The 57,671-nt window shown below is 42.0% G+C and carries 56 protein-coding genes, 1 pseudogene, 2 riboswitches and 1 other annotated feature (2 of these 60 running past the window's edge); of the genes and pseudogenes, 38 read left to right on the top strand and 19 right to left on the bottom strand.

Annotation, left to right across the window (positions count from 1 at the left end; translation table 11 throughout):
* Both C6Y06_RS16355 and C6Y06_RS16350 read right to left on the bottom strand, forming a co-directional pair.
* Positions 1-180, bottom strand: partial view of a hypothetical protein gene (locus C6Y06_RS16355; RefSeq protein ID WP_034664852.1) — the start only. 288 nt of this gene lie to the left of the window's left edge; 180 of the gene's 468 nt are visible here — the first part of the coding sequence; its start codon is at positions 178-180; the stop codon falls past the left edge of the window.
* Positions 181-304: 124 nt separating this feature from the next.
* Entirely contained in the window at positions 305-979 is a 675-nt protein-coding gene (locus C6Y06_RS16350; RefSeq protein ID WP_106037232.1) for a hypothetical protein, read from the bottom strand.
* A gap of 209 nt (positions 980-1,188) precedes the next feature.
* Between C6Y06_RS16350 and C6Y06_RS16345 the strand changes: the two genes are divergently transcribed.
* Complete coding sequence (locus tag C6Y06_RS16345; protein ID WP_003213878.1) at positions 1,189-1,557, top strand: RlpA-like double-psi beta-barrel domain-containing protein; 369 nt, start codon at positions 1,189-1,191, stop codon at positions 1,555-1,557.
* Positions 1,558-1,630: 73 nt separating this feature from the next.
* Positions 1,631-2,875 (top strand): hypothetical protein, encoded by a 1,245-nt coding sequence (locus C6Y06_RS16340; RefSeq protein ID WP_223251467.1) that lies wholly within the window; start codon positions 1,631-1,633, stop codon positions 2,873-2,875.
* A gap of 18 nt (positions 2,876-2,893) precedes the next feature.
* On the opposite strand, the gene C6Y06_RS16335 is transcribed toward C6Y06_RS16340, so the two are convergent.
* The 3 genes from C6Y06_RS16335 to gabP form a co-directional block, all read right to left on the bottom strand.
* Entirely contained in the window at positions 2,894-3,268 is a 375-nt protein-coding gene (locus tag C6Y06_RS16335) for a carboxymuconolactone decarboxylase family protein (RefSeq protein ID WP_034664837.1), read from the bottom strand.
* Between the two features lie 288 nt (positions 3,269-3,556).
* A complete protein-coding gene (locus C6Y06_RS16330; protein ID WP_034664834.1) occupies positions 3,557-5,086 on the bottom strand; it encodes a multicopper oxidase family protein in 1,530 nt (509 codons plus the stop codon).
* 98 nt (positions 5,087-5,184) lie between these two features.
* On the bottom strand, positions 5,185-6,573 hold the full coding sequence (gene gabP / locus C6Y06_RS16325; RefSeq protein WP_034664831.1) for a GABA permease: 1,389 nt from the start codon (positions 6,571-6,573) through the stop codon (positions 5,185-5,187).
* Between the two features lie 482 nt (positions 6,574-7,055).
* On the opposite strand from gabP, the gene C6Y06_RS16320 reads away from it, so the two are divergent.
* The 5 genes from C6Y06_RS16320 to guaA all read left to right on the top strand — a co-directional run bounded on the left by C6Y06_RS16320 (position 7,056) and on the right by guaA (position 14,147).
* Positions 7,056-7,955 (top strand): cation diffusion facilitator family transporter, encoded by a 900-nt coding sequence (locus C6Y06_RS16320; RefSeq protein WP_066031248.1) that lies wholly within the window; start codon positions 7,056-7,058, stop codon positions 7,953-7,955.
* Between the two features lie 103 nt (positions 7,956-8,058).
* Entirely contained in the window at positions 8,059-9,021 is a 963-nt protein-coding gene (locus tag C6Y06_RS16315; RefSeq protein ID WP_106037231.1) for an AAA family ATPase, read from the top strand.
* Positions 9,018-10,208, top strand: coding sequence for a DUF58 domain-containing protein (locus tag C6Y06_RS16310; protein WP_106037230.1), 1,191 nt, complete (start codon positions 9,018-9,020; stop codon positions 10,206-10,208). The genes C6Y06_RS16315 and C6Y06_RS16310 overlap by 4 nt, the downstream gene beginning before the upstream one ends.
* A gap of 9 nt (positions 10,209-10,217) precedes the next feature.
* Complete coding sequence (locus tag C6Y06_RS16305) at positions 10,218-12,419, top strand: DUF4129 domain-containing transglutaminase family protein (RefSeq protein ID WP_106037229.1); 2,202 nt, start codon at positions 10,218-10,220, stop codon at positions 12,417-12,419.
* 186 nt (positions 12,420-12,605) lie between these two features.
* The gene (gene guaA / locus C6Y06_RS16300; protein ID WP_060595666.1) at positions 12,606-14,147 is read left to right on the top strand and encodes a glutamine-hydrolyzing GMP synthase; all 1,542 of its coding nucleotides are present in this window, start codon (positions 12,606-12,608) and stop codon (positions 14,145-14,147) included.
* A gap of 79 nt (positions 14,148-14,226) precedes the next feature.
* Here guaA and C6Y06_RS16290 read toward each other — a convergent pair whose 3' ends face one another.
* The 4 genes from C6Y06_RS16290 to C6Y06_RS16275 all read right to left on the bottom strand — a co-directional run bounded on the left by C6Y06_RS16290 (position 14,227) and on the right by C6Y06_RS16275 (position 18,878).
* Complete coding sequence (locus C6Y06_RS16290; RefSeq protein ID WP_106037227.1) at positions 14,227-14,712, bottom strand: YbaK/EbsC family protein; 486 nt, start codon at positions 14,710-14,712, stop codon at positions 14,227-14,229.
* Positions 14,713-14,731: 19 nt separating this feature from the next.
* Positions 14,732-15,787, bottom strand: coding sequence for a helix-turn-helix domain-containing protein (locus tag C6Y06_RS16285; protein ID WP_106037226.1), 1,056 nt, complete (start codon positions 15,785-15,787; stop codon positions 14,732-14,734).
* Positions 15,788-17,449, bottom strand: a complete 1,662-nt coding sequence (locus C6Y06_RS16280) for a 2-isopropylmalate synthase (RefSeq protein WP_095286050.1) — start codon at positions 17,447-17,449, stop codon at positions 15,788-15,790.
* 57 nt (positions 17,450-17,506) lie between these two features.
* Positions 17,507-17,771 (bottom strand) — a binding site (T-box leader).
* A gap of 219 nt (positions 17,772-17,990) precedes the next feature.
* Complete coding sequence (locus C6Y06_RS16275) at positions 17,991-18,878, bottom strand: helix-turn-helix domain-containing protein (RefSeq protein WP_106037225.1); 888 nt, start codon at positions 18,876-18,878, stop codon at positions 17,991-17,993.
* Positions 18,879-18,982: 104 nt separating this feature from the next.
* Here C6Y06_RS16275 and C6Y06_RS20355 point away from each other — a divergent pair.
* Positions 18,983-19,291: pseudogene (locus C6Y06_RS20355) on the top strand (GMP synthase (glutamine-hydrolyzing)); the annotation flags it as partial.
* 310 nt (positions 19,292-19,601) lie between these two features.
* Complete coding sequence (locus C6Y06_RS16265; protein ID WP_095286047.1) at positions 19,602-20,111, top strand: hypothetical protein; 510 nt, start codon at positions 19,602-19,604, stop codon at positions 20,109-20,111.
* A gap of 366 nt (positions 20,112-20,477) precedes the next feature.
* Here C6Y06_RS16265 and C6Y06_RS16260 read toward each other — a convergent pair whose 3' ends face one another.
* The 4 genes from C6Y06_RS16260 to C6Y06_RS16245 all read right to left on the bottom strand — a co-directional run bounded on the left by C6Y06_RS16260 (position 20,478) and on the right by C6Y06_RS16245 (position 23,899).
* A complete protein-coding gene (locus C6Y06_RS16260; protein WP_095286046.1) occupies positions 20,478-20,948 on the bottom strand; it encodes a DUF7878 domain-containing protein in 471 nt (156 codons plus the stop codon).
* Positions 20,924-21,772 carry an SAR2788 family putative toxin gene (locus C6Y06_RS16255; protein ID WP_095286045.1) on the bottom strand — a complete coding sequence of 283 codons (849 nt, stop codon included), beginning with the start codon at positions 21,770-21,772 and terminating at the stop codon, positions 20,924-20,926. The genes C6Y06_RS16260 and C6Y06_RS16255 overlap by 25 nt, the downstream gene beginning before the upstream one ends.
* 1 nt (position 21,773) lies before the next feature.
* Positions 21,774-22,703 (bottom strand): S8 family peptidase, encoded by a 930-nt coding sequence (locus C6Y06_RS16250; RefSeq protein ID WP_106037224.1) that lies wholly within the window; start codon positions 22,701-22,703, stop codon positions 21,774-21,776.
* A gap of 629 nt (positions 22,704-23,332) precedes the next feature.
* Entirely contained in the window at positions 23,333-23,899 is a 567-nt protein-coding gene (locus C6Y06_RS16245) for a GNAT family N-acetyltransferase (protein ID WP_106037223.1), read from the bottom strand.
* Positions 23,900-24,037: 138 nt separating this feature from the next.
* Here C6Y06_RS16245 and C6Y06_RS16240 point away from each other — a divergent pair, with 138 nt between their 5' ends.
* Positions 24,038-24,607: a hypothetical protein gene (locus C6Y06_RS16240; RefSeq protein WP_106037222.1), complete on the top strand. Its 570-nt coding sequence runs from the start codon at positions 24,038-24,040 to the stop codon at positions 24,605-24,607.
* 43 nt (positions 24,608-24,650) lie between these two features.
* On the opposite strand, the gene C6Y06_RS16235 is transcribed toward C6Y06_RS16240, so the two are convergent.
* Both C6Y06_RS16235 and C6Y06_RS16225 read right to left on the bottom strand, forming a co-directional pair.
* Positions 24,651-24,821 (bottom strand): Fe3+ hydroxamate ABC transporter substrate-binding protein, encoded by a 171-nt coding sequence (locus C6Y06_RS16235; protein WP_106037221.1) that lies wholly within the window; start codon positions 24,819-24,821, stop codon positions 24,651-24,653.
* 266 nt (positions 24,822-25,087) lie between these two features.
* Positions 25,088-26,275: an MFS transporter gene (locus tag C6Y06_RS16225; protein WP_106037220.1), complete on the bottom strand. Its 1,188-nt coding sequence runs from the start codon at positions 26,273-26,275 to the stop codon at positions 25,088-25,090.
* A gap of 101 nt (positions 26,276-26,376) precedes the next feature.
* On the opposite strand from C6Y06_RS16225, the gene C6Y06_RS16220 reads away from it, so the two are divergent.
* The 19 genes from C6Y06_RS16220 (at position 26,377) to ablB (ending at position 45,257) form a co-directional block, all read left to right on the top strand.
* The gene (locus tag C6Y06_RS16220) at positions 26,377-27,273 is read left to right on the top strand and encodes a LysR family transcriptional regulator (RefSeq protein WP_034664796.1); all 897 of its coding nucleotides are present in this window, start codon (positions 26,377-26,379) and stop codon (positions 27,271-27,273) included.
* Between the two features lie 115 nt (positions 27,274-27,388).
* Positions 27,389-27,490: riboswitch (purine riboswitch) on the top strand.
* Between the two features lie 145 nt (positions 27,491-27,635).
* On the top strand, positions 27,636-28,961 hold the full coding sequence (locus C6Y06_RS16215) for an NCS2 family permease (protein ID WP_106037247.1): 1,326 nt from the start codon (positions 27,636-27,638) through the stop codon (positions 28,959-28,961).
* A 218-nt stretch (positions 28,962-29,179) separates the two neighbouring features.
* On the top strand, positions 29,180-29,980 hold the full coding sequence (locus C6Y06_RS16210; protein WP_066031228.1) for a hypothetical protein: 801 nt from the start codon (positions 29,180-29,182) through the stop codon (positions 29,978-29,980).
* Between the two features lie 202 nt (positions 29,981-30,182).
* Positions 30,183-30,737 (top strand): DUF2179 domain-containing protein, encoded by a 555-nt coding sequence (locus C6Y06_RS16205; RefSeq protein WP_024424505.1) that lies wholly within the window; start codon positions 30,183-30,185, stop codon positions 30,735-30,737.
* A complete protein-coding gene (locus C6Y06_RS16200; RefSeq protein ID WP_012009137.1) occupies positions 30,734-30,934 on the top strand; it encodes an NETI motif-containing protein in 201 nt (66 codons plus the stop codon). Before C6Y06_RS16205 ends, C6Y06_RS16200 begins: the two co-directional genes overlap by 4 nt.
* A gap of 79 nt (positions 30,935-31,013) precedes the next feature.
* Positions 31,014-31,115: riboswitch (purine riboswitch) on the top strand.
* 169 nt (positions 31,116-31,284) lie between these two features.
* Positions 31,285-31,773 carry a 5-(carboxyamino)imidazole ribonucleotide mutase gene (gene purE, locus C6Y06_RS16195; RefSeq protein WP_044141605.1) on the top strand — a complete coding sequence of 163 codons (489 nt, stop codon included), beginning with the start codon at positions 31,285-31,287 and terminating at the stop codon, positions 31,771-31,773.
* Positions 31,766-32,908: a 5-(carboxyamino)imidazole ribonucleotide synthase gene (gene purK, locus C6Y06_RS16190; protein WP_060595677.1), complete on the top strand. Its 1,143-nt coding sequence runs from the start codon at positions 31,766-31,768 to the stop codon at positions 32,906-32,908. Before purE ends, purK begins: the two co-directional genes overlap by 8 nt.
* The gene (purB, locus tag C6Y06_RS16185) at positions 32,905-34,200 is read left to right on the top strand and encodes an adenylosuccinate lyase (protein ID WP_060595678.1); all 1,296 of its coding nucleotides are present in this window, start codon (positions 32,905-32,907) and stop codon (positions 34,198-34,200) included. Before purK ends, purB begins: the two co-directional genes overlap by 4 nt.
* A 72-nt stretch (positions 34,201-34,272) precedes the next feature.
* The gene (gene purC / locus C6Y06_RS16180) at positions 34,273-34,995 is read left to right on the top strand and encodes a phosphoribosylaminoimidazolesuccinocarboxamide synthase (protein WP_106037219.1); all 723 of its coding nucleotides are present in this window, start codon (positions 34,273-34,275) and stop codon (positions 34,993-34,995) included.
* Entirely contained in the window at positions 34,988-35,242 is a 255-nt protein-coding gene (gene purS, locus C6Y06_RS16175; RefSeq protein ID WP_060595680.1) for a phosphoribosylformylglycinamidine synthase subunit PurS, read from the top strand. The genes purC and purS overlap by 8 nt, the downstream gene beginning before the upstream one ends.
* Positions 35,239-35,922: a phosphoribosylformylglycinamidine synthase subunit PurQ gene (gene purQ / locus C6Y06_RS16170; RefSeq protein WP_034664782.1), complete on the top strand. Its 684-nt coding sequence runs from the start codon at positions 35,239-35,241 to the stop codon at positions 35,920-35,922. Before purS ends, purQ begins: the two co-directional genes overlap by 4 nt.
* Positions 35,906-38,137, top strand: coding sequence for a phosphoribosylformylglycinamidine synthase subunit PurL (gene purL / locus C6Y06_RS16165; protein WP_060595682.1), 2,232 nt, complete (start codon positions 35,906-35,908; stop codon positions 38,135-38,137). The genes purQ and purL overlap by 17 nt, the downstream gene beginning before the upstream one ends.
* On the top strand, positions 38,113-39,543 hold the full coding sequence (gene purF, locus C6Y06_RS16160) for an amidophosphoribosyltransferase (RefSeq protein ID WP_034664775.1): 1,431 nt from the start codon (positions 38,113-38,115) through the stop codon (positions 39,541-39,543). The genes purL and purF overlap by 25 nt, the downstream gene beginning before the upstream one ends.
* Before the next feature lie 95 nt (positions 39,544-39,638).
* Complete coding sequence (gene purM, locus C6Y06_RS16155) at positions 39,639-40,679, top strand: phosphoribosylformylglycinamidine cyclo-ligase (protein ID WP_066031224.1); 1,041 nt, start codon at positions 39,639-39,641, stop codon at positions 40,677-40,679.
* The gene (gene purN / locus C6Y06_RS16150) at positions 40,676-41,245 is read left to right on the top strand and encodes a phosphoribosylglycinamide formyltransferase (RefSeq protein ID WP_060595684.1); all 570 of its coding nucleotides are present in this window, start codon (positions 40,676-40,678) and stop codon (positions 41,243-41,245) included. The genes purM and purN overlap by 4 nt, the downstream gene beginning before the upstream one ends.
* Positions 41,246-41,260: 15 nt before the next feature.
* A complete protein-coding gene (gene purH / locus C6Y06_RS16145; RefSeq protein ID WP_060595685.1) occupies positions 41,261-42,799 on the top strand; it encodes a bifunctional phosphoribosylaminoimidazolecarboxamide formyltransferase/IMP cyclohydrolase in 1,539 nt (512 codons plus the stop codon).
* 12 nt (positions 42,800-42,811) lie between these two features.
* On the top strand, positions 42,812-44,086 hold the full coding sequence (gene purD / locus C6Y06_RS16140; protein ID WP_106037218.1) for a phosphoribosylamine--glycine ligase: 1,275 nt from the start codon (positions 42,812-42,814) through the stop codon (positions 44,084-44,086).
* 111 nt (positions 44,087-44,197) lie between these two features.
* Entirely contained in the window at positions 44,198-44,389 is a 192-nt protein-coding gene (locus tag C6Y06_RS16135) for a hypothetical protein (protein WP_066031222.1), read from the top strand.
* Positions 44,390-44,411: 22 nt separating this feature from the next.
* Positions 44,412-45,257, top strand: coding sequence for a putative beta-lysine N-acetyltransferase (gene ablB / locus C6Y06_RS16130; protein WP_106037217.1), 846 nt, complete (start codon positions 44,412-44,414; stop codon positions 45,255-45,257).
* Here the strand turns inward: ablB and C6Y06_RS16125 are convergent.
* Positions 45,252-46,910 (bottom strand): PucR family transcriptional regulator, encoded by a 1,659-nt coding sequence (locus C6Y06_RS16125; RefSeq protein WP_106037216.1) that lies wholly within the window; start codon positions 46,908-46,910, stop codon positions 45,252-45,254. The genes ablB and C6Y06_RS16125 overlap by 6 nt on opposite strands.
* A gap of 191 nt (positions 46,911-47,101) precedes the next feature.
* Between C6Y06_RS16125 and C6Y06_RS16120 the strand changes: the two genes are divergently transcribed.
* The 4 genes from C6Y06_RS16120 to C6Y06_RS16105 are packed head-to-tail and all read left to right on the top strand — an operon-like array spanning position 47,102 to position 51,086.
* Positions 47,102-48,466, top strand: a complete 1,365-nt coding sequence (locus C6Y06_RS16120) for an aspartate aminotransferase family protein (protein WP_060595690.1) — start codon at positions 47,102-47,104, stop codon at positions 48,464-48,466.
* A gap of 12 nt (positions 48,467-48,478) precedes the next feature.
* Complete coding sequence (locus C6Y06_RS16115) at positions 48,479-49,165, top strand: CoA transferase subunit A (protein WP_081311440.1); 687 nt, start codon at positions 48,479-48,481, stop codon at positions 49,163-49,165.
* Positions 49,141-49,806, top strand: coding sequence for a 3-oxoacid CoA-transferase subunit B (locus C6Y06_RS16110; RefSeq protein ID WP_060595692.1), 666 nt, complete (start codon positions 49,141-49,143; stop codon positions 49,804-49,806). The genes C6Y06_RS16115 and C6Y06_RS16110 overlap by 25 nt, the downstream gene beginning before the upstream one ends.
* 14 nt (positions 49,807-49,820) lie before the next feature.
* Positions 49,821-51,086 carry a peptidase gene (locus C6Y06_RS16105; RefSeq protein WP_106037215.1) on the top strand — a complete coding sequence of 422 codons (1,266 nt, stop codon included), beginning with the start codon at positions 49,821-49,823 and terminating at the stop codon, positions 51,084-51,086.
* Between the two features lie 40 nt (positions 51,087-51,126).
* Here C6Y06_RS16105 and C6Y06_RS16100 read toward each other — a convergent pair whose 3' ends face one another.
* Positions 51,127-51,348 (bottom strand): YgaP family membrane protein, encoded by a 222-nt coding sequence (locus C6Y06_RS16100; RefSeq protein WP_060595694.1) that lies wholly within the window; start codon positions 51,346-51,348, stop codon positions 51,127-51,129.
* Positions 51,349-51,472: 124 nt separating this feature from the next.
* Between C6Y06_RS16100 and C6Y06_RS16095 the strand changes: the two genes are divergently transcribed.
* The gene (locus C6Y06_RS16095) at positions 51,473-53,215 is read left to right on the top strand and encodes an adenine deaminase C-terminal domain-containing protein (protein ID WP_106037214.1); all 1,743 of its coding nucleotides are present in this window, start codon (positions 51,473-51,475) and stop codon (positions 53,213-53,215) included.
* Positions 53,216-53,766: 551 nt separating this feature from the next.
* Complete coding sequence (locus C6Y06_RS16090) at positions 53,767-54,081, top strand: YerC/YecD family TrpR-related protein (protein WP_003214053.1); 315 nt, start codon at positions 53,767-53,769, stop codon at positions 54,079-54,081.
* Between the two features lie 198 nt (positions 54,082-54,279).
* Here C6Y06_RS16090 and C6Y06_RS16085 read toward each other — a convergent pair whose 3' ends face one another.
* The gene (locus C6Y06_RS16085; RefSeq protein ID WP_106037213.1) at positions 54,280-55,860 is read right to left on the bottom strand and encodes an FMN-binding glutamate synthase family protein; all 1,581 of its coding nucleotides are present in this window, start codon (positions 55,858-55,860) and stop codon (positions 54,280-54,282) included.
* 139 nt (positions 55,861-55,999) lie between these two features.
* On the opposite strand from C6Y06_RS16085, the gene C6Y06_RS16080 reads away from it, so the two are divergent.
* Positions 56,000-56,230 (top strand): hypothetical protein, encoded by a 231-nt coding sequence (locus C6Y06_RS16080; RefSeq protein WP_003214314.1) that lies wholly within the window; start codon positions 56,000-56,002, stop codon positions 56,228-56,230.
* On the opposite strand, the gene C6Y06_RS16075 is transcribed toward C6Y06_RS16080, so the two are convergent.
* Entirely contained in the window at positions 56,211-56,633 is a 423-nt protein-coding gene (locus C6Y06_RS16075; RefSeq protein ID WP_223251465.1) for a DUF2283 domain-containing protein, read from the bottom strand. The two genes, C6Y06_RS16080 and C6Y06_RS16075, sit on opposite strands and share 20 nt — an antisense overlap.
* Positions 56,634-56,905: 272 nt before the next feature.
* On the opposite strand from C6Y06_RS16075, the gene pcrB reads away from it, so the two are divergent.
* Both pcrB and pcrA read left to right on the top strand, forming a co-directional pair.
* Complete coding sequence (pcrB, locus tag C6Y06_RS16070; RefSeq protein WP_060595697.1) at positions 56,906-57,598, top strand: heptaprenylglyceryl phosphate synthase; 693 nt, start codon at positions 56,906-56,908, stop codon at positions 57,596-57,598.
* A gap of 57 nt (positions 57,599-57,655) precedes the next feature.
* Positions 57,656-57,671, top strand: the start of a protein-coding gene (gene pcrA / locus C6Y06_RS16065; protein ID WP_060595698.1) for a DNA helicase PcrA. 2,207 nt of this gene lie beyond the right edge of the window; only the first 16 of its 2,223 coding nucleotides appear in the window; its start codon is at positions 57,656-57,658; its stop codon lies off the right edge, out of view.

Here is a 57,671-nt window from a genome sequence, read left to right as displayed (position 1 = left end):
GTCAGTATCTTTTATGAGTTTAGACTGCTCCATGACTTCTTTCGTTTCATTTTGAATGCGGTCATTAATCGTTGGAAGTGCCTTAGATTCTGTTTTTTGTTCTTTCGTCGTATTCGAGCAAGCTGCTAGAATGAAGAGACTTGCAACTAGGCTCATGAAAACAAGTAGACTTTTTCTCACGTTCGTTCTCCTTTTTTCTGCGAAGTATGTATGTTTATGTTACCACGAATCCTTGTTTTGATTAAAAGAGAAGTGTTGATAAGCTGTGAACAATAAAAAGCACCCAAAATAGGGCGCTTTTTTCTTATTGTGCTGAAAGGCTTGTACTTAATGGAACAGAAGAAATGACGGTGAATTTAGGAGCCGCAGCACCAGACTCTAAATTTTTACGTAAAAGCGATGATTTGATTGTTCCATCCCATTTTTTATAGACACTTCCTGAAGTATTCGCACGAAGCTGTACATTCGAGAAACTTGCTTGTGAGTAGCTGTTTGTTCCATTATCTTGGACGCCGTGAACCATTTTGACGACATCGAGGTTTTTCAGACGACTAGGGTTGAAAACAGGCTGCTTATAGCGCAATTTCCCATTGACGTATAGTGACACTGTGCCATCACCATTGTTGATGAGCTTTAAGTTGACACGTGCACCATCCGTAATGCTCTTATCGTACTCACTGTTCCAGTATTGACTGCCGCCTTGTGAGCCGCTGCCAAGAAAGACCTTATAGCCAGAAGGCGTTTTTGAAATACCGCTCTCTACAACGGCAGAGCCGAGACCGAGGTACCAGTCCGCATAGCCATTTTTAATAGTGGCTGTTTTCGGCAGCACAATATCAGCAGAGATACCTGACCATTTGGCTTCATCCGTTTGTGTCACAATCGCACCGTGACGGGGAACAGCTGCTGAGGCAGGGATACTTGATAGCATCAAAACGAAGGCCAAACTTACACTCAAAACGATGAACCACTTTTTCATAAAAATTCCTCCTTAAATTGGATTCACTTTTATTATATAAAATGAAAGAGAGGGGCTGCTTACATTGTTCTGGCCGATTTTGGTATTTTTTGTGAACAAAATCGGTCATAAAGTGGTCAACTTGTATTCGATTTGTAATGTGACTGTAAAATAACTGGGGGCATCTTCATGTATAATAAGTGCAGAAACCAAATACGGAGGATTTTTTAATGAATAAAAAGCTTATCGCGACAATCGTAACAGTAGCTAGTTTATTTTTGGCGTTTAGTTTCTCACATGGAGCAAGTGCAAAAAAAGTAAGCGGCAATATTACTTGGTATAATGGTGTCGGTAAAAAGGGCGCAGATGGAAAAAAACTCGGTCATTGGGATGCAGCAACTAAAATGGGATTTGACGTACCGAAAAAAGGTACAAAACTTAGAGTGACAACAAAAGCGAAACCACATAAAGTGATTACAGTATATAAATATGATGTAGGCAGAATGCCAAACGCTGTATTAGACGTCAGTCCAAAAGCATTCAAAGCACTAGGGTATAAAACAAGTAAAGGTGTCGTAAAAGGGCATTACACTTATTAATACATAGTCATGCAAAGAAGCGGGAAAAGTTCATTTTCTGGCTTCTTTTCTTGTAGAGAGGGTCTGAAAGGCAATGAAAAAATCAACATGGTGGATCATCACGGTCATCGGAGTCGCAGTGATTGCGGCAGTCATTTTCTTCATGATGAAGCCGGGTCAAGAGGCAAAGCATGCAGGAAAAGTGAAAACAAATCAAGATGCAAAAGACGAATTGCTCGTTTCATTTACAGATCAACAGTTAAACAATACGTATTACCTGCATGACCGGGCGCTTCATACGGAGAAACTGACAGCATATCCTTCGATTGCTTATGATTCTACGAAACAGCTTTTATATTACACGTATACGGATGAAGACACGCAAAAAGTGAGTATTCGAGAATTGAATGTGAAAACAGATGAAGAAAAAACGCTGTTTACGAGTGATGATTCCATCGACAGTATGAGGCTGTCTGGGGACGGGAAGCAGTTATATCTCAGGTATAACAAGGATTCTGGCGAACAATTTTATGTCGCTTCTTATGATTTGAATACACAAAAAATGAAGGTGTTATATCCAGAAAAAAGCAAGGATGATACTGTGAGTTCTTTTGCTTATGATCCGACGTCAAACCTTCTGGCAATCCAGCATTATTCCTTAAAAGAAGATTACAAGAAAATCGATGAAGCGAATGAAAAGGGAAGAGACCCTGAACCAACGACCATGAAGATCACCCTTCAAACAGGTGTGAAGGGGAAGCTTATTACACGTATCTCGCAAACGATCAATGATATTTCATTTTCACCAGATCATAAGACATTGATTTATACAGAAGTGAAGGTGCGAAACGAAAAAGAAGTATCCTCTATTAAAATGCTTGATGTAGAAACAGGAAAAACGACGACACTCGTTAAGAACAGTGAGGATGTGCATATTTTAAGTGCCGCACAGCCGCAATTTTCTACGGACGGATCTTCTGTTTATTTCTTAGGTGTTGCTAAAAACGCAAAGGAATTAAAGGATGACACCGGACGAAAAGCAAAGGTAAGAACGATATTTGAATACAATATCAAGAAGAAAACAGTGGAAGCCGCTTGGGAGAAGGATGGCGGAATTGTTAACAATTTCACTGTCAATCGAAAAAGGTACGTTCAGTTATTTGATATAACTGGACGTTTTTTTATTTTGCCGCTTGAAATGATGGTGAAATTGAGGAATTCATGGAAGGGAAAGCAATTTTTAAGCAGGAAACGTGTGGTATTTTCGTATTTTGCTTATGTGACAGAGGAAAAGAAAGAGAGTAATATGAGTGTACATAAAAAACGAGAGGACAGATGACTTCTCGTTTTCACTGATTTATTTGGTGTTATTGTCTAATAAATTTTGAAAGATAAACAGGGCATTAATGGAGTGAGGGAATCCAGCAACTTTTGTACAGTGCTTAATAATCTCCATGATCTCTATGACAGAAAGTCCGATATGTAATGCTTGTTCAAAATGAGTCTTTAATTCTTCATCACAATCGCCTTTTGTAATGAGGGCAGATAATGTGCTGATGGCCTTTTGTTTTTCATCTAAAATGAAGTGGTTGAATTCTTTTTGTTCACCGAGTTCAATTGTTAGCTGTTCAATATTTGACCAAATGCTCTCGTTTTCCTGAATTGAAAGCTTCTCTATGTTACCTGCCGCTGTTTCTTGTGTGACCTGGCAAGTCTCTTTTTCTTCATTCAAATTGAACTCCTCCGTTTTTTATCGCAATTTTCCATTTGTTCGTTCATTGTGGCTTATGTGCCTTTTGATAGATGCAATGGGTATATAGTAGTATTATCGGTTTGCTGCGTCAACTTTTTAAGTATTGAATGTACAAATAAATGCCATTTCAAGTCATGCTTTGTTTTATTTTAGAATAATTCAACGAAAAGGAAATAAAGGGCTAATATATCGCTGTCTGTTAGCCCTTCGCAATGATTTACTCAATACATGTGTTTACGCATGTGACGGGAGATTAATTTCATTTTACTAGATGATATCCATCGGCCGCATCATGTCATAATCCTCGTGCTCTAATATATGACAATGCCACACATACCTGCCGCTGTATGGAACAAAGCGAGCGATGATCCGAATGACTTCACCGGCATGCGCTTGAATGGTGTCCTTGTAGCCTTGTTCATGTAAAGGAGGGGCTTCGTTCGGTCCTGTATACACAATTTCCCCTGTCGATTGATAGACCTCTGTATCAAATGGTCTTCTGTCTATCACCCTAAATTGAACAAGATGTAAATGAATGGGATGTGTGCCCCTTGTTGGATTGACGATGGACCAAACCTCTACACTGCCAAGCCGAGGATTTTCCGTGACGGGGTCATTCCAAAATTGGTTATCCAGCAATAAAATGGGGCGGCCGTATTTATCCTGTGTACCGGTAAGAGTGAGCGTACGCTCTTTATCAGCTCGACTAGGCCGAAGCGGTGGAAGCGGTTTGAAAATAGGCCGTAATGTTTTAGGTGCTCTCCCTTTTAGCGGCCGTGTGACTTTAAATTGCATGATGTTTGCATCTGTTTCAGGATTCACTTCCTGTCCGCAGCCCGCTTTATTTTTAAGGATGATCGTTTTGTTTTCGTAAGCTGAAAAATCGATGATGACATCAAACCGTTCAGCAGGAGCAATGCTAAAGGATTGATGGTGAACAGGTCTTGGCAAAAAGCCGCCATCAGATCCAATTTGCAAAATCGTAGCATCGTTGTCTAGATGCAGCTCGTAAGTTCTTGTATTGGACGCATTTAAAATACGAAAGCGATATTTACGCGGTTCTACTTCTAAATACGGCCATACTTTTCCATTAACCAAAATGGTTTCTCCGCAAAAGAAGGGCACGATGGACGGATCTGGTATGTCACTGTCTTCTGGCGTGTTGTTTGGTCTGCTTGGATAAAACAGTGCGCCATCCTCCTGAAACGTACGGTCCATGATCATTAAAGGAATGTCATACTCATCTTTCGGTAATTCTAGCGATTTTTCAAACGCATCAGAGATCAAATAAAACCCAGCTAAGCCGGCGTACACATTTAATCGTGTCAATGCCATCGCATGATCGTGATACCACAATGTGCAGGCTTGCTGATGATTTGGGTATACGTATACCTCTCGTTCAAAGAAGGGGCCGGTTGCTTCAAAGTCTCGTGAAAACCAAGCCTCTGGATAGCCGTCACTGCTTGCTGGTGTGACGCCGCCATGCAGATGAACGACCGTTTTGACTTCTGGTTCATCATGATGGCCGGCATGAATGGTGTGATCGACCGGCAGGAAATGCTTCAACGGCAATTTGTTCATCCATTTCACTTTGACTTTTTCATTTCGATTCGCTTGAATGGTGGGACCAGGCAAACTGCCATTATAGGTCCATAGCTTGGTTGGGGGCAGGTCTCTATGAACTTTTAGAAATACCTCCTCCATAGCGATTTCATAATACGTTTGTCTTGGGTTCTTTTTGACGGGCTCCGCGACTTCTGGGATTGGCAGCTCGTCAACAAATTTTTCTAGGTTCATGTTGTCTAATCCTCACTTAAAATCCAATTTGATACAGTATAAGTGCGGACATGAAAATAGGTGAATAAAATAAAAAAACCCGCTTTTCAGCGGGAGCATTACGGATGTTTATTTTCAAGCGCTGCATTTGCAGGCACTTTTTTATTCGGTTTAAAGACGAAATAAGCGGCAAGCACACCGAAGGTAATGATACTTGTCAAAATGAGCTGTGGTCTCATTGATTCGATAAACAGCATTGATGCCAAGATGGCGCAAATGACCAAAATGGTAAAGTACGTGAGATATGGGAACAGCCACATTTTGATTTTGAGCTGCTCTGGATTTTCTTTTTCGATTTTACGGCGCATTCTTAATTGTGAAACAGCAATGACCAAGTAGACAAGAAGGGCAATGGCGCCGGATGCATTGACTAAGAACAAAAAGATGGTTTCAGGATAAAAGTAGTTCATCATGACGGCAATGTAGGAAAAGAAGGTGCCTGCGACTGTAGCCGCTACAGGAACACCACGTTTGCTGATTTTCATAAAGCGTTTCGGTGCTTCGCCTCTTTCCGCTAATGAATAAAGCATTCTGGACGTTGTGTACAAACCGGAGTTTAAGCAAGATAGAACGGCTGTTAAAACAATGACGTTCATGACTTGAGCTGCTGATGGGACGCCGATGTATTCTAATACCGCAACGAACGGGCTTGTTAAAATACTCGCTGAATTCCATGGAAGCAAGGTCACAACGACAGCGATGGATCCGACATAGAACACGATGATACGCCATACAACAGAGCGGGTAGCTGTTGTCACAGACTTGACTGGGTCTGCTGATTCTCCGGCTGCTATTGCCACAATCTCGGTTCCCATGAAGGAAAAGATGACGACGACAATTCCGAGTAAAACAGAGCTGAATCCATTTGGAAGGAAACCGCCGTTCCCCGTTAAATTGGCAAGACCTGCAGTATGATGACCGCCAAAACCAAAGATAAATGCAAAACCGATGAGTAGAAAGAGAATAATGCTGACGACTTTTATTAATGAGAACCAGTATTCAAATTCGCCAAAAGATTTAACAGAAAAGATATTCGTTAATGTTAAGAGGATAGTGAGGATAAGACTTGTGAGCCAAACAGGTGCATCTCCATACCAATACTGAATAATGGCAGCACCGGCAATGGCTTCGATGGCGATGACGATGACCCAGAAGAACCAGTAAAGCCAGCCGATTGTAAACCCGGCCCAAGGACCGATGGCATCGCTCGCATATTGTGAGAAGGAACCGCTTGTCGGATAAGCGCATGCCATTTCTCCAAGCATTCTCATAATAAAGATCACTAGAAGTCCGGCAAAAGAATAGGAAAGAATGGCTCCAGGCCCTGCAGAATGAATGACAGCGCCGCTACCAACAAATAGCCCTGCGCCAATAACCCCAGCAATGGAGATCATTGAAATATGTCTTGTTTTCAGATTTTTTTGAAGACCGTTTGTCATGTTGGACATGTCTTTACCTCCAAACATTTCTCTTCATAGAGAAATTGTTTTTAGAATATTTTAAATTTTATCATACTGAATTGTCATTCAGCATTGGACAGGTTATCAAACTGACATTTCAAACCTCTTAACATGATGTTAAAAAGTATAAAGGATTTGAGAGATTATGTTCCCTCTTTTTCCTCTGTTCATTCTTAAAAATAGCATAAGATAGGATGGGGAGAAGTTGTGTCTCAAAATAAAATTATTCTGACAATTTTCTAGAAAGAGTGATATTGCCCATATGATCATCACAGAGTGAATTGGAAAAAGGTTGATGGGAGTAGGTCTTGAGGTCAATTGACCTTATAAAAATAAGTTTACTTAGGTCAACACATTTCTATGTATCCTATTTTGCTGACACAAGCGAATCATGTTGCTGTAGACCCACACGGGCTTTGCTTTGTAAGATAAATAATAGAAAAGTGATGTGTGAGGAGGCGCGGTTCGACATGGAGCGCTATAACGAATTAAGACAAGGTGAAACAGGTGCTTGGGTCAGCATCATTGCCTATGTGATTTTATCAGCGGTGAAACTTCTAATTGGGTATGTGTTTCATTCAGAGGCTCTTTCGGCAGATGGATTGAATAATACGACGGATATTATTGCATCCCTTGCTGTGTTGATTGGGCTGCGTATTTCTCAAAAGCCGCCTGATGAAGATCATCCATACGGTCATTTTCGAGCAGAGAATATTGCGTCTCTTGTGGCGTCCTTTATTATGATGCTTGTTGGACTTCAGGTTCTGCTGAGTGCGGGCCGGTCGCTCTTCTCATCTGAGCATCAAACGCCCGATATGATCGCAGCTTGGACGGCAGCAGGAAGTGCTGTGGTGATGTACGGCGTGTATATTTACAACCGCAATCTGTCCAAACGGATCAATAGCCAGGCTCTTCATGCAGCAGCAGCTGATAATAAATCAGATGCGTATGTGAGTATTGGAACATTTGTAGGGATTATCGCCTCTCAATTTCAGCTGGCATGGATTGATACGCTTGCAGCGTTTGTCATTGGCCTCATTATTTGTAAAACGGCGTGGGAGATTTTCAGAGATGCTTCTCATTCGTTAACGGACGGTTTTCATATAAAAGATATGTCCAAATATAAAGAGACCATTGAAGCAACACCTGGAGTGGGCGATTTGAAAGATATTAAGGCACGGTATCTCGGAAGTACGATCCATGTGGATGTAGTAGTGGAGGTCGAGCCGCACTTGAACATTGCAGAAAGCCATGATATTGCAGATGAGATCGAACGTAGAATGAAGAAGGAACATGATATTTTACACTCTCATGTTCATATGGAGCCAGCAGGTGAGACAAAAGAAGAGAAGAAGTCTTTTCCATCGTGAGAAGGCTTCTTTTTTTCTACATGCTGATGTTTTATGCAAATGCGCGTTGTATGGTAAAGTTAGACTATATGAAATTTAACGGAAACGTGATAGGAGGATCAGGATGGCATTTGATGAACCAATGCATTCAGATTTACAAAAAATCGTAGATAACATCAATAAAGTCATGGTTGGGAAAAAAGACATTGCGATATTAAGCCTTGTTGCGATTTTGGCGAAGGGGCATGTGCTGCTAGAGGATGTGCCTGGTGTTGGGAAGACGATGATGGTTCGTGCTTTGGCAAAATCGATTGGCTGTGAGTTTAAGCGAATCCAGTTCACTCCTGACCTTTTGCCTTCAGATGTAACAGGTGTGTCGATTTATAATAAAAAGACAAATGAATTTGAATTTAGGCAAGGACCGATTATGGGGCAGATTATTTTGGCTGATGAGATCAACCGGACCTCTCCTAAAACACAGTCGGCATTGCTCGAAGCGATGGAGGAAGGCAGTGTCACAGTGGACGGAGAAACCATGCCGCTTGCGGATCCTTTTTTCGTCATGGCGACGCAGAATCCAGTGGAATATGAAGGGACCTATCCGCTGCCAGAAGCGCAAATGGACCGGTTTTTATTCAAGCTGCAGATGGGATATCCGACCATGATGGAGGAGCTGGAGGTGCTCAATTTGCAGGAAAAGCAGTCCCCGATTAATACGCTCCAAGCAGTGATGACAAAGGATCATATCCATGCTTTGCAGCAAGCTGTTCAGACCATTCATGTGGATGCATCCATTAAAGAATATATTGTGGAAATCGCTCAAGCGACGCGTCAACATCCATCTGTTTATTTAGGTGTGAGTCCAAGGGGATCGATCGCCCTCATGAAAGCGGCTCAGGCGTATGCACTGTTGAATCAGCGAGATTATGTGATTCCTGATGATGTACAGTATTTGGCGCCATATACATTGCCGCATCGAATGATTTTGACATCAGAAGCGACGTATGAAGGGAAGAAGGCGGAGACACTGCTGCGACAAATGCTTGAGCAAATTGGCGTGCCAGTTCAAAAGTCGATGACTCAATGAAGTCACGTCATCGTTTCGCTGTTTCATTATGGTTACGGGTAATGATGCTCATCATCCTCACTGCGGCAGTCTTTTGTTATGCCATGTTTCAGGGGGGGTTTGTGAGTTGGTTCCTTTTTTATGCATTTTTACCATATACTTTGTATGCTTTGCTGTTTGCGCTCATTCCGCTGCGAGCGACAGCCAAAAGGACATTACAGCAAACCCGCTTGAAGGCGGGAGACGTGCTGTCCGTTGACCTTGAAATCAAGCGGACAAATCCATTTCCATACGTTTACGTCTTGATTGAGGATGATCCGCCGGACACCTTTCATTTACAGGAACAAATTGAAATGAAGCAAATGCTGTTTCCATGGTTTCGGAAAACGTGGCGTTTTTCCTTTCAATTGAATGATGTCAAGCGCGGGGAACATCATTTGTCAGCGGTTCGAATCAAAACGGGTGATATGTTTGGTTTTGTGGAGAAAGAAGTGATCATTCCGTTAGAAAAAAAGCTGCTTGTCTATCCCAAAATGCTCGATCTTCAGGTGGAGTCTGCTGAGTCAGTGAATGAAAATGGAGGCAAAGCGGTTCACTCGTGGTTAAATGAACCGACCCATGTGACAACAGGCGTACGGGAATACCAGCAAGGAGACCGTTTTGCTTGGGTGGACTGGAAGACGACGGCTAGAAGGGGTCAGCTGATGACGAAGGAATTTGAACAGAATCAAACAAAGGATCTTGTCGTGTTTGCTGATTTTACAGATGAAGCGGTTTTTGAGACCGTCGTGTCTATTACAGCTTCTGTTCTCCAAACGGCAGTGAAAAAAGGGGTGCATTCAGGTTTTGTACCTCTAGGAGATCAGCATGCCTTTCGAGTGGATCAAGGAGAACTTCATTTACAGGACATGCTCTATTATTTAACAAGGGTGCAGCATCAACCTTCTCGCGCACAAGAATATAAGACGTTAGCAGCGAGTGAGTACCAGCACTCTGGAAAATATGTCGTCACGGGTCAGCTGCAAGAAGAGCTTGCTGCGAGCCTCTTTGGAAATCGAAACAGAAAGAACATCACTGTTCTTTTAGTGAAGAGAGCTTTGGATCGCTTCACGACAAAAGAAAAACAGCTTGTAGACCGGCTCAAGGCATCTGGAATACGCACGACCCTTTTATTTGAAGACCGGCTGCACGAAAGAACTGTGAGGTGACAAACATTTATGCTGGATACGCATCAGCGGCAAAGCCGTTTTGAGTTGTTCATCTATTATGCTGTAGCATTTCTGCTGCTTTGGGAGTGGCTTCGTCCGCTTCAAGACTTTACAGAGACGAGTCATACGTCTTATTTCATCATTTTTATAGGGCTTACGTGTTTGTTTACATTCTTTCGTTTGAAGTGGTATGTGACGTTTCCTATTTGTACTGGCATGATCTTGCTCGCCTTATATTTGATCTTTTATCAAGCAGAGCCAAGCTATCCGGCTGCATTATTTGCTGATATCAAAGATAATATCACCTTCATGAGCACAGGCATGTGGAGTGACATGTACCCGTCCTTCCGCACATTATTGTTTTATATTTTGCTGTGGCTGCTTGTCTACTTGCTTCATTATTGGGTGGTCTATCAGCAGCGTATCTTTTTCTTTTTACTCATGACGATTGTGTATGTCACGATTCTTGATACGTTTACGCCATATGATGCTGCCTTTGCGATCGTTCGCATTATGGTGTTTGGTTTTTGTTTGCTTGGGTTGCTGTATTTCGATCGACTGCGTTCGGCTGAAGGCATCCGAGTGTCACAGAAGGCGCGTCTAAAATGGTTTTTGCCCATGTTGGCGCTTGTCCTCCTATCAGCGGCACTCGGCGCTTCTTTGCCAAAGTCTGATCCGAAATGGCCTGATCCTGTCCCGTTTTTTAAGGCGGTGACGAATCAAGATAACGCAGCCGGGCAGAATAAGGTGGGATATAGTGCAGATGATTCGGCGCTTGGCGGACCGTTTAGTGAGGATCGCACACCGGTCTTTAAATGGAGCGGAAAGGAGCCGTCTTACTTTCGTGTCGAAACAAAAAGCATCTACACAGGAAAGGGCTGGGAGGATGCCTCAAATGATACAAAGCCTACTCGGCTAAAGGACGATGATGTGCCAAATCGTTGGTTTACCGAGCGTGTAAAAACAGAGGTGCACGAAACGAGAGTCGATATGGAATCTGACTATCGATTTAATCATGCCGTCTATCCAATTGGGACGATCACACTGATGCCAATGGAAAATATTCCGCTGCAAATGATGGGGAAAACGGAGAAAATTGTCCCATCCATTCAAAATCCACCGAAAAATTTAGGGAACTACCAAGTCAGCTTCTTATCGCCTACATTTATCCTTGAGGATTTGCAGAGCATCAAAGTACCGACGAAGCAGAAAGTCAATCAGGAGGTTGGCCGTGAATACTTGCAGCTTCCTTCCTCATTACCAGAGCGAGTGAAAACATTGGCAAACAGCTTAACGGAAACGAAGGATAATATGTACGATAAGGCTAAAGCGATTGAGGACTACTTAGGGTCAGCGAAGTTTTCATATGAAACGCAAAATGTCGCTGTGTCTGGTCGTAATGAAGATTATGTGGATCAATTTTTGTTTGATACGATGATCGGCTACTGTGATAATTTTTCATCCTCTATGATTGTGATGCTTCGTTCGATCGGGATTCCGGCGAGATGGGTGAAAGGATATACGTCAGGTCAGTTATATGAAACACAGATGGATGGAAACAATGTGTATGAAGTGACCAATAACAATGCGCATTCATGGGTAGAGGTTTATTTTCCAAACAGAGGCTGGGTCACCTTCGAACCGACTAAAGGATTTACGAACCCACAGACATTTACGAATGAAGCCGTTTCAAGCGATCAAACGGATGATCAAAAGGAAGAAGATCAGCCTAGCTCTGATGCACGCGAAGATCAGCCGGCAGAACAGCCGCAGCAGCAGGAGACAGAGCAGCCGGCAGAACCAAAGAAACAAACAGCACAAGCAAAGCCAAGTATGGTGCATGTTGGTTCAATCTTGGGTTTTGCGGCAGGAGCTATGGTCTTTCTTGGATTGATGAGCTGGCTGCTTTATCGATTCAGAGCAAGATGGCTGCCATTCTTTATAGTGAGAAAGGTGAAACGTCTGCCAGAGGAGGAAGCATTCTTCTATGCGTATGCGGCTCTATTAAAGCAGCTGAAGCGCAGGGGAATTGAGAAAAAAACAGGCATGACGCTAAGAGAATTCGCTTCTTTGATCGATGACAAGGATGGAGATCATCGCATGTCAGAGCTGACGCAGCTCTATGAGCGGGCACTCTATCGACGAGAGGATGTGTCGGCGCTTTGGCGGCAATCGGCAAAGTTATGGGAAAATTTAATAAACAGGAGATAGTCTTGACCCCGTACCTTCCTGTTGTTAGAATAGGTGAATATTAAAACCTTCTAAAATACATGAAATTGAAGCGTTCGGATGTGAGTCTGGGCGCTTCAAAAACGTGATTCACACTGAGAGCAGGTTTTCTCCTCTCATTTTTTCTGTGCGTTTATAAAAAACTATATTGGACATAGAGGTGACACCATGACAAATTTAGTAAATGAAATGATTTTGGTTCTAGATTTCGGCAGTCAGTACAATCAGCTGATCACACGCCGTATTCGTGAATTTGGTGTGTACAGTGAGCTTCATCCGCACACTTTAACTGCTGAAGAAATTAAAGAAATGGCGCCTAAAGGAATCATCCTTTCTGGCGGACCAAACAGTGTTTATGATGAAGGATCTTTCCGCTGTGATGAAAAGATTTTTGATTTAGACATTCCGGTTCTAGGCATTTGCTACGGCATGCAGCTCATGACTCACTATTTAGGCGGGAAAGTAGAAGCGGCAAGCCAGCGTGAATATGGAAAAGCAGATATCCACATTAACGGAACACCTGCTTTATTCAAAGACCTTCCGACTGATCAAGTCGTTTGGATGAGCCATGGTGACCTCGTTGTTGAAGTACCAGAAGGCTTTACAGTTGATGCAACAAGTGCACATTGTCCAAACTCAGCGATGAGCTTAGCTGAGAAGAATTTCTATGGCGTTCAGTTCCACCCAGAGGTTCGTCACTCTGAGTACGGAAATGACCTATTGAAAAACTTTGTCTTCGGCGTGTGTGACTGCGATGGCAAATGGTCAATGGAGAACTTCATTGAAATCGAAATGCAGAAAATCCGTGAAACAGTAGGCGACAAACAAGTATTGTGCGCACTAAGCGGCGGTGTGGATTCATCTGTTGTGGCTGTATTGATCCACAAAGCCATCGGCGATCAGCTGACATGTATTTTCGTTGACCACGGTCTTCTTCGCAAAGGCGAAGCAGAAGGGGTTATGAAAACATTTAGCGAAGGTTTCAACATGAACGTGATTAAAGTAGATGCGAAAGATCGTTTCTTAAACAAGCTAAAAGGTGTGTCTGATCCTGAGCAAAAACGTAAAATCATCGGTAACGAATTCATCTATGTATTCGATGATGAATCGGACAAGCTAAAAGGAATCGACTACTTAGCACAAGGAACACTTTATACAGACATTATTGAGAGCGGAACAGCAACGGCACAAACAATCAAATCTCACCACAACGTAGGCGGTCTTCCAGAAGACATGCAGTTCGAATTGATTGAGCCTTTGAATACACTATTCAAGGATGAAGTCCGTGCCCTAGGTTCAGAGCTGGGCATTCCTGACGACATCGTCTGGAGACAGCCATTCCCAGGTCCAGGACTAGGTATCCGTGTACTAGGTGAAATTTCTGAAGAAAAACTAGAAATCGTCCGTGAATCGGATGCGATTCTACGCGAAGAAATTGCCAACTTCGGACTTGAGCGCGACATCTGGCAATACTTCACGGTTCTCCCAGACATCCGCAGCGTAGGCGTCATGGGTGACGCAAGAACATACGACTACACAATCGGTATCCGTGCTGTTACTTCGATTGATGGGATGACGAGTGACTGGGCAAGAATCCCTTGGGATGTGCTTGAAAAGATCTCAACTCGTATCGTGAATGAAGTGAAGCATATTAACCGTGTGGTGTATGATATTACGAGTAAGCCGCCTGCTACGATTGAGTGGGAATAGTTGTAATAGAGCTAGAAACCTTTGTGTATCAAGGGTTTCTAGCTCTTTTTTATTTTTAATTGCACTTTTTCCTTTTGTTTTAATGTGTGAATTCATCATTCCATCCCTTACCCACATCAATCCATTGTGAATAACCGGAGTATTTTTCTAATTGTTTGATTGTTAGTTCAATAGCACTGTTACTGCTCCCGCAGGCTGGATAGACTGTCTCAAAACGTTTTAGTGAAATATCTAAATAAACAGAAACGCCATTCTTTAAAGCAAAAGGACATACTCCGCCAATTTCATGACCGACCAAGTCAACGACCTCATGAGGAGAAAGCATTTTAGCTTTTGTTTTAAAATATTCCTTGAATTTTTTGTTATCAACTTTTGCATCGCCAGAGGTCACAACTAAAATAGCTTGTCCATTTACTAGAAAGGAGAGTGTTTTTGCGATTCTTTCAGGTTCGCAGCCCAATGCAGAAGCAGCCAAGTCTACGGTGGCACTAGACACTGAAAATTCTTGAATTCGAGTATCCATATCATATTGTTTAAAATAATCTTTTACTTGTTTGATGGACATTATCATTTCTCCCTCTTTATTATCTATTATTTAATCGATATTGATGTGGTGTTAGGTGATACTTTCTCTTAAATAAACGAATGAAATGCTCTACATTTTGATAACCAACGGCTGCCGCAATATGATCTACTTGTGAATTGCTGCCAGTGAGCATTTCGCAGGCTTTTTCCAATCTTATTTCTTGTCTAATCTCACTAAATGAATTGCCAAGCTTACGAGCTATATATTTTGACAGATAAGATTGTGAAAGGTTAAATTTCTCTGCCATCTCCTGGATGGTGATATGCTCACAACATTGCTGAATATATTGGAGCATTTGAATAATACGTATATCACGATATTGTTTGACCTGATTTACGTTCATATGACTTGGTTTGAATCTTAATAAGAGACATAATAATATCTCAAACAAATTATTCATAATCAACTGGTAACTAGGAAACCGATTATAATTTTCTGTAAATAGTTGAAGAGAGCAGTCTAGCAAATGTTTATCCAAGTGACTATGGAAAATAAGAATATTTTTATTTTCTTTTATATACAATGCATTCAAAAAGAATTCTGAAATGACATGATTTCCTTTTAACATTTTAAAAAACACTTTTTGAAAAGTACTCTTACGGATCATGATTTGCATGGCGATTGTATTCTCCATTACAATTGGCTTGTGTATGGTGTCAGGTGGAATAAAGGCAATATCTCCTGATTTTAAAGTCATTTTTTTGTCTTCCACTTCTACATACATCTCATTTTCCAGAACATAGATCATTTCAAAGAAATCATGGATAGCCGACAATTGAGGCATAAAACGGCTATACTTTCTCACTTCGATATCTTTTTCCTGATCTAACCACATGGTATCTTCCTTTTCAAATTCGTTCTGCCCTTTTTGCAAAAATTCTTCTATATATATTTGCTTATGCATTAAATTGTGTTTATCATAATCCTTCAAAAATAATTGCAATGATTGATTGTCATGCTTTTTCTGTTGGTATTGTTGATAAAAGATTTCTTGCTCGTTATATTCTCTTAAATATTGCATCACTTCATGTTTTTCAAGTTTATCTTTTTCCATCTACATCCAAACCTCTAGTTTATTTACTGCAACCACCAGGGCCTTCACTGTTGCTTCTATAATATCTTTATCAATTCCAGCACCCCAATGCATTTTTCCTTGATATGAAATTCCAATCTGTGCACAGGCTTTTGCTTGGGAATCTTTGCCCAAAGAATTCTGTTCATAGACTTCCAAAACATACTCGAGATGAAAATATGCTTTTAACGCATTACTGATGGCATCTAAACTTCCAGTGCCAGTTCCTTGTATTTCAATTTGTTGATTATCTCTCAGCAAAGTTAAGGTGACTTCCTGCTTCTCTCCTTTATGAAATTGATAATCAAGCAGCTGGAAATGAGGGTGATAATCAACATACTGTTCTTTAAAAACATGATATATTTCTTCGACAGACAATTCCTTACTTGCCTGATCAGATACTTTCTTCGCTTCATATCCCATGGCTTCGTTCATTTGATAAGGAAGTTGAATGCCATAATTTGTTTCTAGTATATAGCCTATGCCGCCTTTTCCAGACTGGCTATTGATTCGAATCACATCCGTTTGATAATTCCTACCCAAGTCAACTGGATCTACTGGGATATACGGAACGTCCCATTTATCAACTTTATTTTCTTTTCTATATTTCATACCTTTAGATATCGCATCTTGATGTGAACCAGAGAATGCGGTGAAAACCATCTCCCCAGAATAGGGCTGCCTCTCGGGAACAGTGATTTTTGTTAGTTTTTCATATTTTTTACGAATAGCTTCTAGGTTATTGAAATTCAATTTTGGATCATAACCTTGTGAATACATATTCATCGCCAAGGTAATTAAGTCTACATTCCCTGTACGTTCACCGATACCAAATAATGTACCTTCGACTCTTTCTGCGCCAGCTAGAGCACCAAATTCTGCATCACTCACCCCAGAGCCACGGTCATTATGAGGATGAACAGATAATGTCACACTGTCTCGGTAAGACAGATTTTTGTGTATATACTCAATCTGACTTGCAAAGATATGAGGCATTGAATATTCAACTGTTGTCGGAATATTGATGATCGCTTTATGATTTGGTGTCGGTTTCCAAATATCTAAAACACTATTACAAATATCTAACGCATAATCAACTTCTGTTCCTGGAAAGCTTTCAGGACTATATTGAAAATAAATATCACTATTTGTTTTTTCGGCAAGTTCTTTTACTAAAATAGCTCCATCAATGGCAATTTGTTTAATTTCATCTTTTGTTTTCTTAAATACCTGTCTGCGCTGCGCTTCTGAAGTCGAATTATATAAATGAACAATCGCTTTCGGTACTCCCTTAATGGCTTCGAAGGTTCGGCGGATAATATGCTCTCTCGCTTGTGTGATCACCATAATCGTGACATCGTCTGGAATCATATGATGATCAATCAGTGTCCGTAATAGCCTAAACTCCGTATCAGAAGCAGCTGGAAATGCGATCTCAATTTCTTTAAAACCTATCTCTACTAATAACTGAAACATTTCCAATTTTTCTTCTAAGTTCATAGGAATAGGTAATGCTTGATTACCATCCCGCAAGTCCACACTGCACCATATCGGAGCACTTTCTAATGTTTCTTTCTTCACCCAATCATAAGTAAGGTTCGGTGGCAAAAAGTATTTCTTTTCGTATTTTTTGTGGTTAAACATCATCGATTCCTCCTAGAAAATAGAATATAAAAAAAGCCTTTCATCCCCAATATTTACCTTGGAGACGAAAGACTTCTTCTTACGCGGTACCACCCCTGTTTCATGATAAACAAACATTATCATGCCCTTATTCGGATACAGATTGTTTGATCTTATATCCTTCCCATATAACGGTGGGGTGCCGACCTTAACTACATCAATACTTTTCATTTCACTAAGGCTACTCTAAGGTGAGTTCCCTGCTTTTTTGTTATTGCTTCTCATCAACCAGCAACTTTCTGAAAACATTTCGGCAAGTACTATTCCTTATCATCGCATTCTAATTTTTCTGATTTTTTCTATTATACCAAGTCTACAAAAAAGAGATAGTGATAGGGATATCTTTTTTAATTGATTTTTTTTGTTCTATGGGTGCTTATCTTTAATCCTCTTCACCAAATAAAATTCCAAGGCCACAAATAAAGGTGAGTGAATTCATAGCGAACAATAAAATCGCACCAATTTTTTTCATGGCAATTAACCTCCTCTTAAATTCAGTCTGCTAGCCTTCAAAATTTAAATTCACTGGTTCATCCTCTAAATGATCCACGGTATTTTGTTCTGTCACTGGCACACTTTCATCTACAATTTTAAAACTAAGTTCGTCCATCCAAATGTGACCTGGACCATGTAGTAATATGCCAAACGCAATGACTTCACTTTTGACTGGAACATCCAATACTACACTAAAATGATTCCAGCCGTTTGTTCCTGTAATGGGACGGTTCATCATGTTGTCAAACGCTAGAACTTCACCTGAAGAATGGTCAATCCTCATCCATAAACCAGCTGAACCTTTCACATCTTCGCTTTTAACAAAAGCAGAAAATTGAAGGCGTTCTCCACGGTAACGATCAGACTTAATTTGCTGCATTAAGGTCGCGAATCCTCGTGCTTTTTCATCCTTTGATTTCAGGTAAGCTGAGGTAGTACCACTGTGTACAATTCTGTCATCTAAACCTGTTTCATAATCAGATGGTGTTTCTCCTGTCATAATCCAGCCAGTAGGTGTGTTCTTATTTGCAGCCATATTCGTTTCCTCCTTATCAATGACATTCCTTAGTAATCTCCGATAACGTGCTGGTGACATGTCATATATCTTCTTAAAGGCTCTAGTGAAGGATTCCTGTGAACCAAAACGGTACTGCAATGCGATATCAATCGCCCTTTGGTCCGTATGAATTAAATCCTTCGCCGCTTGGGTCATTCGACGTTCCCTTATATAATCGACAACTGACTTCTTAATCACTTTTTTGAATATACGGTGAAAGTGAAACCTAGAATAACCAGCGTGTTTCGCTAGAGTTTGAAGTGGTAAATCATCTTTCAGATGCTGTTCAATATAATTCAATGTTTCTTGAATCGTTTTCTCATGTTCTTGATAGGACAACCGAGCACCTCCTTGCCTTACGAGTTTAGTATAGCGGAAATGCTTTGTAGGAAACTTGACTTTTTGTGCTATGTTGTAATTTTAGAATGGACCTTCTAGTCCTAGGTTTAGGACTGGGTATCCGTGTACTGGGTGGAGTTTCTGAAGAAAATCTAGAAATCGTCCGAGAATAAGATTTAATTCTACTCGAAGAAATTGCCACCTTGGGCTTTGAGTGAGATATCTGACAATATTTTAAGGTTCTCCCAGACATCCGCAACAAAGGTGCCATGGATGACGCCAGAATATACGACTAAACAATTGGTATCGGTGCTTTCACTTTGATTAATGGCAAGACGAGTGATTGGCCTGAAATTATTTGGAATGTGCTTAGAAAACTCAATTCGTATCGTGAATCAAATGCTGTGAAATAAATTTTTTTTAGTTATTCTCATGGAGAAGCCCTCCAAGTCAGTTTCACCAACTTATAAACAAAATTATGAGTCTTAATAGTAGCAGGCATTGGTTTCATTTGATACAATTAATTATAGTGATTATTTCCAATATATAAAATAAATTGAAATAAATCTACCTAGTAAGAATAATCAATTTATATTCAAAGGAATACATACTTCGAACGATGTTAAAAAAAGATTTTTTCAGAGTTTAGGGTTTCATCCGTGATAATGATTTAATTACAGTTTCAGCAGAACTAATATTACTACTGCATTAATGGAACGCTCAATGTCCGATATAAGTGGTGTTGATAAGAATATTTGGAGCGAAATTATTCTTTCATACGTTAAATTTTCAAATATAAAGTTTGATATAAACGAACCAGATATATTTTTGTTATCTGAAGCTGACTATAGCTGGGCTAAAGAAATCTATTATAGTTTGCTTGAGTGCAGAAATCAGCAAGATGTTAAATACACCGTATTATGTTGCTTGTTACTTAAAGCATTTTTGGTGAAACAAGATAAGAAAATCAAAAATAAACTAGAAGTTATATTGCAGTATTCATTAGATGTATTGAATGTTTATTTAGAATCTGATAAATCTATTGAAAAAACTTTTCAGAAAATAAAAGGGTACTCTAAAAAAACTGTTGAGCGCATTTTAAATACAGTTTGGGATATTTACCATGTAAGATTAATAGAACAATCTTTTTTTAAGATAATAGTAATAAGGAAGAGATATTTTTATCATATTTCAGTTCAAGAGATGATGCTTTTAATGAGTTATCTAAAATAAATCAAATAAAGATTTTTGTAATTAATGATGGAAGACCGCTTGCAATTCGAGATATAGGTATAAAAGATATTTGTAACGACGAATTTTACAATGAGCTTTCATTCTTCATTTTTATTGCTATTTTTGAGCATTCTTCTCTGTTTTGATTTATTAGCCATATCGATCCTACAAATATAGACATCCCAAACATCTTTAAAATAAAACTTGTCAAAAATGTATATCCTTCAATTTCAATACCTAGCATAATTGTGGCTATTATGATTCCTATAAAACAGCTAAGAAATATAAAATCAAAAATACACCTCCTCTAAAAACATCCTACTAAAACATTGAAAAGAACCCCTAACCAGGAGTTCTTTTCTCTATTCAATATTTTCTTAATGGGATATTTCCAATAAAGTTTTTTAGTGAAATTTTATAATGTTGTTCAATGTCACGTCCAAGGCTTTCATGTAATACCTTCATTTGTTCAATTATATAATTAAGATCGAAGACATTATATAACTGTTGAGTTTCCCAAATAGTGGTGAGTCGAGCCTTATTATCAAATGGTATTACTGAAATAATGGGGTCGTCTTCCTCATACTCCATTGTGTAATATCTATACTCTGTAACTCTGTTTTTTTTCTTTATCTTTTTAATCCAGTCGTGCAAAGATGCATAAAATTCTAATAAGGCGATATTTTCTTCAAAATATACTTCGCCATTTATAACTATTTTAAACTCTCCCTCTACTCTTAGAGCTGTTGACGGATCTTTCTTCATGTTCTTTGGAATATCTTTCTCATCAGATGTGAACATATAATCAAATTCTACTTGATTGGATAAGCTGTCCATATTTTACCATCCCAACCTATAACTATTTTTATTTTTGTCTCACCTTTTGTTCCGATCTTCTTTTTCAGATTTGCAGTGATGACAAAGGATAGTTTTTTATTATTGTTTATAGTAAACGAAACATTTTTAGATTGTAAGGCTTCTTTTATCCATTTATTCACTGTGCTCTTGCTTTTGGTATCAAATTTTCTGTATCTACCTTTTGCATTACTAAGATGTTTGTTGCTAACAGAAAACTTAGAAACTTTTTTTATACCTTGTTTAATTACCTGTTTTTTAAAAGTTTTTATTATTAGCTTCTTTCCGTATTTTTTAATAGCATATTGAATACCAAACCTAGAAACAATTCCAACTATTATTGCTGGAACAATTGATGACTGAGCTTCTATGGTGCTAACTTTATACTCTTTTCCTGTGTCATCATCCACAAAGGTTGCTGTAAAATCATTTCCTTCAATCTCTTCAATTAACACGTTGAATTTGTTAGTTTCTTTTTCCCCATTTTCTAACTCTGTAATACCATCAACTGTGATTTCACCTGTCTCATGATTAATTTTCATGTCAGTTTGGACATTCATACTCTCAGCTTCAAGCTGAGTAGATACATTAACTTCATCTGGGCTTTCCTTAACTTCCATTAACATATCTTGTTCTAGCTCTATCCCCAATTCTTTTTCAACATTCACTTCATATTCTTTACTAGCATTCTCTTCTATTCTTAAAGCATCAGAATCAATTTCGCCTGATTTTGCACTTGCAAATTCAGGAACAACTCCACACAAAAACAATGTTAACACAAGAATTTTTATTAAAACCTTCTTCAATCTAATTCTCTCCCTTGTTACAAATAATCATCCCATTGCCATACTCTCTGTCATAACCTAGCTTTCCAAGATCAACTGTATTTTTCTTGAGTGTTTGATGAACATTCTCTTTAGATTTGTATTTTTTAGAATACAAACAGCCTATAGCACCTGTTGCAAACGCAGTTGCAAAGGATGTACCTTTAACCTTCGTATATCCTCCGTGTATATCAGTTGTTTTAATATTTACTCCAGGCGCAGAAAAGTCAATTTTTCCTTTTGCTGAAATTGGATCAATTTTTAGTTTTTCGTTAAGTGAGGATATCGATAAGACGCCATCATATTTCGCAGGGTATTCAACAGTTAGACCTAATGTATTTCCAGAAGCAGCTGTAATTGTTATATTGTTATCTAGAGCACTTTTTATAACATTTCGTAATTCATCGTAGTCTTTTCCAAATCCGAAACTTATATTAATTATGTCTACCTTTTGCTCAATACACCATTTAATCCCTTTGACAACATCTTCAACTTTTCCTTTGCCATTTTTATTTAGTACCTTGACATCATAAATAATGGCATTCTGTGAAATACCTTTTATTTCTTCACCAGTTGCAGCGATTATTCCGGCAATTGCTGTACCATGACCATACTCATCTTCGATAGATTTTTTTGGTTTAATAGCATTGTACTCATAAAAAGTTAAATCTTTAAACTCTTTATGCGACTTATTAATACCGCTATCAAGGATAGCAATTTTGACATAATTCTTATGATTATTAGGTTTTTCATGACCTATAACTTTATATCCCCATAGCAGGTCTTTTTCCTTCTCTGTCTTGTATGATTTACTATTATCCTCAGAAACATCGCCAGATAGTCCCCAACATAATACAATTGCAAGAATCACTAGGCACGAAACAAATAGTAATAAGGCTTTTGACTTTTTCATTCAAGCTTCCTTCTCACATGCAGTATTTAGAATTAATACAGAATATACCTCCCTTCCCTTTTTATGAAATACAAGAATATATTAACCTGTATTTATTTTGATGTAAATGTTATTTAAGAGAATATATCCTTATATATTCAAAATTTCCCATGCGTATACTACTGTAAATATGCCAGTTCTTCTTCTTGACTCGTTTACTTAATAATTATCTATGATTTTTTTGATTTAAAATGTTTTGCCACCGCTATGACCTGATAACACAATGAGTTTATTCATTACTTGCTGTAACCTCACTCCAATTCCACATGTCCAACGTTCTCCAAAATTGAAAGCGAAACAAGTAAACGTAAAAATAATGTCACTAAAATAGATTTTGAAAATGAAAAATCTAAATTAATCAGTGAAATTGAAAATGAACAAAAATTATTTTTTGGAATATGAATTATTCCAACTAAAACAGATTAAAGAATAGGCTATTTTTATTTGAATCTTGCTGGAATTGTAAGTAAATTAGAAGGGTTACCATGTAAAGAAATCTCTAGTCATAAACTTGACTAGAGATTTCTTACTGGGTAATTGTGCAATTTTAATTCATTCACTTTAACGCTTCTGTTTAAAAATCATTCAGTTTATTTGAAATCCCTCTTCAAAATCGAATACATAAACACATCATCAAACCCATTCTGACCAAGATCATACTCCCGCAATAAACCCTCTCTTACAAAATCAAAGTTCTCCAATAATTGAACAGAGGACGTATTTGCTGGATCAATAATCGCTTCAATCCGGTTCAGATTCATATCCTGAAACCCATATCGTAACACCGCAGCGATTGCCTCACTCATGATGCCTTTTCTCCAATGATCGTGGTGTAATTCATAGCCAATTTCGGTACGGTAGTGCTGTTTTTCTAGATTGAGAAAGCCGCAGCTGCCGATAATAGCAGGATCATCTTTTAAAGAAATGCCCCATCGGATGCCTGTTTGTTCTTTGAAGATATTGTCATACCACTTGATTTCTCCTTTTGTGTCTTCGATGGTTTCATGTGCATCAATGCCCATGTAGTGGCACACGGTTTCATTGGATAAATAGATGTGCATATCCTTAGCATCTGCGATCGTTGCTTGTTTTAAGATCAGTCTTTCGGTATGAATTGTTGGAAATGATTGTGGAAATACCAATTTATGTCTAGTCATATTTGTCTCCTATTGTTTATTTTGTTTAAATTATACCTGTACAGGTCGAATTTGTGGAATGCTTTGGTATAATATGAAATTATCATCGTGGGAATCATTTACATGCGAATTATACTAAAGAGGAAGAGGATAAGAGAAATGGGCATTTTTCTAATCATGATTTGTATCGTGATGATCACCGTATCTTTAGTGATTTATTTATTTAAAAAGGGAGTCATTCGTTCTAAGGTGTTAGTGATAGTAGGTTCTGTGTTAGGAGGAACCGCACTATTTGTTTGGGTGACAATGTTTTTTTATTTTCACTCTGTATCTTTAACAGATGAATCGCTAGGTCATTTTAAGATCGGTCAAAAATTTGATGGAGATCATACTTTTGTGGAGAGTCCTCAATTCTCTAATCCTAAACAGATGGTCTATATGGAAAAGGGAAATCAAAATTTTTTAGTATCAGTTGATCAACATCATCGAGTTATATCTATTTACAATCAATCAAAACAAAAAAATCTTCAAACATCTAAGGGAGTTAAAATTGGAGAAGATTATTCATCTGTGATACAAACATACGGAGATCAATTCAAGAAGCTCTGGTTTGTTGAAGGTTATAGCAAAGGTATACAATATCAAGATCAATCTAATGGCATCATTCTGGAGTTCTTTTTCAATGACAATACTTTAGCACTCATTGAACTTCGCAGTAAACGGAATTAATAGTAGAAAGTAAAAATGAGCACTTCTATTGAAATGCTCGTTTTTATGTTGTTCCATAACATGCCTTACAATAAAAAACCCCTTCATTTCTCAGCCAAGCCTTCACCTCTGTCATTCCTTTTCTCTTTGGATAGACCAGCTTGACGTACACTTCTTCGTTTCCTTCTATTTTTTTCTGACAGCTAGCACACGTGGGTTCTTCGAATCGAAACAATCGACATACTCCTTTTTGTAGATATTTCTTCCATTATATCAAATATCCAACTTATTCTTTCGACTCCATTATTCACTTTTTCTGTTTTTATCCGACATATGCTAAGTAAAAGAAATGTCCGTTTGTTGAAACCGTTTGAGAGAAAGCTTGCTCTAACAGGTGTAGGAGGTGTGAGTGAGATGAAGCATGTGCGTCTAATTAAAAAAGCACAAAAAGGGAATGTCCCGGCATCAAAAGCTAGTCGATAAATAAGAGAGCGAACATGGTTATCCATGTTCGCTTTTTGTCTGTTGATGGACCAGTCGATTACGATGGAACGAGTACCGAATCAACATGAATGCAACAAAACTGGCTAAACCGCCAATCCAGCTTAAGTTCGTGACATTTGTATATTGTATAATCACACCGCCGATTGACGATCCGAGCATCATGCCGATATTCATAATCGCTGTATTAAAACTCAGCACGGTTTCTGATGCTTGGGGTTTTAGAGAGATGAGGTAAAACTGCTTCGCTGGAGTTGTCGTCCATGTAGCGATGCCCCATATGGCTAGTGTGATCAAGACACTAATTGTAGAGAATTGCGTAAAAAATAAGGCAAAGAGAGCGAACATCTGGATCATGATGCTGATCGAGATGGTTTGGTTTGGCCCCCATTGATCAACGGCGAAGCCGCCAAAGCGTGAGCCTATAAAAGCAGCAATTCCTAATATAAGTAAGGAAATACTTGTCATTTCAAGAGAAAAGCCTGCGGTCTGTCGTAATAAAGGAGAGATATAAGCGAATACCATTGTGTAGCCTAAGATCCAAAAGACGGTCGTGGCTAAGCCGCTGATCACCCTGCGGTCTTGAAGGATGTGTAATTGCTGCTTCAATGGCAGATGTGAATGTCCCTCCATTCGTGGCAGTAATTGATAAAGCAGGACCAAGAGACAAGCAGTACCTAGCGCAATGATGAGAAAAATATAGTGCCAATCCACATGACCTGATAGAAATGTGCCAATAGGAACACCAAGTACGAGTGAAACGGTAAAACCAGTAATGACCGTCGCCATCGCGCTTCCTTTTTTTTCTGGAGGGGCGATCTGCGCTGCATAATTCGTGGCGACCACAATATATAAGCCGCCGCTCATGGCCATGATGACTCGAGATAGCAGGAGCAGCACAAAGTGATGGCTAAAAAAGGCGACCACATTGCCTAAAATAAACACAAAAATAGCCGATAACAGAACCTTTTTTCGGTTCAATTTCGATGTTGCCATGACTAAAAAGAGAGCGCCTACTGCATAAAATAGAGAGTAAACGGTGATAAGCTGCCCGGCAGCAGGAATGGAGATGTGTAAATCAACTGCAATTATATCTAGAATGCCAGACACGACGAATTCTGAAGTGCCTGTGACAAATGAACCGACAGCTAAAAGAATAATCAATAGCTGATGAGATGTGTTTTTCATTTTTGAACCCTTCCTTCATTTTGATACGTTGTATTTAGTTTAAATTCCGTGCTAACATAAGTAAAATTGATGTTTTTCATGAAGGGGATGAGTGAATACTCATGAGCTTTGTTCGCTTTGATATTATCGCAAAAGTGGTGGAGCTTGGCAGTTTTACCGCAGCAGCTGAAGCATTAAATATGACGCAGTCCGCCGTGAGTCATGCAGTGGCAAGTTTAGAAACGGAGTGGGGTGTGTCTTTATTCATTCGCGACCGAAAAAAGGGCATTATGCTGACGGACATCGGTCAAACTCTTCTCCCGCATATTAGAGAAGTGTTAAATAGGATGGAGAAGATCCAGCAAGAAATTGCGTTAACGAAAAATATTGAAACAGGCTTGATTCGTATCGGTACATTTGCCAGTGCATCTGCTTGTTTATTGCCTAAGCTGCTTGTAAGCTATCAGAAAAAGCATCCGAAAATCGAATTTAAATTTTATGAGGGGACGTATGAAGAAATATTGGAGTGGCTGGATTCTGGCATTATTGATGTTGGATTTGTTGTGAAAGGCCATGCGGATGAAGCCTTCGACTTGCTGCCGCTGATCAAAGATGAGATGGTGGTCGCTTATCATCCTCATCATCGATTCCACCAGCAGCCCATTGTAGACATAACAGATTTGGCGGATGAACCTTTTATTATGCCGACTGGCATGTATCAATCACATGTAGAGGATATTTTTTCTGAGGCCCAATTGAAGCCGGCTACTTTATTTGAAGTACATGATTGTACGACTATTGCTCGTATGGTCGGGGAAGGGCTTGGTGTCACGATAGGCCCTGAGTTGTTTTTAAAAACGCAGCAGCTTGTGCACATTCGTCAGCTGAATGTGTCTCATCATCGTGAGGTTGCGCTCGCCTGTCCTTCTCTCTCCCAAGCTTCTCCGGCAGTGAAAGAGTTTTTCCATGTGGCCGAAACGGTTTTTGTAAAAGAGAAGGATTTAGAGAAGGGTGTATAAAGAACTAGATGTGGTTTTCCAAATTCGTGTAATAAGACGAATGAAGCGGACATTTCTTTGAAAATTGTTCGCTTTTCGTATTGTGTTTTAAAAATGAAGTTGGTACAATAGACACAGAAATCAAATAGATAGAAGTCGTATAATCGCGGGGATATGGCCCGCAAGTTTCTACCAAGCTACCGTAAATGGCTTGACTACGTCAATTCACACTCGTTTGATATAAATCATGCATTGTTCTTGTTTTATGTCACGGTCTGAATTCACACTTGTAGTCAAGCGTCCCAAAACTGTTGGGGCGTTTTTTATTTGACTTGTGAATGGGACAGACTAAAGCAAAAGGACATGAAGGGAGTCAGTTGGCTTTGAAACAGTTTTTTCAGTTTGATGAGTTAGGAACGAATTACCGCAGAGAAATCATCGGTGGTTTAACCACATTTTTGTCGATGGCTTACATTTTGTTTGTCAATCCGATCACACTTGCTTTAGTGTCCGTACCGGATTTTCCAGATAAATTACGAATTGATCAGGGCGCTGTCTTTACAGCGACGGCGTTAGCCTCTGCCGCAGGGTGTATTCTGATGGGGTTGATTGCCAGGTATCCGATTGCGATTGCACCAGGTATGGGTTTGAATGCCTTCTTCGCCTTCTCGGTTGTTCTTGGCATGGGCATCACATGGGAAGCAGCACTTTCTGGTGTGTTTGTTTCAGGATTGATCTTTGTTGCCCTTTCTTTAACAGGTTTCCGTGAAAAAATCATCAATGCCATTCCGGCTGAGCTGAAGCTGGCGGTTGGTGCGGGTATTGGTTTGTTCATTACGTTTGTCGGTCTGCAAGGCTCTGGCATTATCGCCAATAATAATAATACGCTCGTTTCGATTGGAAACATTCACAGTGGCCCTGTCTTATTAACGGTGTTTGGTATCGTTGTGACTGTCATTTTAATGGTTCTTCGAGTGAATGCAGGTGTCTTCATCGGGATGCTTGTGACAGCTATTGCAGGAATGATCGTTGGTCTTGTACCAGTACCGACGCAAATTGTGGGAAGTATTCCAAGCTTATCTCCAACCTTTGGCCAAGCCTTGATTCATTTACCAGAAATTTTCTCAATTCAAATGCTTGTCGTGATTTTAACGTTCTTATTCGTTGGGTTCTTTGATACAGCAGGAACGCTTGTGGCTGTTGCAACCCAAGCTGGTTTAATGAAAAATAATGAGCTGCCGCGTGCAGGAAGAGCACTTCTGGCGGATTCATCTTCAATCGTTGTAGGTTCTGTCCTTGGAACATCGACGACAACGTCTTATGTTGAATCCAGCTCAGGTGTAGCTGCTGGTGCGCGTTCTGGATTTGCAGCTGTCGTGACAGGTATTTTCTTCTTGCTTGCGATGTTCTTCTCGCCGCTATTATCCATCGTTACATCGAATGTGACAGCACCTGCTTTAATCATTGTCGGTGCACTGATGGTCGCTCCGCTTGCGAAGATTGCCTGGGATCGTTTTGAAATTGCAGTACCAGCCTTCTTAACGATGATTATGATGCCACTCACATACAGTATTGCAACAGGGATTGCGGTTGGCTTTATTTTCTACCCGATTACGATGATCTTTAAAGGGAAAGCCAAAGAAGTACATCCGATTATGTACGGATTGTTTGTGATCTTTATTCTTTACTTTGCTTTCTTAAATCATTAATTGTGCAATCAAAACAGCAGCTCATGGAAGCTGCTGTTTTTTTGTTTTGTCTAATTTTCTTGCCATTTTAAAACCTCTGCTGCCTTTTATCCGTCTATTCGTATGAACGTCAAGGCATCTTGACTGAACAGAGAGACTCCGCTACTTTAAGAGGAGTCATCCGAACAGGTCATTCGTATGAGCCTGTAAGGATTGTGCTGGATAGGAGTTGATATGAGATGTTAGAAAAAGATCAAGAGCAAAGTACATCAGACTTAAAAAATGAAGAGCCATCAATAGATCAAGAAACGAGGCAATCCCGCCTCAGCAGAAGCGCCGCAAAACGTGGAAGAACCTCGAAAGCAAAAGCAGCAGCGGCTGATGAGCGTTCTGCCATTCAGCGTATGCTGCAAGGTGTAGGAGGCGCGTTTAAGCGCTATGGCTCATATGGACTTGCGATGTTAAAATCACCGAGTCGAGCAATAAATCAAGCGGAAACATTACGGATGAAGTATGCCTGGATCTCGATTGTGTTATTCAGCGTGTTTTTTGCTTTAGGCAACTATGTTCAATTAAAGGCGTCAAAGACCCGTTTATTAGGCTTTGGCATTCATTACTCTTTTGGTGACGCCTTTTTGAGGGTAGCGGTCTTTACACTCATCCTGTTGACATTGATGATGCTTACCGTCTGGTTACTCGGAAAGTACATGCTAAAAGGAAACATATCACTGAAAGAAGTGATCAAGAAGTTTGGCGCTGCGCTTGTGCCGGTTTTAGTTTTATCCATCCTTTGGCTTGTATTTGCCATGCTGAATATTCCATATGTGACCGTCATATTATCCGTGATGATGTTTGTCGGCCTTCAGTTGATTGCGGTCGTACTCTTTCGCTCGATTCAATCGGAGCATGATGCCGAACGTGGAGATTTGATGTATGCGGGCTGGGTCTTTTTATTGGTTGAGCTTGTCATCATCGCGCTGCTCTGGAGCATTGTCGGAGAGTATTTGATTCCATCACTTGTTCCTGTTCGATTTGGATAAACACACTGAAAGCCTCCTTTTTTGAAAAAGGAGGCTTTCATGTTGAGAAGAGGAAAAAACGGGTAAACTCTTGGTAACAAAGACCACCTTTGTTGTCGAAAGATATATGTGTTTTTCTCGCGCAAATTTGATTGTATCAAGGTATGTTCTCTAGTAGAATATGGGGTGCTTTATTTGATTTTTAGTGCAGGGGGTTCGAATCGTGCTTCAACAACTTTTATCCAATGCGTTCACCATGGTTTTGATCATTTTAGTGATTAATATTGTCTATGTTTCTTTTTCCACTATGCGTTTGATTTTAACAATGAAAGGCAGACGGTACGCAGCTGCTTTTGCTGGTACGATTGAAATGCTTATTTATGTCATTGGGTTAAGTATCGTACTTGATAACTTAGATCAGATACAAAATGTCATTGCGTATGCGCTAGGTTATGGGATGGGAATCATTGTCGGGATGAAAATTGAAGAGAAGCTGGCACTTGGCTACACAACTGTTAACGTGATCACAAAAGAATTGGATGTCGATCTCCCAAGACAATTGAGAGAAAAAGGATATGGTGTCACCAGCTGGGTAGCAGGCGGTCTTGAAGGAGACCGGACAGCATTGCAAATTTTAACACCGAGAAAATATGAACTGCAATTATATGAAACGATTAAAACGCTGGATTCAAAGGCGTTTATCATTTCGTATGAGCCCAAATCGATTCACGGCGGCTTCTGGGTGAAGGCTGTGAAGAAAAGGAGAATTAAAGAATGACCGCAAAACCAAAGAAGAAGAAATTCTATGTGGAAGACAACATGACGATCGATCAAGTGTTGTCCCAGATGGCAGCGGAAGGCTACTCGCCTGTCCGACGAATGGAGGAGCCCATTTTTCAGGAAAAGAAGGAAAATGGGTCGATTCAGATCATTCCGATTGGGAAAAAAATCGTATTTGAAGGAAAAATAGTCTAAATCCGAACATTAAAACGACGACTTCATAGATTGTTCGATAAATCCGTTGACATCATGAACATCCGTTGTTAAGATAAACATGAAATCAAAACACGAGCCTCATATAATCTTGGGAATATGGCCCATAAGTTTCTACCCAGTTACCGTAAATGACTGGACTATGCAGGATAGTGAACAAAACTGACATGGCGTTTCAAAAGCGAACAGCGCTTACCATGGCCCGGTTTGTGTTGCTTCCTAACAATGCAATGCAAATCGGGCCTTTTTGTTCGGCGTTTGACAAGCTGCTTAGGTTTGGGAAGCGTGTCAAACGATACAAAATCGAATATCAGCTTAAAGGTGGGGACAAAATGAAGCCGCTTGTAGGTGTCATCATGGGAAGTACATCTGATTGGGAAACAATGAAACATGCGTGCGATATCTTAGAGGAATTAGACATTCCGTATGAAAAACAGGTGGTATCCGCACATCGGACACCTGACTTGATGTTTGAATATGCGACAGAAGCAAGAGGTAAAGGACTAAAAGTCATCATTGCCGGTGCTGGAGGCGCAGCACATTTACCGGGGATGGTCGCAGCAAAAACGACACTGCCGGTCATTGGTGTGCCCGTACAATCAAAAGCACTAAATGGGCTGGATTCCTTATTATCCATCGTTCAAATGCCAGGCGGTGTACCGGTTGCTACAGTGGCGATTGGCAAAGCCGGTGCAACAAATGCAGGGCTTCTTGCCGCGCAAATGATTTCAGCATTTGATGAAACAATCGCTGCTCGCCTTGAAGAAAGAAGAGAGCAAACAAAACAGACTGTACTAGAAAGCAGTGATCAGCTTGGCTAAGCAGACCATTTTTCCAAACGCAACCATCGGTATTATCGGCGGAGGACAGCTTGGCAGATATATGGCCGTCAGCGCAAAACAAATGGGATACCGGGCAGCTGTGTTAGATCCAGTCGCACAATCTCCTTGTGGACAGGTTGCTGATACAGAAATCACAGGTGCATATAGTGACCTCGAAGCGATTCGACAGCTGGCAGAAATCAGCGATGTCGTGACATATGAATTTGAAAATATTGATTATGATGCACTTAATCAATTGAAGGAAGAAGCCAATTTACCGCAAGGAAGTGAACTTCTTCTTTTAACTCAAAATCGTGAAACGGAGAAAAAAGGGATTGTAGACGCAGGCTGTGAAGTCGCGCCTTATCGCATCATTCATGATGAAAAAGAGCTGGAAGACGCAGTGGCCGTGCTTGGTTTGCCAGCCGTTCTGAAAACGTGCAGAGGCGGCTACGACGGAAAAGGGCAGTATGTGATCAAGGAAAAAGGACAGCTTCACGAAGCATCTGAATTGCTCACACATGGAACTTGTATTTTAGAAAGCTGGGTCCCATTTCAAATGGAGCTCTCGGTGATCGTCACTCGTTCTATTCATGGGGAGATTGCGGTATTCCCAGTCGCTGAGAACATTCATAAGCATAACATTTTGTTCCAAAGCATTGTGCCTGCAAGGGTAGAGGAACGTATTCAGGAGAAGGCAAAAGAGCTGGCAACGACACTGGCTGAAAAGCTGGGGCTAGTCGGTACACTTGCTGTAGAACTGTTCCTGACAAACGAGGGAGAGCTGCTCGTCAATGAACTGGCGCCTCGCCCGCATAATTCTGGTCATTATACGCTCGATTTATGTGAGACGAGTCAGTTTGAACAGCACGTTCGCGCGATATGTGGTTTGCCGCTTGGCGGTACAGCCCTTTTCTCAGAGGGCATGATGGTGAACTTATTAGGCGATGAAGTGGACATCCCAACAGAGCATCCTGAGCTTCTCAAAGAAGCGAAGCTTTATCTATATGGAAAGCATGAAGTAAAAGCCGGCCGCAAAATGGGGCATATGACATTTATGAAACAGCTTGATGATGAATGGATGACAAACATCACAAAGATATGGACTGAAAGAGATGGAGGAAACGGGAAATGATCGAACGTTACGCACGACCAGAAATGTCAGCAATCTGGACAGAGGAAAACAAATTTAATGCATGGCTTGAAGTAGAAATTCTCGCTTGTGAAGCTTGGGCAGAGCTTGGTGTCATTCCGAAAGAAGACGTTGTGACTATGCGTAAGAATGCAAGCTTTGATATTGATCGTATTCTAGAGATTGAACAAGACACGCGCCATGACGTGGTTGCCTTTACGCGTGCTGTATCTGAATCTCTAGGAGAAGAAAGAAAGTGGGTTCATTACGGGTTAACATCTACAGACGTAGTGGATACGGCGCTTTCATATCTATTAAAACAGGCGAACGATATCTTGCTCAAGGACATTGAGAGATTTGTTGACATCCTAAAAGAAAAAGCAAAAGAGCACAAATATACCGTCATGATGGGCCGTACACACGGTGTACACGCTGAACCGACAACATTTGGCCTGAAGCTTGGTCTGTGGTACGAAGAAATGAAGCGTAACCTAGAACGTTTTAAACAAGCAAAAGCTGGCATCGAATACGGCAAAATTTCTGGTGCTGTTGGCACATATGCGAACATCGACCCGTTTGTTGAGCAATATGTATGTGAGAAGCTTGGCATCAAAGCTGCACCAATTTCAACCCAAACCTTGCAGCGTGATCGTCATGCAGATTACATGGCTACTCTTGCACTCGTCGCAACAAGCATTGAGAAATTTGCTGTTGAAATTCGTGGACTTCAAAAGAGTGAAACACGTGAAGTAGAAGAGTTCTTCGCAAAAGGACAAAAAGGATCATCAGCGATGCCGCATAAACGGAACCCAATCGGCTCTGAAAACATGACGGGAATTGCCCGCGTCATCCGTGGATATATGCTGACAGCTTATGAAAATGTACCGCTTTGGCATGAGCGTGATATTTCTCATTCCTCTGCTGAGCGCATCATTTTACCAGATGCAACGATTGCACTGAACTATATGCTGAACCGTTTCTCAAACATCGTGAAGAACTTGACGGTCTTCCCTGAGAACATGAAACGCAACATGGACCGCACACTTGGCTTGATTTACTCACAGCGCGTTCTTCTTGCATTAATCGATACAGGCATGGCACGTGAAGAGGCATATGATACGGTTCAGCCAAAGGCAATGGAAGCGTGGGAAAAGCAAGTGCCATTCCGTTCATTAGTAGAAGCGGAGGAAAAAATCACATCACGCTTAACACCTGAACAAATCGCTGACTGCTTCGATTACAACTATCACTTGAAAAATGTCGATATGATTTTCGAACGTCTAGGTCTTGTGTAAGAAATGGGCCGCCTGCTTGTCAGGCACCCAATCCTGAAAATTGCCAACATTCAAATTAGGAGGCCAACCTGAATGACTGTGAAACAAGAACTTCTCTACGAAGGCAAAGCGAAAAAAATCTATCGGACCGATGACGAGCATATTTTATATGTCGAATATAAAGACTCAGCGACAGCATTTAACGGCGAAAAGAAAGCTGAAATTGAAGGCAAAGGCAGACTGAATAACGAAATTTCAAGCTTAATCTTTCAAATGCTGCATGAGAAAGGGATCAACAATCACTTTGTGAAACGAATCTCTGAAACAGAACAGCTCATTCAAAAGGTGCAGATTGTTCCGCTTGAAGTAGTAGTACGAAATGTGGTGGCAGGCAGTATGTCAAAGCGCCTTGGCATTCCAGAGGGAACAAAACTGGATACACCATTGATCGAGTTTTACTACAAGGATGATGCACTCGGCGATCCGCTCATTACAGAAGATCATATTCGCATTTTAGATGCAGCGACACCAGAGCAGGTCGAGGAAATGAAACAGATCACAAGACAAGTGAATGAAGAGTTAAAGCAAATCTTCTCAGACTGCCATGTGAATTTAATTGATTTCAAGCTTGAATTCGGAATAGATCACGAGAATCGTATTTTGCTAGCTGATGAGATTTCACCTGATACGTGCAGGCTTTGGGACAAAGATACAAACGAAAAGCTTGATAAAGACGTGTTCAGACGAAACCTGGGCGGCTTGACGAATGCATACGAAGAAATTTTCAAAAGACTTGGAGGCCATAAACATGTATAAAGTGAAAATTTTTGTCAGCTTAAAAGAGAGCGTTCTTGATCCACAAGGAAGTGCCGTGCAGCACGCCTTGCACAGCATGTCTTATCAGGAAGTAAAGGATGTCCGTATCGGGAAATACATGGAGCTTGTCATTGAAAAATCAGATCGTGATTTAGACACAGTCGTCAAAGAAATGTGTGGAAAATTACTGGCCAACACGGTGATTGAAGATTACCGCTATGAGGTGGAGGAGGTTGTCGCACAGTGAAGTTTGCAGTGATCGTCTTGCCTGGCTCTAACTGTGATATCGATATGTACCATGCGATTCAAGATGAGTTAGGTGAACAAGTTGAATATGTATGGCACGACGAAACGAGTCTAGACGGATTTGACGGTGTACTCGTACCAGGCGGTTTCTCTTATGGGGATTACTTAAGATGTGGTGCGATCGCTCGCTTCTCTAACATCATGCCGGCGGTGAAAAAAGCAGCTGCGGAAGGAAAGCCTGTTCTCGGTGTTTGTAACGGGTTCCAAATTCTTCAGGAGCTTGGCATTCTTCCAGGTGCGATGAGACGAAATAAAGACTTGAAATTTATCTGTCGTTCAGTTGAACTCATTGTAGAGAACAGCGAAACGCAATTTACAAGCGGCTATCAAAAAGGCGAATCCATTACGATTCCTGTAGCACACGGTGAAGGCAACTTCTACTGTGATGAAGACACTTTAGCGAAGCTCATTCAAAATGGCCAAATCGCTTTCACTTACGGAGACGATATTAACGGCAGTGTCAATCGAATTGCAGGTATAACGAATGAAGAGGGCAATGTACTCGGCATGATGCCGCACCCTGAGCGCGCGGTTGATTCATTACTAGGCAGCGCAGACGGACTTAAATTGTTTCAATCTATCGTGAAAAATTGGAGGGACACTCATGTCACTACTGCTTGAACCAAGTCACAAGCAAATTAAAGAAGAGAAATTGTATCAGCAAATGGGATTGAGTGATGAAGAATTCGCTTTAATCGAATCCATTATTGGCAGGCTGCCAAACTACACAGAAACGGGTATTTTTTCTGTCATGTGGTCAGAGCATTGCAGTTATAAAAACTCAAAGCCTGTTTTAAGCAAATTCCCGACAAAAGGAGAGCATGTTCTTCAAGGTCCTGGGGAAGGCGCTGGAATCGTTGATATTGGAGACAACCAAGCGGTTGTATTTAAAATCGAATCACATAACCATCCATCTGCGATTGAACCGTATCAAGGAGCGGCAACAGGTGTCGGCGGAATTATCCGTGATGTATTCTCCATGGGTGCGCGTCCAATTGCTGTACTAAACTCTCTTCGTTTTGGTGAACTGACTTCACCGCGCGTGAAGTACTTGTTTGAAGAAGTAGTGGCAGGGATCGCAGGCTATGGAAACTGTATCGGAATTCCTACAGTCGGCGGAGAAGTTCATTTTGATCAAAGCTATGAAGGCAATCCGCTCGTAAATGCGATGTGTGTTGGATTAATCAACCATGAGGACATCAAAAAAGGGCAGGCCAAAGGTGTCGGCAACACGGTGATGTACGTTGGTGCTAAAACGGGACGTGACGGTATTCACGGTGCAACATTTGCGTCTGAAGAATTTTCTGATGAATCAGAAGAAAAACGTTCAGCGGTTCAAGTCGGCGATCCGTTCATGGAAAAGCTGCTGCTTGAAGCGTGCCTTGAAGTCATCAAAAACGATGCGCTCGTTGGGATTCAAGATATGGGAGCGGCTGGCTTAACAAGCTCAAGCGCGGAAATGGCAAGTAAAGCAGGTTCTGGAATCGAGATGAATCTAGATCTCATTCCGCAGCGTGAAACAGGTATGTCGGCATACGAAATGATGCTGTCTGAATCGCAGGAAAGAATGCTGCTGGTCATTGAAAAAGGCCGCGAACAAGAAATCATTGATATTTTCGAAAAATACGATCTTGAAGCGGTATCAGTCGGTCATGTGACAGACGATAAAATGCTTCGTTTACTCCATCAAGGTGAAGTCGTATGTGAGCTTCCTGTTGACGCTCTTGCAGAAGAAGCACCGGTTTATCACAAGCCGTCAAGTGAGCCTGCATACTATCGTGAGTTTTTAGAAACAAAAGTTGAAGCTCCAGCCATCACAGATGCAGCCGAAACGTTAAAGCAGCTCCTTCAGCAGCCAACAATTGCAAGTAAAGAATGGGTTTATGATCAATACGACTACATGGTTCGGACAAATACGGTTGTTGCACCGGGCTCTGATGCGGGCGTACTAAGAATCCGCGGAACGAAAAAAGCCCTAGCGATGACAACAGATTGTAACGCACGCTATCTCTACCTTGATCCAGAGGTTGGCGGGAAAATCGCAGTCGCTGAAGCAGCACGTAACATTGTCTGCTCAGGCGCGCGTCCGCTAGCAGTGACAGATAACCTGAACTTCGGTAACCCGGAGAAACCAGAAATTTTCTGGCAAATAGAAAAGTCAGCTGACGGTATTAGCGAAGCATGCCGCACGCTAAGCACACCAGTTATCGGTGGGAACGTCTCTTTATATAACGAATCAAATGGAACAGCGATTTACCCAACTCCAGTCATTGGAATGGTTGGTTTGGTTGAAGATACTGCTCATATTACGACTCAATCGTTCCAGCAGGCTGGCGATGTGATTTTCGTCATTGGTGAGACGAAGGAAGAATTCGCAGGCAGTGAGCTTCAAAAGATGACAGAAGGCCGTATTTACGGAAAAGCACCAGACATTGATTTGGATGTAGAGCTGACGCGTCAAGAAGCTCTGCTAGCCGCGATTCAAAACGGTCTCGTTCAATCAGCACACGATGTATCTGAAGGCGGACTAGGTGTAGCACTTGCTGAAAGTACATTTGGAACAGACGGTCTTGGCGCTGATATCCAAATCGATTTAAACAGCGAAGCTTCCTTATTCAGTGAAACACAGTCACGTTTTGTTGTCACAGTGAGACCAGAGCACCGCGAAGCGTTTGCTGCGGCTGTCAAAGATGCGAAAGAAGTCGGAACGGTTACAAATGATGGTATATTTACTGTCAAAAATCAAGAAGGACAACAATGGATTCATGCAGCGGTCAACGAGCTTGAACGTGCATGGAAAGGAGCGATCCCATGCTTGCTGAAATCAGAGGCTTAAATGAAGAGTGTGGTGTCTTTGGGGTTTGGGGACACGAAGAAGCCCCGCAAATCACATATTACGGATTGCATAGCCTTCAGCACCGAGGACAAGAAGGTGCGGGAATCATTGCAACAGATGGTGAGAACCTGACATCACACAAAGGCCTTGGACTGATTACGGAAGTCTTTCAAAACGGTGAGCTAAAGGATTTGAAAGGAAAAGGGGCGATCGGACACGTTCGGTATGCGACAGCAGGCGGAGGCGGCTTTGAAAATGTGCAGCCCCTCTTCTTCCGCTCGCAAAACAACGGCAGTCTTGCCCTTGCTCATAATGGAAACTTAGTGAATGCAACGCAGTTAAAGCAGCAGCTAGAGAACCAAGGGAGCATTTTCCAGACCTCTTCTGATACCGAAGTGCTGGCTCATTTAATTAAGCGCAGCGGGCATATTGAATTAAAAGAGCAGATCAAAAATGCGCTGTCCATGCTGAAAGGAGCATATGCTTTCTTAATCATGACGGAAACAGAAATGATCGTGGCGCTTGATCCGAACGGCTTACGCCCGCTTTCACTTGGTATGCTTGGAGATGCTTATGTTGTCGCTTCTGAAACATGTGCATTTGATGTCGTTGGCGCTACGTATTTACGTGATGTGGAGCCTGGCGAAATGCTGATCATTAATGATGAAGGCTTGAAATCTGAGCGCTTCTCGATGAACATAAACCGCAGCATGTGCAGCATGGAATACATTTATTTCTCAAGACCTGACAGCAATATCAACGGCATCAATGTGCATAGTGCGAGAAAGAATCTTGGCAAAAAGCTTGCCGAAGAAGCGCATGTCGAAGCAGATGTTGTGACAGGTGTACCAGATTCCAGTATTTCTGCAGCGATTGGATATGCCGAAGCAACAGGTATTCCGTATGAGCTCGGTTTGATTAAAAACCGTTATGTCGGCCGGACGTTTATCCAGCCGTCTCAAGCATTGCGTGAGCAGGGCGTACGGATGAAGCTGTCTGCTGTGCGCGGGGTTGTCGAAGGAAAACGTGTCGTGATGGTGGATGATTCCATCGTACGCGGTACAACGAGCCGCAGAATTGTCACGATGCTAAGAGAAGCGGGTGCGACGGAAGTCCATGTACGCATTAGTTCACCGCCAATCGCGCATCCATGTTTTTATGGAATTGATACGTCCACACACGAAGAGCTGATTGCTTCTTCTCATTCAGTGGAAGAAATTAGACAGGAAATCGGTGCAGACTCCATTGCATTTTTATCTGTAGACGGTTTAATGGACGGGATTGGCAGGAAGTATGATGATCCGCAGCGCGGTCAGTGTTTAGCATGCTTTACTGGGAAATACCCGACTGAAATTTATGAAGATACAGTTCTTCCGCATGTGAAGGAAACGGTCCTGACGAAATAATCGAATAAAGGAGCAGCAGTCAAGATGAGTTGATATGCTGCTCTTTCATTCTGCCGAAAATACATGGAAAGCAGCAGCTAAAAGGAGTGAATGGGATGTCAGAAGCATATAAAAACGCCGGTGTCGACATCGAAGCAGGGTATGAAGCCGTCAAACGAATGAAAACACACGTAGAACGTACAAAACGAGCAGGTGTCATGGGCGCTCTAGGTGGATTTGGTGGTATGTTTGATCTATCTGAGCTGCCATATAAAAAGCCTGTTCTTGTTTCAGGAACAGATGGTGTCGGAACGAAATTAAAGCTTGCCTTTTTAATGGATAAACACGATACGATCGGCGTCGATGCCGTGGCCATGTGTGTCAACGATGTGCTTGCACAAGGGGCAGAACCGCTCTTTTTCTTAGATTACTTAGCCGTTGGAAAAGCAGATCCGCTAAAAATTGAATCCATTGTCAAAGGTGTGGCTGACGGGTGTGAGCAGTCTGGTTCAGCACTTGTCGGCGGTGAGACAGCCGAAATGCCAGGTCTTTACACAGAAGAAGAATATGATATTGCTGGTTTTTCGGTAGGTGTCGTTGAAAAGAATGAAATCGTGACAGGAGACAGCATCAAAGAGGGACATTTGCTCATTGGACTGAGCTCAAGCGGAATTCATAGCAATGGCTACTCTCTCGTTCGTAAAGTTTTGCTGGAAGACGCTGGTCTTGATCTGCACCAAACGTATGAACCTTTTACAAGACCGCTCGGTGAAGAGCTTCTTGAACCGACAAAAATTTATGTGAAGCCCGTTCTCAAACAAGTAAAAGCCGGCAAAGTTGACGGCATGGCACATGTGACAGGCGGTGGCTTTATCGAGAATTTACCACGTATGCTGCCTGAAGGTCTTGGCGTTGAGATTGATAACGGCTCATGGCCAGTACCACCAATTTTCTCCTTTATTCAAGAAAAGGGTCAGTTGAAGGCAGAAGAGATGTTCAACGTGTTTAATATGGGCATCGGCTTTGTCCTAGCTGTAAAAGAGGACGATCTTGTGGATGTGATTAGTGAGCTTGAACAAGATGGAGAGAAAGCATTTCTCATCGGACGTGTTCAAAAAGGAGAAGGTGTCACATTCGGCGGTGGAAGCCTCTCATGAAGAAGTTTGCGATCTTCGCCTCTGGAAGCGGGACGAACTTTCAAGCCATTATAGATACGTTAAAAGAAGAACAGTGGCAGGCAGAGGCCGCCATTGTGATTTGTGATAAACCGGGTGCGAAGGTGCTGGAGCGTGCTGAGAAAGAGGGTATTGCCTCCTTTGCTTTTACCCCGAAGGCTTTTCCGAATAAAGCCGCTTTTGAACAAACGATCATCGAACAGCTTAGGCTTCATGAAGTAGAGTGGGTTTTCCTTGCTGGGTATATGAGACTGATCGGTCCGACATTACTTGAAGCGTATAGAGGGAAAATCGTGAATATTCACCCATCTTTGCTCCCAGCCTTCCCAGGTCTTGATGCCATCGGACAAGCCTATCAAGCAGGTGTCAAGGTGGCAGGCATCACTGTCCATTTTGTCGATGAAGGGATGGATACAGGTCCGATTATTGATCAAGCCGCGATTTATATTGAACAAGGCGAAGAGCTTGCATCGATTGAAAAAAGAATGCATGAACTAGAACACACACTATATCCAAAAGTGATCAAATCACTTTTAGAATTATCTTAATGAGGTGACGAAGGCATGACGATCAAACGCGCATTAATCAGTGTTTCCGATAAAACGAATCTAGTACCTTTTGTGAAAGAATTAACAGAACTTGGTGTTGAAGTGATTTCAACTGGAGGTACACATAAGCTTCTTCAAGAGAATGGCATTGATGTCATTGGGATTTCTGAAGTCACTGGATTCCCTGAAATCATGGACGGACGACTCAAAACACTTCACCCAAACATTCATGGTGGATTATTGGCAGTGAGAGAAAACGATGAGCATATGGCACAGATTGAAAAGCATGGCATTCAGCCGATTGATCTTGTTGTCGTGAATCTCTATCCTTTCAAAGAGACGATCTCAAAAGACGATGTAACGTATGAAGAAGCAATTGAAAACATTGATATTGGCGGACCGGGAATGCTTCGTGCGGCATCGAAAAACCACCAAGACGTCACAGTGATTGTCGATCCTCGTGATTATGGTACAGTCGTTCAGCAAATCAAAGAAGGCGGCGTGTCACTTGAGAAAAAACGTGAGCTTGCGGCGAAGGTATTCCGTCATACAGCTGCTTACGATGCCCTCATTGCAGATTATTTAACGAACTTTGTTGGCGAAACAGAGCCAGAGCAGTTCACCGTCACGTTTGAGAAAAAACAATCCCTTCGTTATGGAGAAAATCCGCACCAAGCGGCGACTTTCTATGAAAATGCTCTTCCAAGCAAAGGCTCTTTGGCTACTGCAACGCAATTACATGGAAAAGAACTTTCTTATAACAATATCAAAGATGCAGATGCAGCTCTTCAAATCGTACGTGAATTTACGGAGCCAGCGGCTGTGGCTGTAAAACATATGAATCCGTGCGGCGTTGGTACAGGAGAAACGATTGCTGAAGCCTTTGACCGTGCATTCAAAGCAGATGAAACCTCTATTTTTGGCGGCATTGTGGCGCTTAACCGTGAAGTAGACAAACAAACGGCTGACGTGCTGCATACGATTTTCTTAGAAATCGTCATCGCCCCATCTTTTAGTCAAGAAGCACTTGACGTGTTAACAGCGAAAAAGAATCTTCGTCTATTAACACTAGATGTAGAAGCGAATCTTGAGAAAAAAGAAAAGCAGCTGACAAGTGTCCATGGCGGACTGCTCGTGCAGGATATTGATACGTATGGCTTAGAGGAAGCAACGATCTCTATTCCAACGAAAAGAGAACCTACAGAAGACGAATGGAAAGACTTAAAGCTTGCATGGAAAGTCGTCAAGCATGTGAAATCAAATGCTATTGTCCTCGCGAAAGATCAAATGACAGCAGGGATTGGTGCTGGTCAGATGAACCGCGTCGGCTCAGCAAACATTGCGATTGAGCAAGCAGGTGAAAAAGCGAAAGGAAGCGCACTAGGCTCTGATGCATTCTTCCCGATGGGCGATACAGTGGAAGCTGCTGCGAAGGCAGGCGTCACAGCGATCATTCAACCAGGCGGTTCCATTCGTGATGAAGAATCGATTCAAAAGGCAGATGAATACGGCATCGCCATGGTCTTCACTGGCGTTAGACATTTCAAACATTAAGGGGATGACAGTGTGAACGTATTAATTATCGGCAGAGGCGGAAGAGAGCATACCATCGCATGGAAAGTGAAGCAAAGTGAACTTGTCAGCCAAGTATTTGTCGCACCCGGCAATGATGGAATGACAGATGCTGCGAAGCTTGTCCCAATCGATGAAGGTAATCATGAGGCATTAATTCGTTTTGCAAAAGATAATGAAATCGGCTTAACGATTGTCGGTCCAGAGGTTCCTTTAATTGCAGGTGTAGTGGATGCATTTGAAGAGGCAGATCTAAAGGTATTTGGACCAAATGCAAAAGCTGCGGTGATTGAGGGCTCAAAGGAATTTGCAAAAGACTTAATGAAAAACTATGATATCCCGACCGCCGCTTACGCTACCTTCACATCGTTTGAAGAAGCGAAGGCTTATGTGGAAGAAAAGGGTGCGCCAATTGTCATTAAAGCAGACGGTCTTGCAGCAGGAAAAGGCGTGACAGTCGCTATGACACTTGAAGAGGCGATCAACTGTCTGCACGACTTTTTGGAAGATGAAAAGTTTGGCGATGCAAGTGCATCTGTCGTCATCGAGGAATTTTTAACAGGCGAGGAATTTTCACTGATGGCCTTTGTCAATGGAGAAAAGGTGTACCCAATGGTGATCGCGCAGGATCACAAACGGGCATTTGAAGATGACAAAGGACCGAATACCGGCGGGATGGGGGCTTATTCGCCAGTACCGCAAATTTCAGATGAAGTCGTCCAAAAAGCGGTGGAAGATGTCGTCAAACCGGCGGCTCTCGCAATGGTGCAGGAAGAGCGTCCGTTTACAGGCATTTTATATGCAGGCTTAATGCTGACACCAGAAGGCTCAAAGGTCATTGAATTCAATGCACGCTTTGGCGATCCTGAAACGCAGGTGGTTCTCCCTCGTCTTGAATCAGATCTAGTCCAAGTATTCCTCGATATTCTAGATGGAAAAGATGTGGACTTACAGTGGAAAGACACTGCCGCTATCAGTGTCGTTCTTGCTTCAGAAGGATACCCGGAGGACTACGCAAAAGGCACACCAATCGGTGCTTTGCAAACAACGGTGTCTGATGTCGTGACCTTCCACGCAGGAACAAAAAAAGAAAACGATCAATTCGTCACAAATGGCGGCCGTGTAGTTAATGTAACCGCATTTGACGATACATTTGAAGCGGCAAGATCAAGAGTGTATGAAGCGGTTGAAGAAATCATGCAGCCAGGTCTATTTTACCGCCGTGACATTGGCGCCCGTGCACTGAAGGCTGCGGGGAAATCCGTTTAATTAAAACACCTTTCTATCTGATGAGATGGAAAGGTGTTTTTTGTTCATGAGAAGGGATGCCGATCGAATATGAAGAAGTAGTATGGGATCACGAGTTGATGAGGAGGCAGTATGGTCATTCAAGGAATCATTCTATTTGCAATCGTATTACTTATTTTATTTGTCGTGTTCTCAAATCTCATCATGAATGAAGCAAGAAAGCAAAACAAAGTCAAAAAGAGATCAGCCATGATGTATATGAGCATGTCTATATTGGTGAGTATGGCGATTGTCTCATCCATTTGGAAATTCTTTATTAACTGATTCATAAGAGAGGAATGAGTGTATGGTGCAATTGAAGGAACTTGCGAACGAGCGTTTTTCTGCCTCGATCTGTATTGATTCATTTAATGAGCGAATCCGTTTGGATGACTATAGCGGCAGGGTGCGGGATGTGATTCAGTCGGTACTTCAGGAAGCGGCGGACTGCAAGGCTTCTAAGGTCATTGTGAAAGTAAGACGTGAGCATGTACCTCTTTTTTTAGAAAAAGGCTTTCGGCTTGAAGGGGTGTTTTCTCATTATTTCCTCGGAAGTGATGCGTACGGCATGTCGCTTTTTCTCACTGAGGATCGAATGAACAGTTCGTATTGGCTGGAGGAAGATAAGATCGTCGCATCCATTCAAGCGAAGGAGATGAAAAAAGACCAAGGCACGTGGCAGGATGAGTATGTGATGAGGAAAGCCGATCCGAAGGATATTCACAAGCTGGCAAAGCTCTATGATACGGTCTTTGAAACGTATCCTACGCCAATGAACGAGCCAGATTATATCCAAAAGGTAATGGCGGAAGGGACTGTCTTTTATGTTGTTGAACATGACGGACACATTGTGAGTGCAGCATCCGCTGAAATCAATGCGTTATATGGCCATGCGGAATTAACAGATTGTGCGACCCTTCCATCATACAGAAAACTAGGATTCATGCATCATTTGATTCTAGCACTTGAAAAAGAACTCCAGTCGATGCATATCTATGTCTTTTATTCTCTTGCACGTGCACTGTCCTATGGGATGAATCAAGTGTTTTATCAGCTCGGGTATACGTATACCGGGCGCTTCCAAAACAACTGCTATATTTTTGACAAAATTGAAGATATGAATCTATGGGTCAAAACGCCGAATGAATCATGAAATGGTTCTCATCTGATCTAGCAGACCAGATAGACGGTACGCCATGATACTGAGCTGCAGCTTCATCCGATCATCAGTGGATTTGAGGCTGCAGCCTGTTCTCGTTTCAATTTGTTTCAGCCGGTAGCTTAATGTATGTCTATGAATAAACAATTCTCCCGCAGATTTTTGAATATTTTCATTGTGTGCCAAATACACTTCGAGTGTATGGATCAGGTCAGCCCCTTGTTTTTTCGTAAAAAGCAAAGGACTTAACAGCTCCACGTAAAAGTCATGCAAATTCATACCCGCTTCATTCATTTCAAGAAGCATGCCATATAAGCCAAGCTTTTGATAATGAATGATGCTTTCGTCTGTTTTTAAAAGCGGAAGGAGCCTTGCTGCATACTGCGCTTCCTTCGCGCTTTTTGCAAAGAGACTGATCTGGTCATAGGCTCTCCCGATGCCAATGACAATCGGATGGACGGGAAAAAAATACGACCAAGTGCTCCGGCACTCCTCTGCTGCGCGATACCACTCCGCTTCTTGAAACGCTTTTTTTCCTGCGGGTGTCAGGACAAAAATGGAATCGAGCCTTGCCTTTAGTAAAAAGGGAATATGTCTGCGTTCAAATATCGATGTGAGTAATTGAGAGAGGCGCTGCATCATTTGATGATCGAGCTGTGTGTGCTGATGCTGGAATTGAAAGTAGATCACCACCTGCTCATCGCTCATATCATATTGCAGCTTTGTTGCTTGTTCGACCACGTAGCTTTCTTCTGTATATTGCTGCTGCAAAATATCATCTAACAAATGTCCCTGCATTTGGTTTTCTGTATCTTGAATGGCCTTTTGCTTCAGCCATTCAATCGCATACACTGCCCCGGCATGCTCAATGGCAATCGCGTCGAGATGATGCCACGTATCCTTTTTCTTTAAAGACACAATAAACCCGAAAATATCCCCCATCGCAATCACCGGACATGCGGCGAGGACAAACGCTCCGCACGTGTCATAGACGAGCCGGCCTTTCTCCTCTGCCTGCTTAAGAAGGGGCATGGTTTCAATTGGTTCACGATCTGTCAGAAAGCCAAAGGCAGGAGAGTACGTCACTTCATCTTTGATGAGATGAACCGCTGTTTGATGTAAAAAGACATCAAGCACGACGATGTTCGCTGCAGTGAGATGTGCCAGTTCATCTGTAATTTGCGTCACATTTTTATTCCTTACATTTAATTGGGTCAGTCTTTGATGAATCGCTGATGAATATTTAAGCTGATGGAGCTGACTGCTCACGATTTGTTCTAGGACGGCTTTTGTAATGTCTGAGAAATTGATGTGCGGCGGAATTTCGATGAGCGGAATGCCGCTATTTTTCGCTGCTTGAATGAGTGATGCTGGAATGTCGCTTAAGTATACACCTTTATAAATAGCGATGGCTGATAGCCTTTGAGATTGAATCAATTCCTCAAGCCGGTCGCGTCTTTCTTGATTGTCCGCGAGTCCGAATCCGGTTGTGACGAGCAATTCCCCTTCGGAAAGTCTTGACGTGTCTTCGATGATTTCCACGATGGTCACCCATTGAATGAGTCGGTCCAGTCCATTTTCTCCAGCAAGCAGCTTTGTTCCCTTCATGATATCGAGCGAGAGTGCATCTTTGACGAGAATCGCCATAGACTCATGACCTCCTTTTGAACACTCTTATACACGATGTATAAAAAATGCGTGTGAAATTCGGGCATGTGGCGAATGGAGGATGACTGCCCTCTTGATTAAGCTAATCTTATAACAAGTATACAAAATTTTCTTGCGATTCATGAAAAAAGAAAGATGCAGCTGCTGACAAGAGAGGGAGGAATGGCAAAGTGGAGACCCGGGATTACTTAATCAAACCGATGTTGAATCAGCATTATCCTGTGGCTGTGAAAGGAGAGGGGATTTATTTATATGATCGGGACGGGAAAAAATATTTAGACGGCTCTTCGGGGGCTGTCACGGCAAGTATTGGACATGGCATACGTGAGATCATTGATGCCATGACAGAGCAAGCGGAAAAAGTGAGCTTTACGTACAGATCGCAATTCACAAATGAACCAGCAGAAGAACTTGCCTATGAATTGAGTACGCTTTGCCCAGGTAACCTGAACTGGTCTTTTTTTGTCGGAAGCGGATCAGAGGCAACGGAAACGGCTATGAAAATTGCTATTCAGCATTGGCAGGAGCAGGGGAAGGCTGAGAAAAATCACATTATCTCAAGATGGATGAGTTATCACGGCATCACACTCGGTGCGCTGTCGATGTCAGGACATATTGCAAGGAGAGAGCGCTTTGAACCATTGCTCGAAAAGCATCCGGTGCTGTCTCCGCCATATAGCTATCGTTCATGGCTGCCAAAGGAAGAGGTCAAGCAGGTCGAATGGTATGTCCAGGAATTTAAAACCGTCATTCAGCGTATAGGAAAAGAGAGGATTGCCGCTTTTATTGCAGAGCCGATTGTTGGAGCATCGGGAGCGGCGCTTGTACCGCCAGACGGATATTTTGAAGCGATGAAGCGTGTCTGTGAGGAAAACGGTATTTTAATGATTGCAGACGAAGTCATGACAGGCTTTGGACGAACTGGGAAAATGTTTGCGATGGAACATTGGGGCGTCGTACCAGATATTATGGTTCTCGGCAAAGGCATGAGTGCCGGCTATTCACCGATTGCGGCAGCCGTCTCAGCAGATCATGTTATCGCACCGATTCTGAGCGGTTCAGGTTCTGTGATGGCAGGTCACACCTATAGCGGCAATCCGCTTTCAGCAGCCGTCTCACTAGCTGTCATACGATATATGAAAAAACATCAGCTTCCTGAACGAGCGGATCTGTCTGGCCGATATTTAATGAATGCTTTAAAGGATTTGCAAACAAACCATTTCATCATAGGAGATGTGAGAGGAAAGGGACTGCTCATTGGCATTGAGTTTGTCGCAGACCGCTTATCGAAAACACCATTTCCTGCCCATGCTCAAATGACGCATTTAGTCGTTGAGACGGCCAAGCAAAATGGCTTGCTTGTTTACCCAGCAAGCGCTGGAGAGGATGGAGTGGGAGGTGCAGCGGTCATGATTGCACCGCCGCTTTCCATCACGCAGCAGGAGATGGATGAACTCATTCAATTATTTGAGCAGACAATCACGCAGGTCGAACAAGAAGTCATCAACCGAGGGTTTTTCCCATCTGCGATGTAGGGAGGAAAGATGATGAACAAAACAGCGAATGTTGATGAAGTGATCACGCATTTTAGGGACGGCATGACCATCATGTTTGGCGGGTTTGGCGGCGTAGGGTCCCCGCCATCATTGATCGACGCCATCCTAGAAGCGAATATCAAAGATCTGACATTGATCGGAAACGATGCAGGCTTCCCGCAAATAGGTGTTGGCCGGCTGATCACAGAAGGAAGAGTCAAGAAGATCATTGCTTCTCATATTGGCTCAAATCCAATAGCCGGACAGAAAATGCAGGCAGGTACACTAGACGTTCATTTTTACCCGCAAGGCATTCTAGCAGAAAAAATTCGAGCAGGCGGGATGGGCTTGGCAGGCATTGTGACAGATGTCGGCATGGATAGCCTCAATCTCGATGAGAAGCAGCTCGTTCCGCTAAACGGGAACACATATATCCTTGAGCCTGCGCTAACAGCGGATATTGCCATTGTGAATGCCCTCAAAGCAGACGAAGCAGGAAATCTGATTTTTGATAAAAGTGCACGGAATACAAACCCGATTGTGGCGATGGCAGGAGACTGGACCATTGCGGAAGTGGAAGAGATCGTGCCTGTGGGCAGTCTTCATCCAGAAGAAATCGTGACACCAGGGGTATTTGTGAACCAGATCGTGCAATCAAAAGGAGTGAACTGGACATGGGCATGGGAGACATCGATTTAAGACACCGCATAGCCAAACGCGCGGCGCAGGAAATTGAAGATGGTATGATCGTCAATCTAGGGATCGGCATCCCGACCCTTGCGGCTGATTACATTCCAGCGCATTACAACGTATGGCTTCATGCAGAAAACGGCATTATGGGGGCAGGAGCCTCACCAGCACAAGGAGAAGAAGATCCGAATTTGTGCAATGCAGGCGGTTTTCCCATTACATTAACAAAAGGCGGTTCATACATGGACAGCACGACAGCTTTTGGCATCATTCGGAAAGGTATGCTTGATATGACCATTTTAGGTGCACTTGAAGTAAGCAGTCAGGGTGATCTTGCGAATTGGATTGTGCCGGGCAAACGAGTACCGGGGATGGGCGGAGCGATTGAGCTTGCGCAAAAGGCGAAAAAGGTTGTGGTGGTGATGAGCCACCTTGATAAACACGGTGAGTCAAAGGTGAAATCTGCCTGTACACTGCCCTTAACCGCTAAGTCTTGTGTGGATCTGATTATTACGGATATGGCAGTCATTGAGGTCAAATCACAGCTGCTCATTTTACGTGAAGTCATGCCGCCGTTTCAGCCGGAAGATGTCATAAGGGCGACAGAGGCCCCATTAATTTTAGCGCCTGATGTCAAATCTGTTGTGTAGAAAGGATGACTGACTTGCAGCCAATTACACGGATCAGAAGCTGGATGAGAGAGCACCAAGATGAAGCGATTGCGCTTCTTCAGCAAATGGTGCAATGTGAAAGCACCCAAGGGAATGAACAAGATGTGCAGCAAATTGTAGCAAATAAGCTTTCCGCAATTGATTTTGATGTAGATGTATGGGACATTGGCGGAGAAGACCTGCTGGAACATCCGTATTTCTATTCCCCGAGGCGTTCCTTTAAAGGAAGTCCCAATGTCGCCGGACGATTGAAGGGGAAAGGCGGCGGCAAATCCATTTTATTAAATGGGCACGTGGATGTTGTTCCAGCAGGAGATACGAAACAATGGACATATCCGCCCTACAGCGGGCATATCATAAACGGGAGACTTTATGGACGCGGGGCAACAGATATGAAAGGCGGAAATGTTTCTTTACTCTTCGCACTAGAGGCACTGCATGCGCTTCAGATTCCGCTGAAAGGAGATGTTGTGTTTCATAGTGTCGTCGAAGAAGAAAGCGGCGGTGCAGGCACCCTTGCAGCCATACTGAGAGGGTATACAGCAGATGCGGCCATCATTCCAGAACCAAGTCATATGAAAATCTTTCCGATTCAGCAGGGATCTAAGTGGTTCAGACTGTATATTAAAGGAAGGGCAGCTCATGGCGGAACAAGATATCACGGTGTTTCCGCTATTGAAAAGAGTATGATCGTTCTTACGCATATAGCGGCACTTGAAGAAGAACGAAATCAGCGCATCACCGAGCCGTTATTTCAGCATATCCCAATTCCGATCCCCATCAACATGGGGAAAATTCAAGGCGGTGATTGGCCGTCCTCTGTAGCAGATCTGGTCACAATGGAGGGCAGACTTGGAGTGATGCCAGGTGAGACGGTTGAGCAGGCAGAGAAGGAATTAGAAAATTGGATGACGGGACTTGGGGAAAAGGATGAATGGTTCAAAGATCATCCTGTCGAGGTCGAATGGTTTGGGGCAAGATGGCTTCCAGGCTCAATCGATACGGATCATCCACTTTTATGTCTATTGAAGGAACAATATGAAGCAGTCAAGAAGGAGCCGCCAAAGATCGAAGCCGCTCCTTGGGGAACAGACGGCGGATTACTGTCACAGGCGGCAGGTATTCCGATCATCGTGTTTGGACCTGGAACAACAGAGCTTGCCCATTTTCCGAATGAATCCATCGATATTGAGCATGTGATTGAAGCAGCAGAAATTATCGCAGGTACGATGGTGGAATGGTGTGAAGCAGCGGAGTGATGAAAGAGGCAGAAAATAATTACAAAAAAAGAAGGCTGTCTCACTCAGCCTTCTCTTTATGTGTGTCCTGCTGCTCACACATATACGTCACTGGACAAAAACGAAGAATGCCAGATGCCAGTTTCATCCCGCCGCACATGATGCTGAAAAGCAGCATTTTACTCCATGGTTTTCTAGCATATAAAGAACCAGCCACAGTACATATTGTCATTCCGCAGGCAATTCGAATGAGCGCTTCCATTAAGCCGAGATTAGGTTTCATTGAAGGTGAATCTCCTTTTTTAAATATTTTAAGTGTGATTTCAAGAAATTGTAACGTTTCATTAATGCGTAACGTGGTTCGTTATGTTACGATAGTGCTAATACAAATGAAGGAGAGTATGTGAATGTCCGAACGTACTTTTAATTGGAGAAACAATGACATCCGCACACAAATCGATGTAGTCGACTCAAAAATAGTTCCAACACTCCTTTTAATGAATGGACTCGTGCTAAACCCATTTTTGAAACAATGGGTGAAGGCAAATATTTGGATACATGATGATCGAATTGTTTATGTCGGAGCAGAGCTTCCTCAAAATAAATCAGCTAAACGTGTGATTGATTGTGAAGGGAAATACATTGTGCCTGGGTATATAGAGCCTCACGCGCATCCGTTCCATATTTATAATCCCCAATCACTTGCAGAATATGTGTCTCAATTTGGCACAACAACGATGGTCAGCGATAACTTATTTCTTCTTTTGCAGAGCAATGAAAAGAAAGCGCTTTCCGCTCTGTGTGAATTAAAACAGCAGCCAATTCAGTATTTCTGGTGGTCTAGATACGATCTTCAGACTGAAGTCAGATATGAAGATGAGATGCTTCCTATCAACTATCGCAAGGAATGGATTGATCATCCTGATGTCCTTCAAGGCGGCGAATTAACAAGCTGGCCAAGATTGATGGACGGTGATGATCTCATTTTATATTGCATGCAAGAAACGAAGAAGCAGAGAAAACGAATTGAAGGGCATTTCCCCGGAGCTTCCGAGAAAACGCTAACAAAAATGAAGCTGTTTGGCGCGGACAGCGATCATGAAGCGATGAATGCGGACGATGTGCTAAAACGCTTGTCCCTTGGCTACCATGTCTCACTTCGTCATTCTTCCATCCGCCCAGATTTAGTGAACATTTTAAGAGAACTGCACGAGCGTGATTTTAGACACTATGATCACTTTTTCTATACAACAGACGGAGCTGCGCCTCATTTTTATGAGGAAGGTATGATTAATCGTTTGATTTCAATTGCCCTTGAAGAAGGCGTGCCTATCATTGATGCGTATAATATGGCGACATTTAACATTGCAAAATACTATCAAATTGATGACCTATTAGGTGTTGTCGGTCCCGGCCGGCTGGCTTCTTTGAATATTTTAGATGATCCGATGAACCCAAATCCTGAAACGGTGATATCTAAAGGGGTTATTCTCAAATTGGATGGTGAGAACCAGCATCAATTTCAAGAAACTAAATGGAAAAATGGCGGGCTTGTTCCATTAGATTTATGCTATGATCTGACGATGAGTGATTTGCAATTTTCCATGCCGCTAGGTGTCAAAATGAGAAATGCTGTCATCATGGAGCCTTATACAGTGGAGATTGATAACTCGGTGAACCAGCTGTCCTGTGACCATGATCAAAGTTTCTTTAGCTTGATTGACCGAAAAGGCGAGTGGCGTGTGAATACGATGCTCAAAGGTTTCGCAAACAAAGTGCAAGGCTTTGTCAGCTCATTTTCGCTCACGGGTGACATTTTAGTGATTGGGAAAAATAAAGAGGACATGATGCTGGCACATAAGAGAATGAAAGAAATCGGCGGGGGGATCGTCCTCACAGAGAACGGGAAAATTTTGCACGAAATCCCGCTGCAATTATCAGGCTGTGCATCGGCTGAACCGTTTGAGACTGTTCTTCAGCAGATACAAACATTACGCGAGCTGCTCATTGAGCGAGGCTATCCATTTGATTGCCCAATTGATACACTTGTCTTTTTCCAAAGTACACATTTGCCGTATATTCGAGTGACACCAAGAGGAATATTTGATGTCATGAAAAAAACTGTACTCTTTCCGTCTATAATGCGTTAAAATATAACAGAGTGGAGCTGTATCATCTTTGCCACATTTCTGACAGCTGTTATAGGGCAGAAGTGAGCAATGGATCTCTTCGCTGCCATGTAAGTGAAAATGCTTATGTGGAGTTGTTGAAGCAGAGGGCTTTGACATGACGAGTGAAATGCCCTAATTGAAAAATGAATCTGTCGGTTACGCTGGCCGACCAACATATTTTGAATAATTGAGCGAGGCGGGGCGCATGTTTGTGGTCTCGCCGAGCTTTCCGCACAACCTGTATTTTAGGGCATAACTAATCAAGCAGAAGTGATCTTGATATCGGAAGCAAACAAGTTTGTCAGATTGTCGTACAAGGAAAATGACAGAACTTGTCGAATTTGTATACGATAAAGAAGCTTCGGCTTACGAAAGAACTGACGGCATTTCCAGCGTAGAACCAAACCTGTCATGATTCGTTCAAAGCTCATTGCTGAGGTTGAAAAAAATTAGTCAGGAAAGATACCGCTTTTCTTCATAGAATGTCGTGCGAAGCGGTGTGCCAATAGTAAAGGAGAAGATGTATAAAGATGCAAATTGATAAATTAAGGGGCAAAAGCTTAGATCAGTTATTCAACTCCATCTTATCCCTTAAAGACCTGGAAGAATGCTATCGATTCTTTGATGATTTGTGTACCATCAATGAAATCCAATCTTTATCACAGCGTCTTGAAGTAGCGCGTATGCTTCGCGAGGGGAACACGTATCATAAAATTGAGACGGAAACAGGTGCGAGCACTGCAACCATCTCACGTGTCAAACGCTGCTTGAACTACGGAAATGATGCCTATACGATGGCACTTGACCGCGTAGCAGAACAGCAGGCAAATGACGAAACAAAATAAAACAGCTTTCACTGTAAACAATCCTTTTCAACAAGAATGGAGTTGTTTACAGTTTTTTTATGGAGAGCGCTGAAAAGACAAGCAAGGACTGGCTGAATCAAGCGGTCCTGTTTTTTATTTTAGCTCGCCTATAACCTCACGCATCCTTGAGCCAAAATGTCAACGAAAAAAAGGTGCGAAAACGCACCTTTTCTCAAACTAGACAGATGGCTGTGTCCCTGAAAACATCGGCACTTCACTTGTCTGGCCATTTTCTTGTCTGTAGATAATATGTTTTTCATTAAAATGAATGGGAGATTCAATTCCAGCGGCTGCGGATAAGTTAAACAAACCTTCTCTTAGAGAAAGGATATAATTGCAGACTCGGTATTTCTTTTCTTCAATTGATAAACCCTTTTGCAGCTTTGGATCCGTTGTGGCGACCCCGACTGGGCATTTATTCGTGTGGCACACTTGTGCGCGAATGCATCCGACTGAAAACATGAGTCCCCGTGCGATATTTACAAAGTCAGCACCCATGGAAAGGGCAATCGCAATTTTATCAGGTGAGAGAAGTTTGCCGGAAGCAAAGAGTTTTACCTGATCTCTGACACCGTATTCTTTCAATATTTGATGAACCATTGGGAGCGCCGTGAAAATGGGCAGCCCTGCGGAATCTGCCAATTCATGAAAGGATGCACCAGTGCCGCCTTCTCCGCCATCCACTGTAATGAAATCAGGATGCTTTCCGCTTTTTTTCATATACGCTGCAAGCTCTTCAATGTTTTCTTTATGTCCGACAACAAGCTTGATGCCAACAGGCTTTCCGCCTATACTTCGTAGCTGTTCAATGAAATCAAACATATCAGGAATGGAGTGGAACATCTCAAATCGGTTTGGGCTGTCAATGGATTGATGGGGCGGCAATTTACGGATATTCGCAATTTCTTCGGTGACCTTTTCGCCGTCAATATGTCCGCCGCGTGTTTTTGCTCCTTGAGCCAGCTTCAGCTCAAAGGCTTTGACTTCCTCGTGCTCACTTTTTTTCTTAAATTCTTCAAAGGAGAAAGCACCATCCTCTGTTCTGACACCAAATAGACCGGGCCCAATCTGGCAAATGATATCGGCTCCGCCTTTGAGGTGATATGGGGAAAGCCCGCCTTCACCTGTGTTCATCCACGTACCGCCAGCCATTTTTAATCCAGAGGATAGTGCTGTAATGGCCCTGTCGCCTAAAGATCCGTAGCTCATGGCAGACTGTCCAATCAGGCCTTTTACACGGAAAGGCTTTTGACATGTGTGTTCGCCAATCACTTGTACATCGTCTTGATGGAGATAGTAAGGTTTTGCTTCGACCTCTTTGGTATGTTCACTTCTTCGCAGTAAATTGTCTTGATCAATCTGATACACTTTTGTATATATTTTTTCAGATTGATCGATGCGTAATTCATCTCGCTGCTTTGGAAATAGGACGTTGCGAATGTAGTAACCAGGCTTGTCAAAATCACGTTTTGATCCAAAGCCCATCGTCCGGCTTTTGTACTTCCCAGACATGACAGCTTGCTCATATTCTCTTCTTGAGAAAGGAAGCTCCTCCCGATCATTCAGAAAAAGATATTGGCGCAGCTCAGGTCCTATTTTTTCAAAAATAAACCGCAGCTTTCCAATGACCGGATAATTTCGCAGGACAGAATGCTCTTCCTGTTTTTCATCTCGCATCCAAATCCAGATGAATAAAATGATTGGTAAGATGAAACAAATCACTAATAGTGCGCCAATGACAATGAAAGTTGTTGTCACGAAGATCCCCTCTTTTCTCTATCATTGCTGTTGTTATTCCACTTTTCATTGAAAGAGAAACCACTTCAACAGATTGTGACGTTTAGAAATAAAAAGGCGGGGTAACTTACAAATAAGATCATAAGGGGAGGGAACATACATGAATAAGCGTCCAAATGCGTATGTACTTGCAGGATTAGGGGTTGGTGGTGCTGTGTTATTAGCGGTAAAAAATAAACAGCATCTCAAAAAATGGGCAAGCATGTTCCGCTCAGATGAAAAGATTCCTGAAAAAGCCGGACACCCTGATCCATTAGATATTCAAGACAACAAGATGGTCGATGAAGGGGCCATGACATCCGTCCATTATTTCAATGAAGTGAGACAATAGTTTGAAAAAACCGTTTTGACCATTCAAAACGGTTTTTTCTTGTCTTTCTTTTGACGTTATATCGAAGAGGATCGACAATCGTAAAACCGATCAGCCCTTTGTGATCAGGCGTCGAGAATTGAATTTCAATGCCCGATAAATGATAGGTTGAGAGAACTTCCTGATCCGTAAAACGTAACGAAAGCTCGTCCTCATAAACGGGTGCATGCTTCAAAACCTCGGCTTCTTCTGCAAATAGCTCCAGCCCAGCCACTCGGCCCTCTTTATCAATATCTGCATTCACACATTCATTTACGTCAAATTCAATGGTTTCTTTGATTGTTCCGATTCTAGGCGGGATGAGATCAATGTATCCGATGTCGATCGTTTGATCATATGTGATGGTTCTTTTCAAATCATTCACCTGCTTATTAGATAGTAAAATGTTCCTTTATTGTATAATATCATGTGATGAGACGAAGCAGCTCGCATTTCAGTTCAGTATTAATATATTTATCTCCCTTAGTCCTCTTGAAGTGGATCTTTTCACATAGTCTCCATTAGCCTCATTTAGAGTTAAAATCGTCCATTTTCAAAAGAATGAAACTTTTAGCTGAAGGAGGTTACCCATTTTTTGCGGTCACTGATTTTGTTATAATATTTAAATGGAATGAAACGAATGGAGGAACGTTTTTCATGTATGATGTTACCGAGTGGAAGCATGTCTTTAAACTCGATCCAAATAAAGAAATATCCGATGAACAGCTGGAGGCGATTTGTGAATCTGGTACGGATGCCATATTGATTGGCGGCAGTGACAATGTGACAGAGGACAATGTGCTCCAATTGATGTCAAAGGTCCGCCGATTTCTTGTGCCATGTGTGCTCGAAATCTCAACACATGAGATGATTGTGCCGGGCTTCGATCTGTATTTCATCCCGACCGTCTTAAACAGCTCTCATCCTGATTGGATTGTTGGGCTTCATAAGGACGCGATGAAGGAATTCGGTGATTTGATGTCAATGGAAGAGATTGTGCCTGAAGGCTATGTTATTTTAAATGAAGAGTGTAAAGCGGCCAAGCTCACAGAGGCAAATACAGCGCTGGACATCGATGACGTAAGGGCATATGCAAGAGTGGCAGAGCATTTGATGAAGCTGCCCATTTTTTATCTAGAATACAGCGGAACGCTTGGAGATATAGAGCTTGTGAAAGAAACAAAAGCAGTGCTTCATGAAACGGTCCTTTTTTATGGCGGGGGCATTGAAAACGCGAAGCAGGCAACAGACTTTGCGCAGCATGCAGACGTGGTTGTTGTAGGAAACGTCATTTATGACAATTTCAAAGAAGCATTAAAGACAGTGGGCGCAGTCAAAAAGTCATCATAGTCAAACAAGACGAAACGGGTTAAAATAGAACATAAGTTCGAATTGGCGGTGAATGGAATGAATGAAATATCGA

The organism is Bacillus sp. MZGC1, from assembly GCF_002998605.1.
GTDB lineage: Bacteria > Bacillota > Bacilli > Bacillales > Bacillaceae > Bacillus.
The sequence above is the reverse complement of the archived record's forward strand: the minus strand, read 5'-3'. Positions and strand labels throughout refer to the sequence as shown.

What these genes read in the sequence shown, in the direction of transcription:
- C6Y06_RS16350 (WP_106037232.1), bottom strand. Translation starts at nt 979, where the DNA reads ATGAAAAAGTGGTTCATCGTTTTGAGTGTAAGTTTGGCCTTCGTTTTG.
- C6Y06_RS16345 (WP_003213878.1), top strand. Translation starts at nt 1,189, where the DNA reads ATGAATAAAAAGCTTATCGCGACAATCGTAACAGTAGCTAGTTTATTT.
- C6Y06_RS16340 (WP_223251467.1), top strand. Translation starts at nt 1,631, where the DNA reads ATGAAAAAATCAACATGGTGGATCATCACGGTCATCGGAGTCGCAGTG.
- C6Y06_RS16330 (WP_034664834.1), bottom strand. Translation starts at nt 5,086, where the DNA reads ATGAACCTAGAAAAATTTGTTGACGAGCTGCCAATCCCAGAAGTCGCG.
- gabP (WP_034664831.1), bottom strand. Translation starts at nt 6,573, where the DNA reads ATGTCCAACATGACAAACGGTCTTCAAAAAAATCTGAAAACAAGACAT.
- C6Y06_RS16320 (WP_066031248.1), top strand. Translation starts at nt 7,056, where the DNA reads ATGGAGCGCTATAACGAATTAAGACAAGGTGAAACAGGTGCTTGGGTC.
- C6Y06_RS16315 (WP_106037231.1), top strand. Translation starts at nt 8,059, where the DNA reads ATGGCATTTGATGAACCAATGCATTCAGATTTACAAAAAATCGTAGAT.
- C6Y06_RS16310 (WP_106037230.1), top strand. Translation starts at nt 9,018, where the DNA reads ATGAAGTCACGTCATCGTTTCGCTGTTTCATTATGGTTACGGGTAATG.
- C6Y06_RS16305 (WP_106037229.1), top strand. Translation starts at nt 10,218, where the DNA reads ATGCTGGATACGCATCAGCGGCAAAGCCGTTTTGAGTTGTTCATCTAT.
- guaA (WP_060595666.1), top strand. Translation starts at nt 12,606, where the DNA reads ATGACAAATTTAGTAAATGAAATGATTTTGGTTCTAGATTTCGGCAGT.
- C6Y06_RS16290 (WP_106037227.1), bottom strand. Translation starts at nt 14,712, where the DNA reads ATGTCCATCAAACAAGTAAAAGATTATTTTAAACAATATGATATGGAT.
- C6Y06_RS16285 (WP_106037226.1), bottom strand. Translation starts at nt 15,787, where the DNA reads ATGGAAAAAGATAAACTTGAAAAACATGAAGTGATGCAATATTTAAGA.
- C6Y06_RS16280 (WP_095286050.1), bottom strand. Translation starts at nt 17,449, where the DNA reads ATGTTTAACCACAAAAAATACGAAAAGAAATACTTTTTGCCACCGAAC.
- C6Y06_RS16265 (WP_095286047.1), top strand. Translation starts at nt 19,602, where the DNA reads ATGTCCGATATAAGTGGTGTTGATAAGAATATTTGGAGCGAAATTATT.
- C6Y06_RS16260 (WP_095286046.1), bottom strand. Translation starts at nt 20,948, where the DNA reads ATGGACAGCTTATCCAATCAAGTAGAATTTGATTATATGTTCACATCT.
- C6Y06_RS16250 (WP_106037224.1), bottom strand. Translation starts at nt 22,703, where the DNA reads ATGAAAAAGTCAAAAGCCTTATTACTATTTGTTTCGTGCCTAGTGATT.
- C6Y06_RS16245 (WP_106037223.1), bottom strand. Translation starts at nt 23,899, where the DNA reads ATGACTAGACATAAATTGGTATTTCCACAATCATTTCCAACAATTCAT.
- C6Y06_RS16240 (WP_106037222.1), top strand. Translation starts at nt 24,038, where the DNA reads ATGGGCATTTTTCTAATCATGATTTGTATCGTGATGATCACCGTATCT.
- C6Y06_RS16225 (WP_106037220.1), bottom strand. Translation starts at nt 26,275, where the DNA reads ATGAAAAACACATCTCATCAGCTATTGATTATTCTTTTAGCTGTCGGT.
- C6Y06_RS16220 (WP_034664796.1), top strand. Translation starts at nt 26,377, where the DNA reads ATGAGCTTTGTTCGCTTTGATATTATCGCAAAAGTGGTGGAGCTTGGC.
- C6Y06_RS16210 (WP_066031228.1), top strand. Translation starts at nt 29,180, where the DNA reads ATGTTAGAAAAAGATCAAGAGCAAAGTACATCAGACTTAAAAAATGAA.
- C6Y06_RS16200 (WP_012009137.1), top strand. Translation starts at nt 30,734, where the DNA reads ATGACCGCAAAACCAAAGAAGAAGAAATTCTATGTGGAAGACAACATG.
- purE (WP_044141605.1), top strand. Translation starts at nt 31,285, where the DNA reads ATGAAGCCGCTTGTAGGTGTCATCATGGGAAGTACATCTGATTGGGAA.
- purB (WP_060595678.1), top strand. Translation starts at nt 32,905, where the DNA reads ATGATCGAACGTTACGCACGACCAGAAATGTCAGCAATCTGGACAGAG.
- purC (WP_106037219.1), top strand. Translation starts at nt 34,273, where the DNA reads ATGACTGTGAAACAAGAACTTCTCTACGAAGGCAAAGCGAAAAAAATC.
- purS (WP_060595680.1), top strand. Translation starts at nt 34,988, where the DNA reads ATGTATAAAGTGAAAATTTTTGTCAGCTTAAAAGAGAGCGTTCTTGAT.
- purL (WP_060595682.1), top strand. Translation starts at nt 35,906, where the DNA reads ATGTCACTACTGCTTGAACCAAGTCACAAGCAAATTAAAGAAGAGAAA.
- purF (WP_034664775.1), top strand. Translation starts at nt 38,113, where the DNA reads ATGCTTGCTGAAATCAGAGGCTTAAATGAAGAGTGTGGTGTCTTTGGG.
- purM (WP_066031224.1), top strand. Translation starts at nt 39,639, where the DNA reads ATGTCAGAAGCATATAAAAACGCCGGTGTCGACATCGAAGCAGGGTAT.
- purN (WP_060595684.1), top strand. Translation starts at nt 40,676, where the DNA reads ATGAAGAAGTTTGCGATCTTCGCCTCTGGAAGCGGGACGAACTTTCAA.
- purH (WP_060595685.1), top strand. Translation starts at nt 41,261, where the DNA reads ATGACGATCAAACGCGCATTAATCAGTGTTTCCGATAAAACGAATCTA.
- C6Y06_RS16135 (WP_066031222.1), top strand. Translation starts at nt 44,198, where the DNA reads ATGGTCATTCAAGGAATCATTCTATTTGCAATCGTATTACTTATTTTA.
- ablB (WP_106037217.1), top strand. Translation starts at nt 44,412, where the DNA reads ATGGTGCAATTGAAGGAACTTGCGAACGAGCGTTTTTCTGCCTCGATC.
- C6Y06_RS16125 (WP_106037216.1), bottom strand. Translation starts at nt 46,910, where the DNA reads ATGGCGATTCTCGTCAAAGATGCACTCTCGCTCGATATCATGAAGGGA.
- C6Y06_RS16115 (WP_081311440.1), top strand. Translation starts at nt 48,479, where the DNA reads ATGAACAAAACAGCGAATGTTGATGAAGTGATCACGCATTTTAGGGAC.
- C6Y06_RS16110 (WP_060595692.1), top strand. Translation starts at nt 49,141, where the DNA reads ATGGGCATGGGAGACATCGATTTAAGACACCGCATAGCCAAACGCGCG.
- C6Y06_RS16100 (WP_060595694.1), bottom strand. Translation starts at nt 51,348, where the DNA reads ATGAAACCTAATCTCGGCTTAATGGAAGCGCTCATTCGAATTGCCTGC.
- C6Y06_RS16095 (WP_106037214.1), top strand. Translation starts at nt 51,473, where the DNA reads ATGTCCGAACGTACTTTTAATTGGAGAAACAATGACATCCGCACACAA.
- C6Y06_RS16090 (WP_003214053.1), top strand. Translation starts at nt 53,767, where the DNA reads ATGCAAATTGATAAATTAAGGGGCAAAAGCTTAGATCAGTTATTCAAC.
- C6Y06_RS16080 (WP_003214314.1), top strand. Translation starts at nt 56,000, where the DNA reads ATGAATAAGCGTCCAAATGCGTATGTACTTGCAGGATTAGGGGTTGGT.
- pcrB (WP_060595697.1), top strand. Translation starts at nt 56,906, where the DNA reads ATGTATGATGTTACCGAGTGGAAGCATGTCTTTAAACTCGATCCAAAT.